Below are 41,211 nucleotides of genomic sequence, written 5' to 3'. Positions count from 1 at the left end.
AGTTAGGTCTGATCTTATGGGACGATCTGGCGGCGCCGATAATCGCTGGCATCGTGGTCAGCATTATCGTCAGCTGGATGCATAACCAGAAGTGATGGACCGGCGGGCGTGAGTCTGCTGCGTTGGCAATTTGCGCCCGAACAGGCCGCAGGAATTCTCCTGCGGCCTTTTTCGTATTTACTGCGGATACGGTACCCAACTGCCGCCGTTGAGCTGCACGTAAGGTTTGCCTTGATACTGAATGACAATAGCGTTGGAGTTTTCCGATACCGCAGCGGTTTGCGGCAGGTTAGCGGTGTATTGCTGCCAGTTGACGTTATCCTCGGTAAACATCTTACCGTCGAGGGCGCGTACCACCAGTTCAGAAACTGCGAGGTAGCTGGAAGGCTGAGTGATTTCCACCGCGGCGCCCTGATGCGGCGCCTTCATGCCGAAGAATTTCACCGCCGCCGGCACGTTAGTGATCGACGGGCTTGGAATATCGCGCAGCCCGGAGACCTGCATTTTATCACCCTTCAGCGCGCCGCCGTGTTCTGGCACCACCACCACCATCACTTTACGCCCGGATTTTTCCAGCGCGGTGAAGAAGGCATCCAGCTCATCAAAGAATTTCTGCGCGCGGGCCTTATAGTCGGCCGTTTTGCTTTGGCCGGGATAATGGTTGCCATCGTGCAGCGGCAGCGTGTTGTAGAAGGTCGCGGTACGTGGCGTGTTGAGCTTTTCTGTGGTTTGTAGCCAGCGATCGAGCGTTGCCCGATCGTCATAAACCGGAGATCCGTCGAAGCCCTGGAGAATAACCGGTAAACCACTCTGATCCATTAATGGACTCTGCATACCGCCGAGCGAGCGAACCTCTTTGAGGAAGTCGCCGAATACGCCGTTATGTCCCAGCATCAGCTGTTGGGTAAAGCCGAGTTTGGCCAGATTTTCGAACAGATAGCACTCGTTGCCCGACGGCTGATACAGGTTGTTATGTGATAGCTGGCCGCAGCTAGCGCGCAGCAGGCGAACCGCTGCCGGGCCGCTGTAGGAGGTGGCGGAGTTGAAGTTTTTGAAGACGATATCGAAATGTTTCCACAGTGGATGGTCCATCAACCCGGCAGCCTCAATGTCTGACCATGACAGGGAACAGATATTGATTACCAGCAGATCGAACGGCTGCGCATCACCAGGAAGCTGAGCCGGGAACGGCGTTTTTCTTTTCTGTTCAGAAGCATAGAAAGTTTTCAGCCAGTTGCTAAGGTTAGCCGAGGTGGGCGGTTCGGTCTGCGGCGGGATATCGCCGCTGGCGTCAGCGCTGGCGGATGCCGCGGCTGTTGTCGTTCCACCAGTCGTTGCCGCGGGCGTGGCCGCAGCGGTGGTCGGCTGGCCGGCGGGCCACAGAGTAAAGGAGGGCAGCAGCGGGCTGATAACCAGCCAGACCATGATCGCCGAAACAAATACGGTAACGCGCAGCCACTGGCTGATGAATAGCCACAGCACCAGCAGTACAAAGAAGGCGCCGACCATATTCCAGTTAATAAAGCGGGTGATCAGGTCCCAGATGTAATCGGCGCTGAAACCGGCGATTTGCGAGCCCTGGCTCATAATGCTTTCCGGACCGGGTAACCAGGTATCATGCCAGAACAGGGCAAAGCCGAGCGGAATCGCTATCCAGTGGCGTATCCGGTGCAGTTTTTCGCTGGGGATCGGCACCAGCAGAAAGGCGAGGAACACCAGGTTAAGCATTGGATGGAAGTTCAGGTATCCCGCCCACAGCAGGGCAAACTTCACGAGAAAATAGAAGTTCCAGCCAGACAGGCCGCGCCAGTACTGCCATAGCGGAAGCGGCGTAGCGGTAGTTTTTGTTTTGGTCATTTTTTCAGTTTGCCCTGCCTGGTCGCGTTATCCCGGCGCAGCACGCCGGCCGGTTTCACGTAACGGGGTTTAAAGAACATCAAACGTAAAGTCGTGCGAATACGGCGCTGATAATGGCGCGTTAGATACCCCAGCGGAAAAAACAGCAGGGCGCACAGTACAATCAGCTGAATGATATCGGCGATAGACATCATGACCGCGGTTCTCCGTCGGTGGAGAGGCGCCAGGGTTCCGGGATTCGCCGCCACTGGCGACCATCGTGCTTAACGTTAAGGGCTTCGTTTTTGCCCACCGTAATTGGCAGCGGCGTGTTCCAGTTGTCCGGGGAGAGGCCCCGCATCAAAAGTATTTCCGCAGAAATTTGCTTGTCTTCGAACCAAATCATACGGTTAGAGAAAATGTCTCCAGTCGGTAATGGGAAGATATGGTTTAACGCCGTGTCCAGATCGTTTACCCGGCAAAACGATAAAAACAGCACTAATCGATTATTACCGATCGTCACGATATCGCCCATGCGGTTGGGTTTACACAGGGTTAATGCCTGTTCGACACGTAGTCCCGGCGCGGGGCGCAGCGCCACCATCACCCCTTTACTATCCGGCGGCAGCAGCGTGTTGCCCATGATATTGCTGACCGCTTCGCAGAAGGCGTCCCACTTTTGATAGCCGCGAAGTTTAAGCGGCCGGCTCCAGGTTAGCAGCGTGTTGAAGTCTTCCGGAACGTGGCGAGTAAACTTCTGCTTTTGCACGCTTTCAATCAGCGTCAGGCAGCGTGAAAGCCCGGCGCTGCAGGGGATCACCATGTTGGCGCCGCTGCTTAGCAGCAAGCGTTCATCGGTGGCGCGCAGGCTTGGCGTTTGTTCGCGTACCACGATTTTTAAGGCGCTGCCGCGCTGGCGGCGCAGGATATGGATATAGCGGCCGAGCTGCTCTATTTGTTCGTTCTGGGTGATGGAAAATAGCAGGGTGGCCGCTTGCGCGGTACGACCGGCTTCAAAGACCGCATCATTGGTTTCGAACAGCGTCCAATACTCGGAAAGCGCAGGCGCCCCTTCCAGCACGCGCAAATTACTGAGGACGATTTTTTCGTCGCTGCGTGGCTGTACCACAGCTTCTTCGTTCTGCGCCAGCCGCCAACCCTCATCATCGTGTAAAATAACCAGTTGCTGCTGTGCGCTAATACCTTTCTCGCTTCCCCACCACGCGATATCAAATAGATGGCTGTCGCCCTGATAACGAATGCTTGCCAGCCCGGAAAGGGCGCGGTACTGGCGTAATAATGGAGAAAGTTGTTTATCGGTATCATTAGCCGAATTAAGTACCATAAGAGAGCAGTTATGGTATTTGGTCCATCGATTAGATTTTTCTACCCAATGGAGTAATTCATCTATTTTTATATTTTGCCAGGAATTTTCTGTACATAGCAGAATAAATAAATAGTTGCCAGGTTCCATAGAGCAAAGTATGTCGCGGTGCAGCTCCTGCAGGCCTTCCGGGCGATCGGGCATAGTGAATAATGCGATTTTGTTGGGACCGCGATCTTTTTTTAATGATATGACTTCATTAGGTTTTTTACCCATCACTATGGCCGCGACCTTGCTGTCCTGCGCCTGGCTTTCCAGCGTTTGATTCAGCAGGCTGACGGCGTCGGCATAGCGGTCGACATTAAGCCACCATACCCCGCCAACGGGCATATGGCATACTTCGTCCCATAACGATGAAATACCCAACGTATATACAATATCCACGATGTCCCTCGCGCGCCCTATTTACAATGATTAGTTTACTAGCGAAAGCGTGAGAGTAAACCTAACATTGAAATTAAAGGACATCAGTTTTAGCATGTACACGTAATTTTAGGGATGAGCGGTTTACACTTCCTGGTTTTATAATGTGTTTTTCGAATGGACAGAGAAATGCCGGAAAAAGACCCTGCGGTACCTGGCGATGCGACGCTGGGATATACCTTCCAAAATGATTTCCTGGCATTAAGCCGGGCATTTTCCCTGCCGGATATTGATTACCACGACATTTCCCGACGCGAACAGCTCGCTGCGGCGTTGCAACGCTGGCCGCTGTTGGCCGAATTAGCTGAGAAAAAGTAAGGAAGCCGTCGATGGCGATTCTGGGATTACAAGGCATACGCGGCGGCGTAGGCACCACATCTATTACCGCCGCACTGGCCTGGGCACTACAGCTGCTCGGTGAAACTGTGCTGGTGGTCGATGCCAGCCCGGACAATATGCTGCGCTTTTTCTTCAACGTTGATTTCGACCATCGCAACGGCTGGGCACGCTCGTTGATTGACGGTGGTGACTGGCGCGACGCCGGACTGCGCTACACCGCGCATATCGATCTCCTGCCGTTTGGCCGGCTGACGCCTGGCGAACGTGAGCACGTTGATAAACTCAGTTCAGCGCTTGAACCCATCGCGGAACAAATCAAATTGCTCGACCAGCAGGGAAGCCACCGCTGGCTGCTGATTGATATACCAGAGGGTTATTCTCCGCTTACCCGCGAGTTGCTGAGCGTGTGCGATCGTGTGCTACAGGTTGTGCACCCGGACGGCAACAGCCATATTCGCCTGCATCAGCAGGCGCTGCCTGCGAACGCGGATATTTTGATTAACGACCTACGCGTAGGCAGCCAACTGCAGGAAGATCTCTATCAACTATGGCTGGAAAGCCAGCGGCGGATCCTGCCGGTCACGATTCACCGCGATGAAGCGATGGCGGAGTGTCTGGCGGCGAAACAGCCGCTTGGCGAATATCGTCAGGATGCCCTGGCGGCGGAAGAGGTGCTGACGCTGGCCAACTGGTGCCTGCTGCACTATGCCAGAGAGGGGACGGCATGATCCGCCTGAGTACGTTGCTGCTGGCGCCGCCGGTGGGCGAGCGCTTGAGCGAACGTTATGATGACTATCGTCAGCATGGCGCGTCGGTGCTTTCGGCTTTTCTCGGTTGCCTGTGGGTGTCGTTGGCGTGGGCGTTAATGCCGCTTGAGACGCCGCGCTGGCAAGCTATTCGCGAACACCATGCCGACTATTTTCCGCATATTAATCCGCATCGCCCACGCCCGTTAGATCCGCTGCGCTATTTGCTGCAGTCGCTCTGGCTACTGGCGACCCGGGTGCCGGAACCGGATAAAAAAATTAACTGGCGCTCGCTGGCGGCGTTGGAAGGGGTTCACGGGCGCTACGCGCAGTGGATGGAAAAATTACCGGAAAAGGTCAACACCCGTACCGGCCACCTCGATAAGCAGAAAGAGCTTGAGCACCTGCATCCGCAACTGCGGCGGCTAGTGCTTGGCACCGTCACCTTCTTCTCACTGATTCTGGCGTTGTTGTGCATTACCCAGCCGTTTAACCCGCTGTCACAGTTTATTTTCCTGCTGCTGCTGTGGGGCGTCGCGCTGCTGGTGCGGCGTATTCCGGGGCGTTTCTCCGCCCTGATGCTGATCGTGTTGTCGCTGACCGTTTCCTGTCGCTATATCTGGTGGCGCTATACCTCCACGCTTAACTGGAACGATCCGGTCAGCCTGGTATGTGGGCTGATCTTGTTGTTTGCCGAAACCTACGCCTGGATTGTGCTGGTGCTGGGCTATTTCCAGGTGGTGTGGCCGCTTAATCGCCAGCCGGTGCCGCTACCGGAAGACATGAACGAATGGCCGACGGTGGATATCTTCGTCCCGACCTACAACGAAGACCTTAGCGTGGTGAAAAATACCATCTACGCTTCGCAGGGTATCGACTGGCCGAAGGATAAGCTCAATATCTGGATCCTTGATGACGGCGGGCGCGAAGAGTTTCGCCAGTTCGCGAAAGACGTCGGCGTCCATTACATCGCGCGTACCAGCCACGAACATGCCAAGGCCGGTAATATCAACAATGCGCTGAAGTATGCGAAAGGCGAGTTCGTCTCTATTTTCGATTGCGACCACGTGCCGACCCGTTCCTTCTTGCAGATGACTATGGGCTGGTTCCTGAAGGATAAAAAGCTGGCGATGATGCAGACGCCGCACCACTTCTTCTCGCCGGATCCGTTCGAACGCAACCTGGGCCGTTTTCGTAAGACGCCGAACGAGGGGACGCTGTTTTACGGCCTGGTGCAGGACGGCAACGACATGTGGGATGCGACCTTTTTCTGCGGATCCTGCGCGGTCATTCGCCGCGGCCCGCTGGATGAAATCGGCGGTATCGCCGTTGAAACGGTCACCGAGGATGCCCATACCTCACTGCGTCTGCATCGTCGTGGCCATACCTCCGCCTATATGCGCATCCCGCAGGCGGCGGGTCTGGCGACGGAAAGCTTATCGGCGCATATCGGCCAGCGTATTCGCTGGGCGCGCGGGATGGTGCAAATTTTCCGTCTCGATAACCCCTTATTTGGTAAAGGGTTGAAGCTGGCGCAGCGTATCTGCTACGTCAACGCGATGCTGCACTTCTTGTCCGGTATCCCACGGCTTATCTTCCTCACCGCGCCGCTGGCATTCTTGTTGTTACATGCCTATATCATCTATGCGCCCGCGTTGATGATCGCGCTGTTCGTGCTGCCGCATATGATTCACGCCAGCCTGACGAACTCGAAGATTCAGGGTAAGTACCGCCACTCCTTCTGGAGTGAAATCTACGAAACGGTGCTGGCATGGTATATCGCGCCGCCGACCTTCGTCGCGCTGATTAACCCGCACAAAGGCAAGTTCAACGTCACCGCCAAAGGCGGACTGGTGAAAGACGAGTATGTCGATTGGGTTATCTCCCGCCCCTACATTTATCTGGTATTGCTTAATCTGGTGGGCGTGGCGGTCGGCATCTGGCGCTTTATGTACGGACCCGAGAACGAAATTTTGACCGTCTGGGTCAGTATCATCTGGGTGTTTTATAACTTAATCATCCTTGGCGGCGCCGTGGCGGTGTCGGTGGAGAGCAAGCAGGTGCGGCGTTCGCACCGCGTAGAGATGTCGATGCCGGCGGCGATTGCTCGCCCGGATGGTCACCTGTTCTCCTGTACCGTTCATGACTACTCCGACGGCGGGCTGGGGATAAAAATTCACGGCGAAGCGCGGGTACTGGAAGGGCAACACGTGAATTTGCTGCTCAAACGCGGACAGCAAGAATACGTTTTCCCGGTTCGCGTCGCGCGGGTGAACGGCGGTGAAGTCGGCCTGCAATTGCTGCCGCTGACTAACCAGCAACATATTGATTTTGTGCAGTGTACGTTTGCCCGCGCTGATACGTGGGCGCTTTGGCAGGACAGCTTCCCGGAAGATAAACCGATGGAAAGCCTGCTGGATATCCTCAAGCTGGGGTTCCGTGGATATCGTCACCTGGCGGAGTTCTCACCGCCGTCGGTGAAGGTTATTTTCCGCTCGCTCACCTCGCTGGTGGCCTGGGTTGTATCATTTTTACCGCGCCGTCCCGAACGTGCCGCGGCGGTGCTCTCGGCAGAACCGGCAATGGCTCAACAATGATGATAATGCGATGAAAAGAAAACTTTCCTTGATTTGTGCAGTGGCGGTGGGAATGAGCAGCTGGTACCCCTTCGCAACATTTTCGGCTCCGGCGGTGACGCCTAATGCCGCGGTGGTCGACGCTCCCGCCACAACGGTTACGGCTCAGCCAGCGCCGGTGATTAACGATAGCCAGCCGACCGCGGCGGTTATCGATCCTGCCGCGCCGGTGGTGGTGGCGGACAATATCCCGACTCGCGACGTGAAGCTGACTTTCGCGCAAATCGCGCCGCCGCCGGGTAGCATGGTGCTGCGCGGTTCGCATCCAGAGGGCGCCGTGGAATTCGGCATGCGCAGTGATGAAGTAGTCGCTAAAGCGCTGCTCAATCTTGATTACACGCCTTCGCCATCGCTGCTGCCGGTGCAATCACAGCTGAAGGTTTATCTCAACGACGAATTAATGGGCGTGTTGCCGGTCACCAAAGAGCAGCTGGGTAAAAAAGTGAGCGCCCAGATCCCGGTCGATCCGCTGTATATCACCGATTTTAACCGCGTGCGGCTGGAGTTTGTCGGCCACTATCGCGACGTTTGCGAAAACCCGGCCAGCAGTACGCTGTGGCTTGATATCGGCCGTGAGAGCTCGCTGGATTTAACCTATCAGTCGCTGCAGGTACGTAACGACCTGTCCCACTTCCCGGTTCCGTTTTACGACTCGCGCGACAACCGTCCGCTGACGTTGCCGATGGTTTTTGCTTCTGCGCCTGACGTCAAACAGCAGCAGGCGGCGGCGATTGTCGCCTCCTGGTTTGGCAGCAAGGCCGGCTGGCGTGGTCAGCAGTTCCCGGTCCGCTTCAATGAGATACCGGAACGTAACGCTATCATCTTCGCGACCAACGATAAGCGTCCGGACTTCCTGCGCGACCATCCGCCGGTAAAAGCGCCGACCATCGAAATGGTCAACCACCCGAGCAACCCCTACGTCAAGCTGCTGGTGATCTTCGGCCGTGATGATCAAGATCTGCTGGTGGCTGCGAAGGGTATTGCCCAGGGCAATATTCTATTCCGCGGCGATAGCGTGGTAGTGGATGGCGTGAAAGAGTTGAAGGCCCGCCAGCCGTATGACGCGCCAAACTGGGTTCGTACCGACAGGCCGGTGACTTTCGGCGAGCTGAAAACTTATGAACAGCAGCTGCAATCAAGCGGTCTGGTGCCAGATTCGATTAACCTGGCGCTGAATCTGCCGCCGGATCTGTACCTGCTTCGCGCCAACGGCATCGATATGGACCTGAAATATCGCTATACCATGCCGCCTATCAAAGATAGCTCGCGGATGGATATCAGCCTTAACGATCAGTTCCTGCAGTCGTTTAGCCTCAATAGCTCGCAGGATGTGAATAAGCTGATTTTACGCCTGCCGGTGCTGCAGGGGCTGTTGGATGGCCAGAACCAGGTGACCATACCCGCGCTGCGCCTCGGCGCGATGAACCAGCTGCGCTTCGATTTTCAGTATATGAACCCGATGCCGGGCGGCAACATCGATAACTGTATCACCTTCCAGCCGGTGCAGAACCATGTGGTGATCGGCGATGACTCCACCATCGATTTTTCGAAATATTACCACTTCCTGGCGATGCCGGACCTGCGCGTCTTCGCTAATGCCGGTTTCCCGTATACCCGCATGGCCGATCTCTCTCAGACGCTAATCGTGGTGCCGAAAACGCCTGATGCGGGTCAGGTGGAGACATTGCTGCAGGCGGTAGGCGGCATTGGCGCGCAGACCGGGCTGGCGGCTATCAGCATGCAGATGACCGACGACGGCAACCAAATTAAGGGCAAAGATGCCGATCTGATGCTGATTGGCGCTATCCCGCCATCGCTGAAAGACGATACTAAAATCAATCTGCTGGTCGAGGCGACCAAAAGCTGGGTGAAAACGCCGATGCGTCATTATGACCTGGCTAGCATCTATCCGGACGATGATGCCCGCACGCCGCATACGCGGACCGATATCACCTCTTCCGGGCCGATGGCGGCCATTATTGGCTTCCAGTCGCCGTATAACGACCAGCGCAGCGTGATCGCCCTGATGGCCGATAGCCCGCGCGGCAATGAGCTACTCACAAACGCCTTAAATGACAGCGGTAAACGGGCGGCGATGTTCGGTTCGGTGGCGGTGATTCGCGAATCTGGCGTCAATAGCCTGCGGGTTGGCGATATCTATTATGTCGGCCACCTGCCGTGGTTCGAGCGCATCTGGTTTGCGCTCTCCAGCCATCCGATACTGTTGGCGATTCTGGCGGCCGTCAGCATTGTGCTGCTGGCGTGGGTGCTGTGGCGCATGCTGCGTATTCTCAGCCGTCGCCGTCTTGATCCTGATGATGAGTAATTGCTGATGAACGCATTTCGTGGGGTACTTCTCTCGGTATTCATACTGGCGGCGGGGCAGGTTAGCGCCGCCTGCCAGTGGCCCGCCTGGGAGCAGTTTAAAAAAGCGTATGTCAGCGCCGAAGGGCGAGTCATCGACCCCAGCGATGCGCGCAAAATCACCACCTCCGAAGGACAAAGCTACGCGTTGTTCTTCGCCCTGGCGGCCAACGATCGGCAGGGCTTCGATAAGCTATTCCAGTGGACGCAGAACAACCTGGCGCAGGGCGATCTGCGCGCCCATCTGCCGGGATGGCTATGGGGGAAAAAAAGCGAGGACGAATGGACGGTGCTGGACAGCAATTCGGCATCGGATTCTGATTTGTGGATTGCCTGGTCACTGCTGGAAGCCGGACGCCTGTGGAAGGTCGCTAACTACACTGAGGTAGGAAAAGCGCTGCTGGCGCGGATTGCCGATGAAGAAGTCGCCGATGTTCCGGGACTGGGGCCGTCGGTGCTCCCGGGGAAAGTCGGTTTCGCGGACGACAAGGGCTGGCGCTTTAACCCAAGCTACCTGCCGCCGCAGCTCGCAACCTATTTTACCCGCTTTGGCGCGCCGTGGCTGAAGATCCGCGACAGCAATCTGCGGCTGCTGCTGGAAACGGCGCCAAAAGGCTTCTCACCGGACTGGGTGCGCTATGAGAAAGGCAGCGGCTGGCAGCTGAAAACCGATAAGCCGATTATTGGCAGCTATGACGCTATTCGCGTCTATCTGTGGGTCGGGATGCTCAATAACGCCGATAAACAAAAAGCGCCGCTATTGGCGCGTTTCAAACCGATGGCGACCCAGACTATCAAACAGGGATTGCCGCCGGAAAAAACCAATATCGCCAGCGGGAAAACCACCGGTGAGGGGCCGGTTGGTTTCTCGGCTTCCATGTTGCCGTTTTTGCAAGATGACGACGCCCGCGCGGTACAGCGTCAACGGGTCGCCGATCATTACCCCGACGCGGACGCCTACTACAGTGCGGTGCTGACGCTGTTCGGCCAGGGGTGGGATCAACATCGTTTTCGTTTCGCCGCGGGTGGCGAATTACAACCTGACTGGAACCAGGAATGCGCAAGTTCTCACTAAGCTTCATCACGCTGTCTGTCAGTCTCGCGCTGCTGCCGCTGGCGCAGGCGGCGAATACCCCTGCGCAGCAGCATCTGCTGGAACAAGTGCGTCTCGGCGAGGCGAGCAACCGTGAAGATCTGGTGCGTCAGTCGCTTTATCGACTGGAGCTAATCGACCCGAACAATCCCGATTATCTCGCCGCCCGGGCTCGCTACCTGCTGCGCCAGGGCGACACCGCCGGCGCGCAAAAGCAGCTCGATCTGCTGGCGAAACTGGCTCCTGAATCATCGGCGCTAAAAGCGACGCGCAGCGAGATCGATCTCAGCGGAGGCAAAGGTCAGCAAGAACTGCAGCAGGCGCGCCTGCTAGGCGTTTCCGGGCACGTCGACGAGGCCATCGTCGCCTATGAAAAACTATTCGACGGCGTTCCGGCGGATGTTAATTTTGCTATTGAATACTGGACACTGGTCTCGCGTTTGCCGGCGCGGCATAACGAAGGCATTAGCCAACTGAAAAAACTGAATGCCAGCTCGCCGGGTAACGTGGCATTGCAAACGACATTGGCAAAACAGATGTTTGCCGATAATAAACCGGATGAAGGTTTCGCTTATCTCGAACAGATGTCTCGATCGGCCGCCGGGCGAGATGCGGCTTCGGCGATGTGGTTTGATGAAATTAAACATTTGCCGGTTAGCCGCGCCAGCGTGCAAGCGCTGCAGCGTTTTCTGGTCGTATTCACCACCGGAGAAACGGTTGCTAATGCCCGGGTGCTACTCGATAAGCAACAAACTCAACTGAAAGATCCGACTTTCCGCGCTAAAAGCGAAGGACTGGCGGCGGCGAAATCCGGTAATGCGGCGCAGGCGGTGGCCGATCTGCAGCAGGCGGTGCGCGCCGATGCCCGCGATAGCGATGCCGTCGGCGCGCTGGGCGCTGCCTACTCACAGCGCGGCGACCGGGCGCGGGCGGTGGCGCAGCTCAATAAAGCGATCGCGATGGATCCGAAAAGCCCGAATCGAGATAAGTGGGACAGTCTGCTGAAGACCAACCGCTATTGGCTGTTGATTAAACAGGGCGATAACGCGTTGAAAGCAGGCCAACTGGCGCAGGCGCAAAACGCCTATGCCCAGGCGCAGCGGGTGGATAACACCGACAGCTACGCGGTGCTGGGGTTAGGCGATGTCGCCGTGGCGCGCAAAGATGACTCCACCGCCGAACGCTACTATCGCCAGGCGTTACGCATGGATCGCGACAATAATCTCGCCGTACGCGGTCTGGCGAATGTTTATCGTCGTGAATCCCCGGAAAAAGCCAGCGCCTATATTGCCAGTCTCCCCGCTAGCCAGCGGCGTAGCATTGATGATATTGAACGCAGCCTCACTAACGACCGACTGGAAAAACAGGCCGAAGCGCTGGAAAACCAGGGCAACTGGGCGCAGGCCGCGGAGGTGCAGCGGCGGCGTCTGGCGTTGGATCCCGAAAGCGTGTGGATAACCTATCGGTTGGCGAAAGATCTGGTCAGCGCCGGCCAGCGGCCGGAAGCGGACGCGCTGATGCGTAACATGGCCAACCGCAAGCCGGGCGATGCCGAACGGGTTTACGCCTACGGCCTCTATCTGTCCGGTAATAATCAGGATGATGCCGCGCTGGCGCAAATTAACGCGCTGCCGCGCGGACAGTGGACCGACAATATTCGTGAACTGGAAGGGCGTCTGCAAAGCGACAAAGTGATGCGCGAGGCCAACCAACTTCGCGATAGCGGACAGGAAAGTCAGGCTATCGCCTTGATTAAACAGCAGCCGGAATCGGTACGCTACGATCTGACGTTGGCGGATTGGGCGCAGCAGCGCGGCGATAGCGAGGCGGCGATAGCCCAGTACCATCGGGTGCTGAGCCAGCAGGCTGATAATGGCGATGCGCGCCTGGGACTGGCGGAAGTCTATCTTGCTGAGGGCGATAAAAATGCCGCCCGCGCGCAGGTCGCGCAGTTGAAGGATGCGGATACGGAATCGATCAACATGCAGCGCCGGGTAGCGCTGGCCCGCGCCGGATTTGACGATACCGCGGGCGCGCAACAAATATTCGACCGCATCGTGCCGCAGGCGAAAAGCCAGCCGCCATCGATGGAAAGCGCGCTGGTGCTGCGTGATGCCGCGCGCTTCCAGACGCAAACCGATCAACCACAGCAGGCCCTGGAAAGCTATAAAGACGCGATGGTGGCCTCGGGCGTGACCCGCGTTCGCCCGCAGGATAATGAGGCCTTTACCCGCCTGACCCGCAACGATAGCCAGGATGACTGGCTGAAGCGCGGGATCCGCAGCGACGCCGCCGATCTCTATCGCCAGCAGGATCTTAACGTTACCCTTGAGCACGACTATTGGGGATCGAGCGGCACCGGCGGTTATTCAGACCTCAAAGCGCACACCACCATGCTGCAGGTGGACGCGCCGCTGTATGACGGACGGATGTTCTTCCGTACCGATGTGGTGAATATGAACGCCGGGACGTTTTCCACCAATAGCGACGGCGGCTACTCGCCGAGTTGGGGGACCTGCGGCGAAATTAGCTGCTATGGCGGTAGCAAAAACCAGAGCGACGGCGGCGCCAGCGTGGCGGTCGGCTGGAAGAACGACACCTGGAGCGGTGATATCGGCACCACGCCGATGGGCTTTAACGTGGTCGATGTCGTGGGGGGGCTGAGTTACAGCGGCGATGCCGGCCCGGTCGGCTATACCGTCAACGTCCACCGGCGGCCCATTTCCAGCTCGCTGCTCTCCTTCGGCGGGCAAAAAGATAACCCTAACGACGGCCACACCGGTACCACCTGGGGCGGGGTACGCGCCGCCGGCGGCGGTATCAGCCTGAGCTACGATAAAGGCGAGGCTAACGGCATCTGGTCATCGCTGGGTGCTGACCAACTCACCGGCAAAAACGTCGAGGACAACTGGCGCGTGCGCTGGATGACCGGTTACTACTATAAAGCGATCAATGAAAATAATCGCCGGGTGACCGTCGGCCTGACCAATATGATCTGGCACTACGACAAAGACCTCAGCGGCTACACCCTGGGTCAGGGCGGTTACTACAGCCCGCAGGAGTATCTCTCTTTCTCGGTGCCGGTCATCTGGCGTCAGCGTACCGAAAACTGGTCATGGGAACTCGGCGGGTCGGTGTCGTGGTCCCATTCGCGCACGCAAACTCAGGCGCGCTATCCGTTGCTGAATTTGATTCCGTCGCAGTATCGCTACGAGGCCAGTCAGTTAAAAGAACAGGGCAGCAGCAGTCAGGGCTTCGGTTATACCGCGCGGGCGCTGGTGGAACGGCGGGTTACCGGCAACTGGTTTGTCGGCGCGGCGGTGGATATTCAGCAGGCCAAAGATTACACGCCGAGCCACGCGCTGCTGTACGTGCGCTATTCCGCTTCCGGTTGGCAGGGCGACATGGATATGCCGCCGCAGCCGTTGGTGCCTTATGCGGATTGGTAGCAGATTAGCCTGATTTCTACGGCTAATCGCCAATCCTCCGCGCTGTTCGCGTATACTCGCCGTACCTCGCCCGCCGCTTTCGGGAAGAACCCGCCTTGCGGGCGAGAGCGAACCATTTGCGTATATAATCAGCCTGAAAACGACCGGTATCGATGGATCTTGCCGGATAGTCGTTCAGTTTCAGTGGAGAACACAGTTGCGCGTCAGCCGCTCACTTACAATTAAACAGATGGCGATGGTCGCGAGCGTGTCCATGGCGTTTGTCCTGGTCTTTTGTTCTATTTTGCTGTTTCACTTTGTGCAACAGAGTCGCTATACCACGGCCACGCAATTAGAAAGTATCGCCCGTTCCGTTCGCGAGCCGCTGTCGGCGGCTATTTTGAAAGCCGACATTCCCGAAGCGGAAGCCATTTTGGGCCGCATTCAGCCTGCTGGCATCGTCAGCCGGGCGGATGTGGTGCTACCGAATCAATTCCAGGCGCTGCGGATGCGCTTTATTCCCGAGCGTCCGGTGCCGGTGATGATCACTCGCTTGTTTGAACTGCCGGTGCAGATATCTCTGCCAATCTACTCGCTGGAACGCCCGGCTAACCCGCAGCCGCTGGCTTATCTGGTACTGCAGGCGGATTCCTATCGCATGTACAAATTCGTCATGAGCGCGCTTGCGACGTTGGTGACCACTTACTTACTTTTGGTGCTGGTTTTAACGGTAGCGCTCACCTGGTGCATCAACCGACTGATTGTTCGCCCGCTGCGCGCCATCGCCCGCGAACTCAACGATATTCCGCCTCAGGATCGTCTTGGACATCAACTGAGCCTACCGCGACTGCACCAGGACGATGAAATTGGCATGCTGGTGCGCTGCTACAACCGCAATCAGCAGTCTTTGCTGCGCCAGCATGATGAGCTATCGCTGCAATCGACCCGTTTTCCGGTGTCTGAGCTCCCCAACAAAGCCTTTTTGATGGCGATGTTGGAGCAGACCGCGACCCGTCCGCAGCCTTCGGCGCTGCTGGTGGTGGCGTGTGAAACCCTGCAAGATGCCGCGGGCGTCCTGAAAGAGAGCCAGCGCGAGATGCTGCTCTTAACGCTGGTCGAGAAACTAAAAGCAGTTATCCCGGCCAATATGGTACTGGCGCAGGTGAGCGGTTACGATTTCGCCATTTACGCGCCCGGACTTAGCGAGCCTTGGGAAGCGGTTTCGCTAAGTAAGCGAGTGCTCACTTCTATTAGCGAGCGATTGCCGCTGCACGGTGTCCAGCTGCGCCCCTGTGCCAGCATCGGCATCGCGATGTTTAATAGCGAGCTGAACGCCGAACAGTTCTATCGCCGTGCGGTTTCCGCCGCGGTGACGGCACGGCGTAAGGGTAAAAATCAAATCGAGTTCTTTGACCCTGAGCAGATGGAAAAAGCCCAGCGCCGGTTAATGGAAGAGCACGACATCCTCACAGCGCTCGATAATCAGCAGTTCGCCATCTGGTTCCAGCCGCAGGTGGATATTGCCAGCGGCGATATTTGCGGTGCGGAAGTTCTGCTGCGTCAGCGACAGGCCGATGGCAGCTGGTCGCTACCGTGCGATCTGATTGAGCGAATTGAAAACTGCGGGCTGATGGTGCCGGTAGGCTATTGGGTAATGGAAGAAGCCTGCCGTCAACTGGCAGCCTGGCAGCAGCAGGGCATCATGCTGCCGCTGTCGGTGAATGTCTCGCTACTGCAGTTGTTGCATCCCGAGCGCGGCGTTGAGCTGTTGGCACTTATTGAACGCTACCGTATCGCCCCCGGCACGTTGGTGCTGGAGGTGACGGAAAGCCGCCGCCTTGACGATCCACAGGCGGTGATTGCCCTGCTGCGCCCGCTGCGCGACGCCGGTACGCGTATTGCGCTGGATGATTTCGGCATGGGTTATGCCGGGTTGCGCCAGCTGCAACATATGAAATCGCTGCCGGTGGATATTCTGAAAATCGACAAGGCGTTTATTGATATGGTGCCGGATGATACCAGCATGGTCCCGGCGATAATTCAGCTTGCGCGCGGGCTCAAGCTGCGGATCGTCGCTGAGGGCGTCGAAAAAGAAGAACAGCTGAAATGGTTGCAAGCGGCTGGGGTGGACATCGCCCAGGGTTACCTGTTTGGTTGCGCCTTACCGCTGGAAAGCTTTATGCAGCGCTTCCTGCACGCTGAAAAGGATGATGCAAGTTTGTAACATTTTTAGTTGTTTGTGCGAGTCAGCTCAAATATTTTAACAATTCCGTTGCAACTTCGCGGTTACTTATTTCTGAAATGTTTCCAGGGTGTTATTTTTAAGCCACAGACACAGATAACCTTTCATTGTCTGTGGTTATTCCCAAAGGACACCCTATGAAACTCTCTCTCTTCAAAAGCCTCTATGTCCAGGTTTTATCGGCCATAGCCATCGGTATTTTGCTGGGCCATTTCTACCCGGAGCTTGGCGCGCAGATGAAACCGTTCGGCGACGCCTTCGTAAAACTGATTAAAATGGTCATTGCCCCGGTTATCTTCTGTACCGTTGTGACAGGGATTGCCGGGATGGAAAGCATGAAGGCCGTCGGTCGTACCGGTGCGGTGGCGTTACTCTACTTTGAAGTGGTGAGTACCATTGCGTTGATTATCGGTCTTATCATTGTCAACGTGGTGCAACCCGGCGCGGGCATGAACGTCGATCCGGCGACGCTGGACGCGCACGCGGTGGCGGTCTATGCCGAGCAGGCTAAAGATCAGGGTGTTGTCGCCTTCTTACTCGATATTATCCCGGGAAGCGTAATTGGCGCTTTCGCCAGCGGTAATATTTTGCAGGTGCTGATGTTTGCCGTCCTGTTTGGCTTTGCGCTGCATCGTTTAGGTAGCAAAGGGCAGCTGATTTTCAACGTCATTGAAAGCTTTTCGCAGGTCATTTTCGGCATCATTAACATGATTATGCGCCTGGCGCCGATCGGTGCTTTCGGGGCCATGGCATTTACCATCGGTAAATACGGCGTCGGTACTCTGGTACAGCTGGGCCAACTGATCATCTGCTTCTACATCACCTGTATTCTGTTCGTGGTGCTGGTACTGGGCTCTATCGCGCGGGCTACCGGCTTTAGCATCTTCAAGTTCATTCGCTATATCCGTGAAGAGCTGCTGATTGTGCTGGGTACCTCCTCTTCGGAGTCCGCGCTGCCGCGAATGCTGGATAAGATGGAGAAGTTGGGTTGCCGCAAATCGGTGGTGGGGCTGGTAATACCGACCGGCTACTCCTTCAACCTCGACGGCACCTCCATCTACCTGACGATGGCGGCGGTGTTTATCGCCCAGGCCACCAATAGTCATATGGATATCTTCCATCAGATCACCCTGCTGGTGGTGCTGCTGCTCTCTTCGAAAGGGGCGGCGGGCGTTACCGGTAGCGGATTTATCGTACTGGCGGCAACCATCTCCGCGGTGGGGCATCTGCCGGTGGCGGGTCTGGCGCTGATTCTCGGTATCGACCGCTTTATGTCGGAAGCGCGCGCGTTGACCAACCTGGTGGGTAACGGCGTGGCGACCGTGGTTGTCGCGAAATGGGTGAAAGAACTCGACGCCAAACAGCTCGATGATGTGTTAAATAACCGCGTTCCCGCGGACAAATCACAAGAATTATCCTCGTAATTCCTCATGTTATGCCCATGAACTATGGGCTCCTGCGCAAAATTAGGTATCATTCCCCTTCTGGGGGAATGATACCTCATGATTATTTTACGTCTTCATGCGACATTTTCGCCTTCGCGTGGTCTAACCGACGTATTTGATTCACCACCTTTTTCGGCAACCCGGCGATGGGTTGCCTATGTAACCAGGAATGTTCATCAGGGGTTCACATGCAGGGCACAAAAATTCGACTCTTAACCGGTGGTTTGCTGATGATAGCGACGGCCGGTTCTGTGCAGGCAGAAGCGCTCCAGCCGGACCCGGCCTGGCAACAGGGGACTTTGGCGAACGGTTTTTCGTGGCAGGTACTGGCCACGCCGCAGCGTCCTAGCGATCGCGTCGAAGTCCGCCTGGCTGTGAATATTGGCTCGCTGAGCGAAAGCACTCAGCAGAGCGGCTTCAGTCATTTCATTCCGCGCCTGGCGCTGACCCAAAGCGGCAGCCTCCCGACGATGCAGGCGCGTTCGCTGTGGCAGCAGAGTATTGACCCGAAGCGTCCTCTGCCGCCGGCGATCGTTTCGTACGATTTCACCTTGTTTAATCTGAGCCTGCCGAACAACCGCAACGACCTGCTTAAAGAAGCGTTGAACTGGCTGGCGGACGCCAACGGTAAGTTGAGCATCACCCAGCAAGCGGTCAATCATGCGCTGCAGGGCAGCGATATGGTGGCGACCTGGCCGCTGGATACCCAGGAAGGCTGGTGGCGCTATCGCCTGAAGGGCTCAACGATGCTCGGTCACGATCCGGCGGCGCCGTTGAAGCAACCAGTTGATATTAAACAGCTGAAAGAATTTTATCAGAAATGGTACACCCCGGACGCGATGACGCTGATTGTCGTCGGTAACGTCGATAGCCGCAGCGTCGCGGAGCAAATCAACAAAATCTTCGGCGAACTGAAAGGTAAACGCGAGACTCCGGCGGCGGTGCCAACGCTTTCACCTCTGCCAGCTACGCCGGTTAGCATCATGACCGATGCCGTACGTCAGGATAAGCTGTCGATCATGTGGGATTCCCCATGGCAGCCGATCCGCGATTCCGCCGCGCTGCAGCGCTACTGGCGCGATGACCTAGCTCGGGAAGCGCTGTTCTGGCACGTGCAGCAGAATCTGAGTAAAAGCAACGTAAAAGATATCGGCCTCGGTTTTGATTGCCGCGTGCTGTATCAGCGCGCCCAGTGCGCGATCAATATCGACTCGCCGGGCGAACGTCTGAACGCCAATCTGAGCGCGGTATCGCGCGAGCTGGCGAAGGTGCGCGACAACGGTCTGCCTCAGGAAGAGTTCGATGCGCTGATTGCGCAAAAGAATCTTGAACTGCAAAAGCTGTTCGCCACCTACGCGCGCACGGATACCGATATCCTGATTAGCCAACGTATGCGTTCGCTGCAAAATCAGGTGGTGGATATCGCGCCGGAGCAGTATCAGAAACTGCGCCAGGAGTTCCTGAACTCACTGACGGTCGACATGTTGAACCAGTATCTGCGCCAGCAGTTATCGCAGGATATGGCGCTGGTGCTGCAGCAGCCGAAAGGCGAGCCGGAGTACAACATGAAAGATCTGAAAGCGACGTGGGAAAAACTGATGGCGCCAGCGCCCGCTGCGGCGATGAGCGCCACGCCGGATGCGGTTGATGCGCATAATGAGGCGACGGATATTCCTCCAGCGCAGTAACACAGGCAGCGGGCGCGGAGCCGCTTTTGCGCCGGATGGCGGCTACGCCTTATCCGGCCTACGGTTCGTACGACTTGCCTTTAATTTATAGCCGGTGTTGGTGGCCTCAAAATCCCCGGTGGCGCTACCGCTTACCGGGGCTACAGTACTGTTCGATTTGGTAGCAGGGGGAATCGGACCTTAGTCCGGCATCGCTTCGCGCGGGATAATTGCCCCGCGATACTGGATAACCGTGCTGGCGGTGAGGTGTCCGCGTTTCGCCGCGGATTCCGCGTCGCCACCGGTCAGGCGCACCGCCAGATAGCCGGCGCTGAACGAATCGCCCGCCGCAGTGGTATCCACCACTTTCTCTTTCGCCAGCTTCACCGCGGGCACCTCCAGCAGCGGCTGGCCGGCAATCGCCACCAGGCAAGAGTCCGCGCCGCGCTTCACCACCACCTCTTCGACGCCAGCGGCGTGGGTACGGGCGATAACCTCGGCAACCGGTACCGCTCCCCATAGCGCATCTTCATCATCCAGCGTCAGAAAAGCGATATCGGTGCATTCCAGCATTTGCTGGTACACCTGGCGAGTCTCTTGCTGGCTGGCCCACAGGCGCGGACGGTAGTTGTTATCGAAAATCACTTTCCTGCCGTTAGCGCGGCATTCGCGCAGTAGCGTGAGCAGTTTTTCCCGGCTGGACGGGCTGAGGATGGCGAGGCTGATGCCGCTCAGGTAGAGGTAATCAAAGGTAGCCAGCTCTTCGCAGATGGCGTCAGCGCGCTCGCTTTCGAGCCAGAATTTGGCCGCCGCTTCGTTGCGCCAGTAGTAGAAGGTGCGCTCGCCGGTCTCGTCCGTTTCAATGTAATAAAGGCCAGGCAGACGGTCAGCCATACGCTGAATCAGATCGGTTTTTACCTGTTCGCCCTGCCAGGATTCCAGCATCTGCTGGCTGAAGGTGTCGGTACCCAGCGCGGTCACGTAGTGCACGCTAAGCGCATCGGCGCTGGTCTGGCGCGCGATGTAGACGGATGTGTTTAAGGTATCGCCACCGAAACCGCGATTCACCGCCGCGTTTTTCTCTGACAGTTCAATCATGCATTCGCCAATCACGGCAATTTTCTTAGACATAGTGCTGACCTGAAATTGAATCGAAATTAGCGGTAGTTTGCGCTGGGTACCAGACAGGGTCAACCATATTAAAACATCGTTCCATTATTTTTTGACCTGACGCGCAAAATGTGACGAAAAGCGCATTTGGCGGATGAATCTCCGCTCTTCAACTATAGTGAGGAGTGACGAGACGCAAAAGGAGCGGAGAGGGGATGACCAGAGCCCGTAAAACGATTGCTATTATCTCGGGAACGATTGTGCTGTTAATCGTTCTTTTTTTCATCGTGTTGGCGACCTTTGACTGGAACCGGCTCAAGCCGACGATCAATCAGAAAGTTTCCGCCGAACTCAATCGGCCATTCGCCATCCGCGGCGACTTGGGCGTGGTGTGGGAGCGACAGCCTGAGGAGCGCGGTTGGCGCAGTTGGATCCCGTGGCCGCATGTGCATGCCGAAGATATTGTGCTGGGTAACCCACCCGACATTCCGCAAGTGACGATGGTGCATTTGCCGCGCGTGGAAGCGACGCTGGCCCCGCTGGCGCTGCTGAGCAAAACGGTCTATTTGCCGTGGATTAAGCTCGAACAGCCCGACGCCCGGCTGATAAGGCTGACGGAAAACAGCAATAACTGGACCTTTAAATTAGCTGCGGACCCGGCATCCGAAAAAGCCAACCCGCCATCGGCCTGGTCTTTCCGCCTTGATAATATTCTCTTCGACCGCGGCAACATCGCCATTGACGATAAGGTAACCCGCAGCGATATCGCGATCGTGGTCGATCCGCTCGGCAAAGCGCTGCCGTTTAGCGAAGTTACCGGTGCGGGCGACAAAGCGCAGGCGACAAAAGCCGGCGATTATATCTTTGGCCTGTCGGTGAAGGGGCGCTACAAAGGCCAGCCGCTGAGCGGCAGCGGCAAAATTGGCGGCATGCTGGCGCTGCGTAGCGATAGTACGCCGTTCCCGCTACAAGGGGATTTTCACTCTGGTAATACCCGGATTGCGTTTAGCGGCACAGTCAGCGATCCGCTTAACGTCGGCGGGCTCGATCTGCGGCTGAAATTCGCCGGCGACTCGCTGCGCGACCTCTACGATCTGACCGGCGTCCTGCTGCCGGAAACGCCGTCCTTTTCCACCGATGGCCGCCTGCGCGCCGACTTTAAGCACAAAAACGGCATGCGTTTTGACTATCGCAATTTTAACGGCCGGATTGGCGACAGCGATATCCACGGTTCGTTGACCTATACCACCGGCAAACCGCGACCGAAGCTCACCGGCGATCTGGAGTCTAAACAGCTGCGGCTGGCGGACCTCGGCCCGCTGATTGGCGTTGATTCCGGCGGCGGGGCGAAGAAATCCTCATCACGTAAAGCGGGCGATGCCCTACAGCCGGCGGGGAAAGTCCTGCCGGCCGATCGCTTTGAGACGGATAAATGGCAGGTGATGGACGCCGATGTGCGCTTCAAGGGGCGGCGAATCGAACACGGCGGTACTCTGCCCATCAGCGACCTGGCAACCCACATTATTCTTGAGCGCGGCGACCTGCGCCTGCAGCCGGTGCGCTTTGGCCTGGCCAACGGTTCGATTGCCGGCAGCGTGCATCTGCAGGGCGATAAAAAACCGCTACAGGGCGAAGCCAATCTGCAGGCGCGGCGGCTTAAGCTCAAGGCGCTGATGCCGAATGTTGAAATGATGCAGAAAACGCTCGGTGAGATGAGCGGCGATGTACAACTGCGCGGCAGCGGTAACTCGGTGGCGGCGCTGCTTGGCAACAGCAACGGCAACCTTAAGCTGCTGATGAATGATGGTCTGATTAGCCGCAACCTGATGGAAATCCTCGGCTTAAACGTCGGTAATTTTATCATCGGGCAGATTTTCGGCGATGAGGAGGTTCGGGTGAACTGCGCGGCGGCCAATATCGATGTGGTCAACGGCGTGGCGCGACCGCAAATTTTCGCCTTCGATACCGAGAACGCGCTGATTAACATTACCGGCACCGCCAGCTTTGCCTCTGAACAGCTGAATCTGACCGTTGACCCGGAAAGTAAGGGCCTGCGGGTGATTACTCTGCGTTCTCCGCTGTACGTGCGCGGTACGTTTAAATCGCCGGATGCCGGGGTGAAAGCCGGGCCGCTGATTGCCCGCGGCGCGGTGGCGGCAGCGTTGGCGACGCTGGTCACGCCGGCGGCCGCTTTACTGGCGCTGATCTCGCCGGCGGAAGGCGAGGCGAATCAGTGCCGGACAATTTTGTCGCAGATGAAAAAGTAAGGATGAGATGAGCGATGGCCCTGACGGCAACAGCGTCAGGGCCTGCAGCTTACAGCGATTGATGGCGGGTTTCGTGGGTCAACAGCAGAGCGATCAGCGTCAGCGCCGCCATCGCCGCCAGGTAGATACCGACAGCCGGCAGGCCGTAATTGCCCTGCAGCCAGGCGGCAATATAGGGTGCGACCGACGCGCCGAGGATCGACGACACGTTATAGGAGAAAGAGGCGCCGGTATAACGAACTTCCGTCGGGAACAACTCCGGCAGCAGCGCGCCCATCGGGCCGAAGGTCAGCCCCATCAGACTGAGGCCCAGTAGCAGGAAGGCGAAGACCAGAATCGGGTTGCCGGAACCGAGCAGCGGTTTAAAGGCGAACAGCGCGAACAGAATAATCATCGTGGTGATGATAATCATACTTTTACGACGGCCAAAGGCATCCGCCAGCAGGCCCGCCACTGGCACCATCACGCCGAAACCAATGACCGCCATCATCAGCATCCACAGCACTTCGTTACGCGGCAAACCTAAACCAATCGGCGCGGCAGCGGTACTGAAGGTCATGGAGTAAACGGTCATGATATAGAACAGGGTATAGGTCGCCAGCATGATGAAGGTGCCGAGCACGGTCACGCGCACGTGCTTAGTCAGCAGCGTGCCAAGCGGGATTTTGACCTGTTTTTTCGCCGCCGCCACCTTAGCGAAGACTGGGGTTTCATGCAGCGACACGCGAACATACAGACCGATAATGACCAGTACCGCAGAGAAGATGAACGGCACGCGCCAGCCCCATTCCATGAACTGCTGGTCGCTCAACAGCCACGACAGCAGCAGGAAGGTGCCGTTGGCGAAGAAGAAGCCGATTGGCGCCCCCAGTTGCGGGAAGGAGCCATATAGCGCGCGTTTGCGCGGCGGAGCGTTTTCCGTCGCCAGCAGCGCCGCGCCGCCCCATTCGCCGCCAAGGCCGAGACCCTGACCAAAGCGCGCCAGCGCCAGCAGCATCGGCGCCAGAATGCCAATGCTTTCATAGCCCGGCAGCAGGCCGATGACCACGGTGGAGATGCCCATGGTCAGCAGCGAGGCAACGAGTGTGACCTTACGGCCTACGCGGTCGCCGAAGTGGCCGAATAGCGCTGAGCCAATCGGGCGCGCGACAAAGGCGATGGCGAACGTCGCCAGCGACTGGAGCGTCGCGGCGGCAGCATCACCCTGTGGGAAAAAGATATGAGGGAAGACGATAACCGCGGCGGTGGCGTAAATATAGAAGTCGAAGAACTCAATGGCGGTGCCGATGAGCGAGGCGACGACGACTTTATTACGCGAGTTAACCGGCGTGGCGTCTTGCGCGTTGTCGATAGTAGTGGCTGTGGCTTGCATAGATCTTTCTTATTTTTGAGCGAACGAAAAGCCATATAGCCACAGCAAAAGAGACATTTCAATCTGTAACAAAACTCGCCATCGCGCAAAAAACAGGCAAAAAGCGGATAATTTTCGCCCTGAGAAAATATCTTCTATGAAATGCTTCACATAATTAAAATATTAGAGAATAAAACCAGTTTTAGGTTAAATAAAAGTTACGCGTTGGATTTATCTGCTGAAATGATAGGTTGGGCTGAATTTTGCGTCTTTATTCAGCCCGATAATGACTTTAATCGTGGGTTTTGCCCGGCATCCGCTTATCGTCTTTATACTCTGCGGTCGCAATCCATGCGGCGCAGAAGAGGGTCAGACGGGCGAAGAAGTAGAAGAAGGCCATCAGCCCCAGTACCGAACCAAAGGCGGCGCCGGAGGGGGATTTCACCAGCGCCGGCAGCGTCCAGGTCATCACGATTTTAATAATCTCAAAGCCAATCGCCGCAATTAGCGTACCGCGGAACAGCGCTTTGCGGCGTGGACGGTGGCGCGGCAGTCGCCAGAAGATCCAGAAAAACAGCAGATAGTTAGCGAAGATGGAAATCGCCAGGCCAATCAGGCGCCATGCGGGTTTCAGCCATTCTATATAATCGAGATACAGCGCGGAGATGATCATTTGCTGCGCGGATCCGGCAACGGAGGTAATCGACAGCGTGATAACCAGTGCGACCAGCAGGCCAATCAGCGAGATCAGATCGCGGAAGTATTTTACCCAGATTTTTTCCTGATCCTGCGGCGTACGTTCCCACACGTCGCGCGACTGGGCGCGAATCGCTTCACGCAGGTTGCCCATCCAGTTAATGCCCGAGTAGAGCGCGACCAACAGGCCGACTAGCCCGACGGCGGTACGCTGCTGTACGGCGGTGTTGATGGTGTTTTTAAGCGTTGCCGCCAGCGTCGGGTCGCTGACGTTTTGCAGAATTTTATCGAAGATGTCCTGCAGTAGGGTCGGATGCCATGCCAGCACGAAACCGGCGGCGGCGAACGAGACCATCAGAATCGGGATCATCGACAAGAATGAGAAGTAGGTGATGGCTGCGCCAAACTGATTGCCAAGCCTGTCATTGAACCGCTCGGCGGCGCGCAGCAGGTGGGCTATTACCGGATTGCGCTGAACTTTGGCCGCCGTTCCGGTGACCGTTTTCAGCGCCTGGTTAGCTTTCTGCCCAACGGCGGAATCGTTGATGGCGGCGAGCGTACTTTTGTTTTTCTCCGGCTGCTGGTCCGTTTCCTGTGGCGGCTGGCGATCGTCGTTTTCCGGCGTCATAAGTGATTTCTTCCTTTCTTTACAGCGATATTCAGCCAAAAGTATACCTTAAACGACGCATCTTGCAGGCGCCCATCGGCCAGACGGGTATTGACGACTCGCGCTGATTAATCGACATAACCTTTCATCAATCCGCCCAGCCACTCCATAAAGAGATGTACGCGGCGGGAGAGATTGCGCCGATGTGGATAGATAATCGATACCGGCATCGGTTCGGCGCGGTACTGCGGCAGGATCTCAACCAGCTCGCCGGTGCGCAGCGGTTCGCGTACCGCGATGCGCGGAACCTGAATAATGCCGAGCCCGGCCTGACAGGCGGCCTGGTAGGTTTCGGTGCTATTGACGGTCAACACGCCGCCGGTTTTCACCCAGCGCACGGCGCCATCACTGACGACTTCAAAACCAGGCTGCCGCGCGCCGAAGTTGCTGGCGTAGTGGATCAGGGCATGATCCGCCAGATCGTCGAGGCTTTCCGGGTAGCCGAAGCGCGCCAGATAATGCGGACTGGCGCAGTTAATTTGCGTGAGCTTGCCGAGCGGGCGGGCGATGAGTCCCGAGTCTTTAAGCGTACCCACCCGGATCACGCAGTCGAAGCCTTCGCGCACCACATCGACCAGCCGGTCGCTACTGCTCAGTTCGATTTCAATGCCGGGATACTGTTGTAAAAACGCGGGAAGTTTCGGGATGACCAGTTTTTTGGCGACGCTGATCGGCATATCGACACGCAGGCGGCCGCTGATGCTCGATGGATCGCCCTGAAACATACCATCCAGCTCTTCGAGATTACTTAACAGGTCTTTGGCGCGTTCGTAATAGACCATGCCGTCCTGAGTCAGCTGCACCCGGCGGGTGGTGCGGTGCAGCAGGCGGGCGCCGAGATGGCTTTCCAGCGCCTGGATCTGTCGCGATACGCTACCTTTGGGCAACCCAAGGGTATCGGCGGCGCGAGAGAAACTCTCCAGTTCCGCGACGCGGATGAAGAGTTGCATTGCGTGAATTTTATCCATACCTACTGCCTATTGTTGTTATTAACGAAACAGTAAAACGTAATTTAGCGCATTTATTGTTACTACGTCTGCTAATAAGCTCTTTATTCACACACACGTAATGACGAAGGGGTTTCTGATGACACAACGTATCGCTTTAGTGACCGGCGGCAGCCGCGGTCTGGGAAAAAATGCGGCGCTGAAGCTGGCGGCGAAGGGAACCGATATTATTCTGACCTACCACAGCAACCAGCAGGCGGCGCTGGAAGTGGTGCGCGAAATTGAGCAAACAGGAGCGCAAGCAGCAGCATTACCGCTGAACGTCGGCGATAGCGCCAGTTTTGCTGGCTTTGCGCAACAGCTGACTCAATGTCTGAAGGAGAAGTGGCAGCGCGATAGTTTCGATTATTTATTGAACAATGCCGGCATCGGATTGACTGCGCCGTTTAGTGAGACCAGCGAAGCGCAGTTTGACGAGCTGATGAACATCCACTTTAAGGGGCCGTTCTTCCTTACCCAGCAGCTGCTGCCTTTGCTTAAAGACGGCGGGCGCATTCTGAACGTCTCCAGCGGGCTGGCGCGCTTTGCGCTGCCGGGCTATTCCGCTTATGCGGCGATGAAAGGGGCGATGGAGGTATTAACCCGTTATCAGGCGAAGGAACTCGGCGCGCGCGGGATATCGGTCAATATCATCGCGCCCGGCGCGATTGAGACCGACTTTGGCGGCGGCGCGGTGCGCGATAATGCCCAGCTTAACCAGCATATTGCCGCTCAGACGGCGCTGGGGCGCGTCGGCCTGCCGGATGATATCGGCAATGCTATTGCTGCGCTGCTGAGCGACGAGCTTGGCTGGATGAACGCCCAGCGCGTTGAGGTTTCCGGCGGCATGTTTTTATAATGACCACGCCCTGCGCATAATGACGCAGGGCGTCACCATATTGTGCGTTTTATTATTCCGTAACACTCTTTTGCATCATGCGTATCGCTGATTTTAAGCGGTTGGATTACACTGGCAGAAATAATATTATTATCCTGTTAGCTATCCGTTTAATTAAGGAATTTCTTACGTCAAATGTAATAAATATTATGAATGAGTAATCGTTACGCGCTGGCGTGTAACCATTCATCATCATGATGTTTATATCATCTACTCCATCGGTAAAATGGCTTAGGTCATACGGCGAGTTCTTATTTTTGCTGGCTGATATTACCCTTCCCCCACTTTTTAAGGGGTATTTTTTCGATGGAGAGCAGTCCATGCAAGTAATCATGTTTGACAGGCAGTCAATATTTATTCATGGAATGAAAGTCGGCTTACAACAACGTATTCCTGAAATTAATATTCATAGTACCTGTCAGGCAGAACAGCTGTGGCAGCTGCTCACGGCTCATCCGCAGGCGCTCCTCATACTTGATGGCGACCTGAACAGTGAATTTTGTTGCTGGTTGCTCCAGGAGAAGCAGCAGCGTTTTCCGCATGCCAAAGTATTATTAGTGGTTTCGGATGATAATAAAAGCTGGCTGCAACGAGCGCTGGCGTGGAACGTGCGCGCCATTGCCCAACGTGAGGATAGCGCCGATATGTTTGCCCAGATCATTAATAGCATCATGTTGGGGATGATGTGTCTGCCGGGCACCTGGTTAATGACCTCTGCGGATCGCAATAAACATGCGGTGCATCTCAGTCGCCGCCAGCAGGAAATTTTAAAACTGCTGGCGGAAGGCAGCTCTAATAAGGAAATTAGCCGTACGTTAAATATCAGCGCAGGGACCGTGAAAGCGCATCTTGAGTCGTTATATCGGCGGCTGGATGTGAAAAACCGAACCCAGGCGGCGATGGCATTTAATAGCGTCGGTGACAATTAACTGGTCTGAGAAAACCACTCGCACTCCTGCAGGCGATAGGCGTTGTCGCGGTCAATGTGCCGCCATATCGCCAGCGCCTGCGTCATGTTGTGGCCGTTAAGATAATGCAAAATAGCGTCCAACTGCGGCTGGGCGCTGCCATCTAAACTGAACACCAGCGCCAGCAAGGCATCGTACTGCGGCTGAGTCAGTTCCACGACTAACCTTCGCTGTAATATCTGTTGGCACTGCAGCAGGTCTACCGTCAATAGCATCATCGCCAGTTCAGCGGTGATGGGCGTCTCTTTCTCATCTTTTCCGATAGCGTGACCGTAGCCGACCCGCCATTGCCCAAATTTGTCCTGATACGGCAGTAGCGCCAGCCCCTGCGTCTGCTGGATAAAACGCAGCCCCGCCAGGCTTAACGTGGTGACAGTCATGATCTTTTCCTCTGTGGTTGGCGGCAGTGTAGAGGAAAAGCGGGGTCGCCCCCATTCGCCGGATGGCCCAGGGCCTTATTGGTAATCGTGGCGCATCAGGCCAAACAGCCAGTCATTGTGCCAACGGCCATGTAGCCAGTAGCTCTCGCGTAGCTCTCCTTCCTGAATAAATCCTGTTTTTAGCAGCAGTTGTTTTGAGGCCTGGTTCCCGGCGGTGACGCTGGCGGTCAGGCGACGGATGCCGCCTGTAGAAAACGCGTAATCACATAGCGCCCGCAGTGATTCATATCCGTAGCCCTGGCCCTGCGCCTGTGGGGCGAAGAGAAAGCCCACTTCGGCAATATCATCATCGTGGTGGCAATAGCCGGTCAGGCCGAGGGGCGTATGGCTTTGCCGATCGCGAACCACCAGGCACAGCCAGTGCGCGGCCTTAGGCGACCAGACCGGCAGGCGCGCATCAAACGCGGCGCGGATATCGGCGATGGGCCGGTTATCCGCGACATAGAGCATCACCTGCGGATCCTGTTGCAGGCTGAGAAAAAAAGACCAGTCGTCAAGCTGCAGCGGCGAGCAGCGCAGCCGCGGCGTAAGCAGTTCGGGCATGTTGTCGGCTCTGGCAAAGGGAAAATAAAACCTTAACAGCACAGCCTGCCGACGGAAAGTGCCTCATGAAGACCTCGGCTCGCCGTACAGGCTGATGAGTCGCCGCACGACGCCGTTGGTCCAGCCGAAGCCATCCTGCAGCGGATACTCCCCGCCGCCGCCCTCATGTGGGACGCCGCTGGCGATATGATATTTCTCAATGAGCTTGTGGTGTTTAAGATAAAATTGATTCACCGTCTGCAGCCAGCTCTGGGCGATTTCATCGCCAAGCGGGTCGTGGCCGTACATTTTGAATCCCTGTACCGCCATCCACTGCAGCGGCGCCCAGCCGTTGGGTTTATCCCACTGTTCGCCGCTTTCATATTCCGTCGCCATGATGCCGCCAGGGGTGAGCAGACGCGCGCGTACGGCATCCGCCAGCCGTTCGGCCTGGGCGTGGGTCGCCATCCCGACATACAGCGTGACGATGCTGGCGGCGGAGAACAAGGCCAACTGCTCACGGCGCCAATCGTAATCGCGAAAACAGCCGCACTCTTCATCCCACAGGTAGCGGGTAACCGCCTCCCGGCGTGCGTTAGCTTTACGGCGAAATTCGGCTTCAGCCTCGCGATCGCCCTTCAGGCCGGAAAGATTGGCGATAGTATTTTCCAACTTAAACAGAAAAGCGTTGAGGTCGATGGGAATAAACTGGGTGGTGCGGATACTCGCAAGCCTGGTGATATCGCGCAGCCAGCGGCTGGAGTAGTCCCAGCCGGAAGCCGCACCGGCGCGAAGGTCACGATAGACCTCGTTTGGCGGGCGGCCGGAATGCTTCGCCGTTTCGACATCTTCTCGCCAGGACTCATCGCGCGGCGTATCGCGGTCGTCCCAGTAGCGGTTAAGCAGCGAACCATCTGGCATACGCACCACGTGACGGTAGGCCTGGTTAGGGATCAGCGATTCCGCGCCGTCCATCCAGAAGGCGTGCTCTAATTTGAGATGGTCGAGATAGCGGCGCGCGCCGCGAACGCCATCTTCCTCAAACAGTTCAACCATCAGGGCGAACACCGGCGGCTGGGAGCGGCTGAGATAGTAGGTGCGATTGCCGTTAGGAATGTGGCCGTAGGTTTCAATCATCCAGGCGAAGTTGTCGGCCATGCATTTGAGCAAATCTTCACGGCCGCTTTCCGCCAGCCCCAACATGGTGAAGTAGGAATCCCAGTAGTAGGTCTCGCTAAAACGCCCGCCGGGGACGATGTACGACTGCGGTAGCGCCAGCAGCGACGACCACGGAATATGATCCTGCGGTTCACGTGTGAGCACCGGCCACAGCTTATCGATATGCTCTTTTAGCGTCAGTTTCGGATCAGAGGTGTAATCATCGGCGCGGTTATCCGGCAGCCAGAAGTTGTCTTCCACAAACTGACGCAAATCGAACTCCGGCGTACGTTTAACCCGCCGATAGTGCATCAGGATATCCAGCGGATCGTGTTTCGGCGCGCAGTCGGGAAAAGTTTTACTATCAAGAAAAATGCGCGACTTTTGTACGTTAGTAAACAACTCGAGATAGCGGTCGGCGGGGGTCAGCGCGTCAGACGCCGGTAGCCCTTCGATGATCTCCGGCTCCGGTTCGGCGTCGAACATTTCATCCAGTTTTAACTCATACGGATCGGCTTCGTAGCACGGATCGTTTTCGATCCTCAACTCGTCGTCATCAACGTTGCGTAGTTTCTGGCTGAACATAGCGATACAGGCCTCCGGATAGCGTGAGTTTAGGGGCCGGGCATGCCCGGGCTCTCTAATAAGCGTAGACACTCGCTTCGGTCTGCGGAAGATAAACTGTGCGTCACGTCACGCTTTTCGCTAAGAAAAAACGGCGGAGAAGAAGAGCAGGTCTTTGAAACTAAAGGGTGAATATTTACCGTTATCGTGAATGCGCGAAAACGAAATTCGGAGCATTCATTATGCAACAAAATTTGAACCGCCCCGGTAAACGCAGGCGGTTGGCTCGTTTACTCCCAGGCGGCTTCCAGCATCTCCAGCAGTTGCTCTGAATCCAGCGTGACCGGATTGGCTTTCATCGACGATGAACTACTGGCCGCCAGCGCGGCGGGTTCCAGCGCTTCGCGCGGCACGCCGAGGTCGCGTAAATTGCCGAGCCCCGAGCGCTGGCTCCATTCGCGCAGGCTTTGCCAGGCGTCATCCGGCGAGACGCCAAGTCCGGCGGCGATCCACTGGCGCACGTCGAGGAATCGCTGGCGCAGCGCCGGATTGGTTACCTGCGACTCATTGAGTTCCAGACCAAAGGGCAGCAGGCAGCCGCAGAGCGCGCCGTGGGAGGCATCGCTTAGCCCGCCAAGCGGCCCCGCAAGACCGTGAACCACGCCCAGCCCGGCGTTGGCCAGCGCTAGTCCGCCGCACAGGCTGACCCAAGCCAGCTCGTCGCGGCTGTCGGCACACTCTTTTTCCATCAGCGTTTTTAACGCGGCGATGCCGCGGGGGATCGCCTCCCGGCACAGGGCATCGGTGAAGGGCGTCGCCCGGGTGCACAGCCAGGGTTCGATAACCTGAGTTAAGGCATCAAGGCCGGAGCCGAGGGTGACGGTGCGGGGGGCGTTATCCGTTAAAGCGGGATCGACAATCGCCAGCTGCGGCAGCATGCGATCGTCGCGCAGGCTGACTTTGCGCTGCTGCAGCGGGACGTTGATGACCGCGTTTTTAGTGACCTCCGCGCCGGTGCCGGATGTTGTGGGAATAGCGACAAACGGTAGCGGGCTGGCTTCCAGTATTCTCCCCGTTCCGACGACTTCCAGATAGTCGATGACAGGCCCGCTTGCCGGGACCAGCGCGGCAATGGCTTTACCGGCATCAATGACCGCGCCGCCGCCGAGGCTGACCACCGCGCCAACGCCGCGCTCGCGCGCCAGCCGTACGCCGCGTTCAATATCGTCCAGCGTGGGTTCATTGGCGATAGCAAAAGTGCTGACCTGAAGATGCAATGCGCTCAGTTCGCTCAGTAAAAATTGAGCGCGGCTTTTGGTCGCGCCGTGAACCAGCAGCACCGGGGCATCATATTGCGCCAGCCACGGCGCGGCGCTGCGGGCCTGCCCGCGGCCAAAGCGGATATTGCCCGGTGTTAAGATGTTGAAGGGAGTGACCATGTGTAAGAGTACCTGTAGTGGATAATTATTCTGCAATCCACTATACACATTATCCGGCAAGCTTCATGTCTGCCATATTACGAAAAAGGGTTGCTGACGATGATAAGAATCTTGGGTAAACGCTCGTCTATTAACGTGCGCAAGGTGCTCTGGACCTGCGAAGAGGCGGGGGTCGAGTATCAGCAGGAAGATTATGGCAGCGGCTATAGCCCGCTTGATACGCCGGAATTTTTGGCGCTCAATCCGAATGCGTTAGTGCCGGTGCTGGTGGATGATGATTTTGTCCTTTGGGAGTCGAACAGTATCTGCCGCTATCTGGCGCGCAAGGCCGGACGTGAGGATTTGTTGCCCTCGGCGTTACGTGCCGCGGCGCAGGTAGAACACTGGATGGACTGGCAGGCGACGGAGTTTAATAGCGCCTGGCGCTACGCTTTCACGGGGCTGGTGCGTAAAGACCCGCGTTTTCAGGACCCGGCGGCGATTAAAGAGAGTATTGCCGCGTGGACGCGCTGCGTACAGATTGTCGACAACCAGTTGCTGCGCACCGGCGCGTGGCTGACCGGCGAGACGTTTACGCTGGCGGATATCGTGCTGGGGCTTTCGGTGCACCGCTGGAAAATGACGCCGTTCGCCCACCCGGAGATGGCAAACGTCGAACGCTGGTATATGGCCCTTAACCAGCGTCCGGCATTTATGCGCCACGGCAATAACGGCGTGGCGTAGCCGCTGATTTAGCGTTGCGGGCGGGTACTGCCCCTGACGATAAGCTTCCCTTGCAGGACATGCTGAACGGCGCTGGTTTCAACCGCGCCCAGCTGCGTTTTCAGCACGGCGATGGCGGTATCCACCATTTCCGATAGCGGCTGGACCCAGGTGGTTAAATTTATCAGCGGCCAGCTGGCCATGGCGATATCATCGAACCCGACGACGGAGATATCTTCGCCCGCCTTCATGCCCATTTCGCCGACAACCACGTTGAGGGCGGCGATGGCCATCATATCGTTGGCGCAAAATAGCGCGTCAGGTGGCGTTGGCAACGCCATCAGTCTGCGGGTGGCGTTCATCGCTTCTTCTATCGACCACATTCCGCTATCGCGCAGCATCGGGCGCGCGCCGCGGGCCTCCAGACGCTGTCGAAAGCCTGTCTCCCGGTCGCGGCTGGTAGAGGAGGTATCTCTACCGGCAACAAATGCCAGCTGCTGATGGCCGAGATCCAGCAGGAAATCGGCAATCGCGGCGCCGCCGGCCAGGTTATCGCTGGTGACGCTGGAAACCGATCGGCTGTCGTTTTTGCGGTTGAGCAGCAGCACCGGCAGCCCGAGCTGCTGGCATTCATGAGCAAAGTGTGAAGAAAGGCTATTGGACACCAGCACTAGCGCTTCAACACGATGACGCAGAATCTCTTCCATGATTGGGGTAGTGTCATCATCACGGTACGTCGAAAACAACAGTACCCGGTATCCCATCAGGTTCAACGCTTGTGACAGTTCATCCAGCACCGCGGCGTAGAAGGGATTCACCAACCCCGGAACGACGATACCAATAAGCGTTGAGCGGCGGGTGATCAGCGACTGGGCGATAAAGCTCGGACGATAGCCCAGTTCGGCGGCGATCTTACGCACCTTTTCTTTGGTGGCTGGCGAGATTTTCGCTCCTTCGGTAAAGGCGCGGGATACCGCAGACTGCGAGACGCCAGCCGCTTTCGCGACATCGTAACTGGTGACTGCTCGTTTGTTTTGACCTGCCATTCCGTTGCCTCTCCTGACCCATGCCCCGTCATTATGCGTGAATCTTCCCCCCTGTCACTAATTTTGCGATCTCTGTTGCATTCGAATGCATTACTGCTTCACATAACATTTCATTCACGCCAGGATGCAAGTGAATTCGAATGCATTAGCATTTTATTAACATTATAGTGAGGCAAGTTATGGCTATCTGGCTCAAGCGCGGTGCGGAATCTGAAGCAGTGAAATCTCACGACCGTACGGTTCGTGAAGCGGTAGAGAAAATCCTGGCGGATATTGAAGCGCGCGGCGACGCAGCGGTGCGCGAGCTGTCGATTAAGTTCGATAAGCTCGATCGCGCAAACTTCCGCCTGTCGCAGCAGGAAATCGATGATTGCTATGCGCAGCTGTCGGATCGCGATATTGCCGATATCCGCTTTGCTCAGGAGCAGGTGCGTAATTTCGCGCAGCACCAGCGCGACAGCCTGAAAGATATTGAGGTTGAAACGCTGCCGGGCGTCATTCTGGGACACAAAAATATTCCGGTCAGCGCGGCGGGCTGCTACGTGCCGGGCGGGAAATACCCTCTGCTGGCGTCGGCGCATATGTCGATTATCACCGCGAAAGTCGCAGGCGTGCCGCGCATTGTCACCTGTGCGCCGCCGTTTAACGGTAAACCGGCGCCGGCGATTGTGGTTGCGCAGCATATGGCGGGGGCCGACGAAATCTACTGCCTGGGCGGTATTCAGGCCGTGGCGGCGATGGCAGTCGGTACCGAGAGTATCGCCCCGGTGGATATGCTGGTAGGACCGGGCAACGCCTTTGTCGCTGAAGCCAAGCGCCAGCTGTTTGGCCGCGTCGGTATCGATCTGTTCGCCGGGCCGACGGAAACCCTGGTCATTGCCGATGAAAGCGTGGATGGCGAAATCTGCGCCACCGACCTGTTAGGTCAGGCGGAGCATGGCCCTGATTCTCCGGCGATTTTGTTGACGACCTCGGAAACGCTGGCGCGCGAAACGCTGGCGGAAATTGAACGCCTGCTGGCGGTGTTGCCCACCGCGGAAATCGCGCGCCAGTCGTGGGCGAAGTTTGGCGAAATCATTGTGGCTGAAGACCGGGAAGAAATGCTGAAAATCGCCAATGAGCTGGCGTTCGAACATGTGCAGGTAATGACCCGCGACCCGGACTGGTTCCTCGAAAATATGCAGAACTTTGGCGCGTTGTTCCTGGGCCCGCGAACGAACGTAGCTTATGGCGATAAGGTTATCGGCACCAACCATACCCTGCCGACGCGTAAAGCGGCGCGTTATACCGGAGGGCTGTGGGTTGGGAAGTTCATCAAAACCTGCACCTATCAAAAGGTTCTTACCGATAGCGCCTCCGCGCAGATCGGCGAGTACTGTTCGCGTCTGTGCGCCCTCGAAGGTTTCTCCGGCCACGGTGAACAGGCCAATGTCCGCGTGCGCCGCTACGGCAATAAAGACGTTCCTTACGCTGGGATTCCTGAATAACCCGTAAGGTCTGAAACGGGAAGCGGGATACGCTCCCCAACTTAACATCGGCCGCCCGATAACAAGGAAATAAGCGGCGGCCATGCTGACGGATAACCCTATGGACGTATTGATTGCCTTACTGGCGTTAGGATTGCTGATGCTCGCCGCCTATCGCGGCTATAGCGTGATCCTTTTTGCCCCTTTGGTTGCGCTCGGCGCCGTATTACTCACCCAGCCAGCCGCTGTTGCCCCGGTATTCAGCGATATCTTCATGGATAAGCTGGTAGGGTTTGTAAAACTCTATTTCCCGGTTTTTTTACTCGGCGCGGTCTTCGGGAAATTAATTGAGTTTTCCGGATTTTCCCGTTCAATCGTGAGTGCTGTTACCCGGCTGATGGGGCAAAACAAGGCGATGCCGGTGATTATTCTGGTCTGCGCGTTGTTAACCTATGGCGGGGTTTCGCTATTCGTGGTGGTATTTGCGGTCTATCCCTTCGCCGCTGAGATGTTCCGCCAGAGCCAAATTCCGAAACGGCTAATGCCTGCGACTATCGCGCTGGGCGCCTTCACTTTTACGATGGATGCGCTACCGGGTTCGCCACAGATTCAGAATATTATTCCGACTACCTTTTACGGTACGACCTCTTGGGCGGCGCCCTGGCTTGGGGTATTGGGCTCTGCGTTTGTGGCTATTGGAGGCTGGTTATATCTGGAGGCGATGCGCCGTAAAGCGCAGCGCAGGGGCGAGGGTTATGGAAGCGAGCTCGTGAATGAACCTGAAACCCCGGCAGACCTTAATTTGCCGCACCCGGTGATCGCGCTGCTGCCGTTGATAATCGTCGGCGTCGCCAACCTGCTGTTCACCTGGCTTATTCCTCAGGCGTACGGTAGCCATTTCCTGATTGACCTGCCGGGACTGAAAGCGCCGATGGAAAGCGACGTGAAGAAGATGGTGGCGATTTGGGCGGTGATGGCGGCCTTGTTGTGCGGAATTATCACTATCTTCCTGTTTGCCGGGCGTAGCCTGAAGGGTAAGCTGGCCGACGGTAGCAAAGTCGCCGTTGGCGGCGCGATGCTGGCGGCGCTGAATACCGCATCAGAGTATGGTTTTGGCGGGGTGATTGCCGCGCTACCGGGGTTTGTTCAGGTGGCGGATGCGCTGAAAGCGATCCCAAATCCTTTACTCAATCAGGCGATTACGATCAATATTTTGTCCGGGATCACCGGTTCATCCTCTGGTGGAATGAGCATTGCCCTGGCGGCGATGGCGGATCGCTTTGTGGAGTCGGCGCATGCTGCGGGGATCCCGCTGGAAGTGATGCACCGTGTGGCGTCGATGGCGGCGGGCGGCATGGATACATTGCCGCACAATGGCGCGATCATCACTCTGCTGGCGGTGACCGGACTGACGCATCGCCAGGCCTATAAACCGATTCTCGGTATCACGCTGTTTAAAATCCTCGGTGCCTTTTTCATTATCGGCATTTACTACGCCACCGGATTGGTATAAAGCCCGGGCCGTCGGCTATCTATGCCGACGGCCTTATTTATTTTTCAGCGTATTCGCTTTGCGCCGGCGGGGTAATGCCGCTACGATCCGCGTCTATTTTTTATCTCATCCCAAAAACGCGCGGCAGGTAGGTGGAGTTTGAACAGGCGGTTAGGCCTTGTGCTATTGGCATTACTGTTGGTTTCAGGCTGCTCCGGCACGCTGTCGCAAATGAGCCCTCCCAGCAATGAAACCAGCCTGGTGGGGCATAACGGGCAGCGGCTTTCCGTCGATACTTTCGTCAGCCATTACATGCGCGAGAAGCAGGTCAGCGGCGTGGTAGTGGCGATTATTCATCACAACGGTCCGGCGGAGTTTCACTGCTTCGGCGTGACGGATGAAAAGCAACGCTACCCGATAACTCCGCAAACGCTTTTTGCCCTCGGCTCTTTAAGTAAAGGCGTGACCGCTGAAGTGGTCACGATGCTGGTCAACGAGGGGCGTTTGCACTGGAACGATACGCTGCAAACCCTGCTGCCGCCGGGGACCGTGCTCAGCGACGACGCCCGCAAGATAACCTTGCTGCAACTGGTCACCCATACCTCCGGGCTGCCGCGTCAGCCGATGAACATGCTGTCGCTTGAGCATCTGTTGGCGTATCTCAACAATGGTGAAAACTTTTATCACGAACTTGATGCCGACGGCGTGCTGAGCTATCTGAGCAACTTCAATGCGCCGCTGGAGCGCGAGCCGGGTTATTCCAATCTTGGTTTTGCTATCCTGGGGTATATTCTCAAATACCAAACCGGCGAATCGATTGAGACGCTGGCTTCACGGATGATCTTCCGACCATTGGCGATGGGGAATACCAGCTTTCTGCCGCAAACGCTGCGCGAATATCCGTGGCGGGCGCTGGGGCACGCAGGCGATCAGCCGAAGTTTAAACCGCGCGGCGCGCTGACGCCGGACTGGCAGTTCACCAATAACATGGTTGGCGCGGCGAGTTTGTACAGCGATGCCGCCGATCTGATTAATTATGCCCGCGCTCACTTCGCGCCCACGGGGCAGACGGTGCTCGATAAGGCATTCAGGGACGTTAGCGTCGATTATTATCCGCGGCAAATTGAAGCAGCGAACATTGCCTGGGTGACCGACACATTTGGCCGGCAGCAATTGACCTATCAGGTGGGATACATCGGCGGCTATTCGAGCTATATCGGCTTCGATAAAGCGAATCAGAATGCGGTGGTGGTGCTGCAAAACAGCTTTAACTGGAGTAACTACATCGGCCATCAGATCCTACGTAATCTGGTGACGGAGTCAAAATGAAGCCCCGTCCTGAGACGGGGCTGCGCGGATTAACGCATGGTGACAAACTCTTCCGCCGCCGTCGGGTGAATGGCAACGGTGTTGTCGAAGTCTTTTTTGGTCGCGCCCATCTTCAGCGCTACCGCAAAGCCCTGCAGCATCTCATCCATTCCGAAGCCGATACCGTGAATACCGACAATCTTCTCTTCCGGGCCGACGCAGACCAGCTTCATGCGGCACGGCTGGCGGTGAGAGGTCACGGCGGTATACATCGCGGTGAAGGACGATTTGTACACCTTCACGGCGTCATCGCCGTACTGCTCGCGCGCCTGCGGCTCGGTTAAGCCAACGGTGCCGATTGGCGGGTGGCTGAAGACCACGGTCGGGATGTTGCTGTAGTCCAGGTGCTCTTCCGGCTTGTTGTTAAACAGGCGTTCGGACAGACGACGGCCTGCCGCCACGGCGACCGGCGTCAGCTCGACGGCGCCGGTATTATCGCCCACCGCGTAGATGCCCGGTACGTTGGTGTTCTGGAACTTATCAACGATGATGTAGCCTTTATCGTTGGTTTTAACGCCCGTTGCCGCCAGGTTGAAGTTATCGGTCGCCGGTTCGCGGCCAATCGCCCAAATCAGGCAATCTACGGTCTGGCTGCGGCCATCTTCCAGCTCCAGAGTCAGGCTGCCGTCGGCATTCTTGACTACCGCCTTCGGAATTGCGTTCGTGTGCAGCTGCGGGCCTTCGGCGTTCATCACTTCCACCAGAGTCTCAACGATCAGCGGATCGAAGCTACGCAGCGGCGCGTGTTTACGCACGAACAGGTGGGTTTCGGCGCCGAGGCCGTTAATCACACCGGCCAGTTCAACGGCAATATAGCCCGCGCCGACTACCGCCACGCGCTTCGGCAGTGCCGGCAGTTCGAAGAAACCGTCGGAATCAATACCGTATTCCACACCTGGAATGTTCGGGTGGCTCGGGCGGCCGCCGGTGGCGATCAGGATATGATCGGCGGTAATGGTCTCGCCGTTGACTTCCACGGTATGGGCATCGACAAAGCGCGCGAACCCTTTGATAACATCAACTTTATTCTTACCCAGCACGTTGTCGTAAGAGGTATGAATACGGTCGATATAGGCGCTGCGGCTGGCAACCAGCTTATCCCAGTCGAAATGGTTGATGGTGGTATCGAAACCGTAATCCGGGCCATACAGGTGGATTGCTTCGCGGATCTGCGCCGCATGCCACATCACTTTTTTCGGCACGCAGCCGACGTTAACGCAGGTGCCGCCCAGCTCTTTGGCTTCAATCAGCGCGCACTTCTGGCCGTACATCGCCGCACGGTTAATCGAGGCGATACCGCCGCTGCCGCCGCCGATGGCGAGGTAATCATAATGTTTGCTCATGCCCATATGTCCTTAATCGTTAATTGCCGCGATTGTAGCGCGAGGCTTAAAAGGTTCCACCGATGGTTGCGATTACTCCGGTACGATCCAATTCACGGTCGCGTGACCGGTACCGGCTGGAACCAGTTTGCTGTGCAGCCACGGCAGCACGTTATTCATCTGCTGTTCCAGCTTCCACGGCGGGTTGATGACGATCATCCCGGAGGCGGTCATGCCGCGCTGGTCGCTGTCCGGACGCACCGCCAGCTCGATTTGCAGAATTTTGCGGATACCTGTGGCTTCTAAATCTTTGATCATGCGTTTGATTTGCGCGCGCAGCACCACCGGATACCACAGTGCGTAGGTGCCGGTGGCGAAGCGTTTATAACCTTCGTTGATCCCGGTGACCACCGCCTGATAATCGGTTTTGATTTCGTACGGCGGGTCGATAAGAATCAGACCGCGACGGGAAACCGGCGGCAGCTTGGCCTTCAGCTGCTGATAACCGTCGGCTTTATCGACGCGCGCGCGGCTGTCTTTCTGGAACTCGGCGCGCAGCAGCGGGAAATCGCTCGGGTGCAGTTCGGTCATCTGCAGGCTGTCCTGCTCGCGCAGCAGCTGGCGCGCGATAAGCGGCGAACCCGGGTAGTAACGCAGCTGGCCGCTGCGGTTGAAGTGTTCGACGACCGAAATATACGGCTCCAGCTCGGTCGGTAGATCGTCCTGCTGCCAGATACGGGCGATGCCTTCAAGATACTCGCCGGTACGTTCGGCGTGCTCGCCGCTCAGCTGATAGCGGCCCGCGCCGGCATGGGTGTCCAGGTAGAGAAACGGTTTTTCTTTCTCTTTCAGCGATTCAATGATCAAACTCTGAACGGTGTGTTTGAGGACGTCGGCGTGGTTGCCTGCGTGAAAGCTGTGGCGATAACTGAGCATGGATGCAGAGATTCCGGAAATAAACAAGTTAACCGACAGTTTACCGCAGTTCGCCCAGGATTGCCGCTGTCGCACCGCCTGTCATTGAAATTCCCGCAACTATCCCCCATTCTAGATCTCATGCAAAAGCGCCGGAACGCGCGCTTCATTCACCCTCTTCAACAGGACAGCGCATATGACCAATCCATTACTGACGCCTTTTTCATTGCC

General features: G+C 56.9%; 31 protein-coding genes and 1 pseudogene (1 of these 32 cut by a window edge). 18 read left to right on the top strand and 14 right to left on the bottom strand.

Going from position 1 to position 41,211, the window contains the following annotated elements:
• The coding region (locus tag PGQ95_RS16280; RefSeq protein ID WP_430918736.1) for a type I toxin-antitoxin system toxin Ldr family protein at positions 1 to 95 on the top strand (95 nt) is incomplete at its 5' end.
• 82 nt (positions 96 to 177) lie between these two features.
• On the opposite strand, the gene bcsG is transcribed toward PGQ95_RS16280, so the two are convergent.
• From bcsG to bcsE, 3 genes are read right to left on the bottom strand one after another with little or no spacing between them, the layout of a single operon-like run.
• Positions 178 to 1,857, bottom strand: coding sequence for a cellulose biosynthesis protein BcsG (gene bcsG / locus PGQ95_RS16275; RefSeq protein ID WP_430918730.1), 1,680 nt, complete (start codon positions 1,855 to 1,857; stop codon positions 178 to 180).
• Entirely contained in the window at positions 1,854 to 2,051 is a 198-nt protein-coding gene (bcsF, locus tag PGQ95_RS16270) for a cellulose biosynthesis protein BcsF (protein WP_015369235.1), read from the bottom strand. Before bcsF ends, bcsG begins: the two co-directional genes overlap by 4 nt.
• Entirely contained in the window at positions 2,048 to 3,604 is a 1,557-nt protein-coding gene (gene bcsE / locus PGQ95_RS16265) for a cellulose biosynthesis protein BcsE (protein ID WP_113374007.1), read from the bottom strand. Before bcsE ends, bcsF begins: the two co-directional genes overlap by 4 nt.
• A gap of 168 nt (positions 3,605 to 3,772) precedes the next feature.
• Between bcsE and bcsR the strand changes: the two genes are divergently transcribed.
• From bcsR to PGQ95_RS16220, 9 genes are all read left to right on the top strand, one after another.
• Positions 3,773 to 3,961 carry a cellulose biosynthesis protein BcsR gene (gene bcsR, locus PGQ95_RS16260; RefSeq protein ID WP_015369237.1) on the top strand — a complete coding sequence of 63 codons (189 nt, stop codon included), beginning with the start codon at positions 3,773 to 3,775 and terminating at the stop codon, positions 3,959 to 3,961.
• Positions 3,962 to 3,972: 11 nt separating this feature from the next.
• Positions 3,973 to 4,710 (top strand): cellulose biosynthesis protein BcsQ, encoded by a 738-nt coding sequence (gene bcsQ, locus PGQ95_RS16255; protein WP_411325332.1) that lies wholly within the window; start codon positions 3,973 to 3,975, stop codon positions 4,708 to 4,710.
• On the top strand, positions 4,707 to 7,325 hold the full coding sequence (gene bcsA / locus PGQ95_RS16250; protein WP_087858989.1) for a UDP-forming cellulose synthase catalytic subunit: 2,619 nt from the start codon (positions 4,707 to 4,709) through the stop codon (positions 7,323 to 7,325). The genes bcsQ and bcsA overlap by 4 nt, the downstream gene beginning before the upstream one ends.
• Positions 7,326 to 7,335: 10 nt before the next feature.
• Complete coding sequence (gene bcsB / locus PGQ95_RS16245) at positions 7,336 to 9,690, top strand: cellulose biosynthesis cyclic di-GMP-binding regulatory protein BcsB (protein ID WP_087858990.1); 2,355 nt, start codon at positions 7,336 to 7,338, stop codon at positions 9,688 to 9,690.
• A 6-nt stretch (positions 9,691 to 9,696) separates the two neighbouring features.
• Complete coding sequence (gene bcsZ, locus PGQ95_RS16240) at positions 9,697 to 10,803, top strand: cellulose synthase complex periplasmic endoglucanase BcsZ (RefSeq protein WP_213794177.1); 1,107 nt, start codon at positions 9,697 to 9,699, stop codon at positions 10,801 to 10,803.
• The gene (gene bcsC, locus PGQ95_RS16235; RefSeq protein ID WP_430918726.1) at positions 10,785 to 14,270 is read left to right on the top strand and encodes a cellulose synthase complex outer membrane protein BcsC; all 3,486 of its coding nucleotides are present in this window, start codon (positions 10,785 to 10,787) and stop codon (positions 14,268 to 14,270) included. Before bcsZ ends, bcsC begins: the two co-directional genes overlap by 19 nt.
• Before the next feature lie 196 nt (positions 14,271 to 14,466).
• Positions 14,467 to 16,473: a biofilm formation regulator HmsP gene (gene hmsP, locus PGQ95_RS16230; RefSeq protein WP_430918724.1), complete on the top strand. Its 2,007-nt coding sequence runs from the start codon at positions 14,467 to 14,469 to the stop codon at positions 16,471 to 16,473.
• Positions 16,474 to 16,628: 155 nt separating this feature from the next.
• On the top strand, positions 16,629 to 17,915 hold the full coding sequence (locus PGQ95_RS16225) for a dicarboxylate/amino acid:cation symporter (protein ID WP_015369244.1): 1,287 nt from the start codon (positions 16,629 to 16,631) through the stop codon (positions 17,913 to 17,915).
• Positions 17,916 to 18,124: 209 nt separating this feature from the next.
• Complete coding sequence (locus tag PGQ95_RS16220) at positions 18,125 to 19,624, top strand: M16 family metallopeptidase (RefSeq protein WP_087858993.1); 1,500 nt, start codon at positions 18,125 to 18,127, stop codon at positions 19,622 to 19,624.
• A gap of 180 nt (positions 19,625 to 19,804) precedes the next feature.
• Here the strand turns inward: PGQ95_RS16220 and PGQ95_RS16215 are convergent, their stop codons facing one another.
• Complete coding sequence (locus PGQ95_RS16215) at positions 19,805 to 20,734, bottom strand: sugar kinase (protein WP_430918722.1); 930 nt, start codon at positions 20,732 to 20,734, stop codon at positions 19,805 to 19,807.
• Positions 20,735 to 20,928: 194 nt separating this feature from the next.
• Here PGQ95_RS16215 and PGQ95_RS16210 point away from each other — a divergent pair, with 194 nt between their 5' ends.
• Positions 20,929 to 22,980 carry an AsmA family protein gene (locus PGQ95_RS16210; RefSeq protein ID WP_430918720.1) on the top strand — a complete coding sequence of 684 codons (2,052 nt, stop codon included), beginning with the start codon at positions 20,929 to 20,931 and terminating at the stop codon, positions 22,978 to 22,980.
• A 49-nt stretch (positions 22,981 to 23,029) separates the two neighbouring features.
• Here PGQ95_RS16210 and PGQ95_RS16205 read toward each other — a convergent pair whose 3' ends face one another.
• The 3 genes from PGQ95_RS16205 to PGQ95_RS16195 form a co-directional block, all read right to left on the bottom strand.
• On the bottom strand, positions 23,030 to 24,352 hold the full coding sequence (locus PGQ95_RS16205; RefSeq protein ID WP_015703754.1) for an MFS transporter: 1,323 nt from the start codon (positions 24,350 to 24,352) through the stop codon (positions 23,030 to 23,032).
• A gap of 271 nt (positions 24,353 to 24,623) precedes the next feature.
• The gene (gene yhjD, locus PGQ95_RS16200; protein WP_087858997.1) at positions 24,624 to 25,655 is read right to left on the bottom strand and encodes an inner membrane protein YhjD; all 1,032 of its coding nucleotides are present in this window, start codon (positions 25,653 to 25,655) and stop codon (positions 24,624 to 24,626) included.
• A gap of 107 nt (positions 25,656 to 25,762) precedes the next feature.
• Positions 25,763 to 26,662 carry a LysR family transcriptional regulator gene (locus PGQ95_RS16195; protein WP_087858998.1) on the bottom strand — a complete coding sequence of 300 codons (900 nt, stop codon included), beginning with the start codon at positions 26,660 to 26,662 and terminating at the stop codon, positions 25,763 to 25,765.
• A 118-nt stretch (positions 26,663 to 26,780) separates the two neighbouring features.
• Between PGQ95_RS16195 and PGQ95_RS16190 the strand changes: the two genes are divergently transcribed.
• Together PGQ95_RS16190 and PGQ95_RS16185 are read left to right on the top strand one after the other, a co-directional pair.
• Positions 26,781 to 27,539, top strand: coding sequence for an SDR family NAD(P)-dependent oxidoreductase (locus PGQ95_RS16190; protein WP_308957672.1), 759 nt, complete (start codon positions 26,781 to 26,783; stop codon positions 27,537 to 27,539).
• Between the two features lie 359 nt (positions 27,540 to 27,898).
• Positions 27,899 to 28,507, top strand: coding sequence for a helix-turn-helix transcriptional regulator (locus tag PGQ95_RS16185; RefSeq protein ID WP_308957673.1), 609 nt, complete (start codon positions 27,899 to 27,901; stop codon positions 28,505 to 28,507).
• Here the strand turns inward: PGQ95_RS16185 and PGQ95_RS16180 are convergent.
• The 4 genes from PGQ95_RS16180 to PGQ95_RS16165 all read right to left on the bottom strand — a co-directional run bounded on the left by PGQ95_RS16180 (position 28,504) and on the right by PGQ95_RS16165 (position 32,669).
• Positions 28,504 to 28,926 carry a glycoside hydrolase family protein gene (locus PGQ95_RS16180; RefSeq protein ID WP_430918716.1) on the bottom strand — a complete coding sequence of 141 codons (423 nt, stop codon included), beginning with the start codon at positions 28,924 to 28,926 and terminating at the stop codon, positions 28,504 to 28,506. The two genes, PGQ95_RS16185 and PGQ95_RS16180, sit on opposite strands and share 4 nt — an antisense overlap.
• A 75-nt stretch (positions 28,927 to 29,001) precedes the next feature.
• Positions 29,002 to 29,529: a GNAT family N-acetyltransferase gene (locus PGQ95_RS16175; protein ID WP_087859001.1), complete on the bottom strand. Its 528-nt coding sequence runs from the start codon at positions 29,527 to 29,529 to the stop codon at positions 29,002 to 29,004.
• A 63-nt stretch (positions 29,530 to 29,592) separates the two neighbouring features.
• Positions 29,593 to 31,251 (bottom strand): alpha,alpha-trehalase, encoded by a 1,659-nt coding sequence (locus PGQ95_RS16170; RefSeq protein ID WP_047078846.1) that lies wholly within the window; start codon positions 31,249 to 31,251, stop codon positions 29,593 to 29,595.
• Between the two features lie 269 nt (positions 31,252 to 31,520).
• Positions 31,521 to 32,669 (bottom strand): iron-containing alcohol dehydrogenase, encoded by a 1,149-nt coding sequence (locus tag PGQ95_RS16165; protein WP_213317339.1) that lies wholly within the window; start codon positions 32,667 to 32,669, stop codon positions 31,521 to 31,523.
• 99 nt (positions 32,670 to 32,768) lie between these two features.
• Between PGQ95_RS16165 and PGQ95_RS16160 the strand changes: the two genes are divergently transcribed.
• Entirely contained in the window at positions 32,769 to 33,392 is a 624-nt protein-coding gene (locus PGQ95_RS16160; RefSeq protein ID WP_113373995.1) for a glutathione S-transferase family protein, read from the top strand.
• Between the two features lie 8 nt (positions 33,393 to 33,400).
• Here the strand turns inward: PGQ95_RS16160 and PGQ95_RS16155 are convergent, their stop codons facing one another.
• A complete protein-coding gene (locus PGQ95_RS16155; protein ID WP_213794169.1) occupies positions 33,401 to 34,417 on the bottom strand; it encodes a LacI family DNA-binding transcriptional regulator in 1,017 nt (338 codons plus the stop codon).
• 179 nt (positions 34,418 to 34,596) lie between these two features.
• Here PGQ95_RS16155 and hisD point away from each other — a divergent pair, with 179 nt between their 5' ends.
• From hisD to PGQ95_RS16140, 3 genes and pseudogenes are all read left to right on the top strand, one after another.
• Positions 34,597 to 35,904, top strand: a complete 1,308-nt coding sequence (gene hisD, locus PGQ95_RS16150) for a histidinol dehydrogenase (RefSeq protein ID WP_430918713.1) — start codon at positions 34,597 to 34,599, stop codon at positions 35,902 to 35,904.
• Positions 35,905 to 36,004: 100 nt separating this feature from the next.
• Positions 36,005 to 36,370, top strand: a pseudogene (locus PGQ95_RS16145) (GntP family permease); the annotation flags it as partial.
• Between the two features lie 1,236 nt (positions 36,371 to 37,606).
• Positions 37,607 to 38,704, top strand: a complete 1,098-nt coding sequence (locus PGQ95_RS16140; RefSeq protein ID WP_183269089.1) for a serine hydrolase domain-containing protein — start codon at positions 37,607 to 37,609, stop codon at positions 38,702 to 38,704.
• Between the two features lie 29 nt (positions 38,705 to 38,733).
• Here PGQ95_RS16140 and gorA read toward each other — a convergent pair whose 3' ends face one another.
• Together gorA and PGQ95_RS16130 are read right to left on the bottom strand one after the other, a co-directional pair.
• Positions 38,734 to 40,086, bottom strand: coding sequence for a glutathione-disulfide reductase (gene gorA, locus PGQ95_RS16135; protein ID WP_045359206.1), 1,353 nt, complete (start codon positions 40,084 to 40,086; stop codon positions 38,734 to 38,736).
• Positions 40,087 to 40,158: 72 nt separating this feature from the next.
• Positions 40,159 to 41,001, bottom strand: a complete 843-nt coding sequence (locus tag PGQ95_RS16130; protein ID WP_015369265.1) for a 23S rRNA (adenine(2030)-N(6))-methyltransferase RlmJ — start codon at positions 40,999 to 41,001, stop codon at positions 40,159 to 40,161.
• 175 nt (positions 41,002 to 41,176) lie between these two features.
• Here PGQ95_RS16130 and prlC point away from each other — a divergent pair, with 175 nt between their 5' ends.
• Positions 41,177 to 41,211 carry the 5' end (the start) of an oligopeptidase A gene (prlC, locus tag PGQ95_RS16125; RefSeq protein WP_430918711.1) on the top strand. Its footprint extends 2,008 nt past the window's final position, so the window shows 35 of its 2,043 coding nt (coding positions 1-35); its start codon is at positions 41,177 to 41,179; its stop codon lies beyond the right edge, outside the window.

It is taken from the genome of Klebsiella sp. 141240 (assembly GCF_050600805.1).
GTDB classification, from domain to species: Bacteria; Pseudomonadota; Gammaproteobacteria; order Enterobacterales; family Enterobacteriaceae; genus Klebsiella; species Klebsiella aerogenes.
The sequence above is the reverse complement of the archived record's forward strand: the minus strand, read 5'-3'. Positions and strand labels throughout refer to the sequence as shown.

What these genes read in the sequence shown, in the direction of transcription:
- bcsG (WP_430918730.1), bottom strand. Translation starts at nt 1,857, where the DNA reads ATGACCAAAACAAAAACTACCGCTACGCCGCTTCCGCTATGGCAGTAC.
- bcsF (WP_015369235.1), bottom strand. Translation starts at nt 2,051, where the DNA reads ATGATGTCTATCGCCGATATCATTCAGCTGATTGTACTGTGCGCCCTG.
- bcsR (WP_015369237.1), top strand. Translation starts at nt 3,773, where the DNA reads ATGCCGGAAAAAGACCCTGCGGTACCTGGCGATGCGACGCTGGGATAT.
- bcsQ (WP_411325332.1), top strand. Translation starts at nt 3,973, where the DNA reads ATGGCGATTCTGGGATTACAAGGCATACGCGGCGGCGTAGGCACCACA.
- bcsA (WP_087858989.1), top strand. Translation starts at nt 4,707, where the DNA reads ATGATCCGCCTGAGTACGTTGCTGCTGGCGCCGCCGGTGGGCGAGCGC.
- bcsB (WP_087858990.1), top strand. Translation starts at nt 7,336, where the DNA reads ATGAAAAGAAAACTTTCCTTGATTTGTGCAGTGGCGGTGGGAATGAGC.
- bcsZ (WP_213794177.1), top strand. Translation starts at nt 9,697, where the DNA reads ATGAACGCATTTCGTGGGGTACTTCTCTCGGTATTCATACTGGCGGCG.
- bcsC (WP_430918726.1), top strand. Translation starts at nt 10,785, where the DNA reads ATGCGCAAGTTCTCACTAAGCTTCATCACGCTGTCTGTCAGTCTCGCG.
- PGQ95_RS16225 (WP_015369244.1), top strand. Translation starts at nt 16,629, where the DNA reads ATGAAACTCTCTCTCTTCAAAAGCCTCTATGTCCAGGTTTTATCGGCC.
- PGQ95_RS16220 (WP_087858993.1), top strand. Translation starts at nt 18,125, where the DNA reads ATGCAGGGCACAAAAATTCGACTCTTAACCGGTGGTTTGCTGATGATA.
- PGQ95_RS16215 (WP_430918722.1), bottom strand. Translation starts at nt 20,734, where the DNA reads ATGTCTAAGAAAATTGCCGTGATTGGCGAATGCATGATTGAACTGTCA.
- PGQ95_RS16210 (WP_430918720.1), top strand. Translation starts at nt 20,929, where the DNA reads ATGACCAGAGCCCGTAAAACGATTGCTATTATCTCGGGAACGATTGTG.
- PGQ95_RS16205 (WP_015703754.1), bottom strand. Translation starts at nt 24,352, where the DNA reads ATGCAAGCCACAGCCACTACTATCGACAACGCGCAAGACGCCACGCCG.
- yhjD (WP_087858997.1), bottom strand. Translation starts at nt 25,655, where the DNA reads ATGACGCCGGAAAACGACGATCGCCAGCCGCCACAGGAAACGGACCAG.
- PGQ95_RS16195 (WP_087858998.1), bottom strand. Translation starts at nt 26,662, where the DNA reads ATGGATAAAATTCACGCAATGCAACTCTTCATCCGCGTCGCGGAACTG.
- PGQ95_RS16190 (WP_308957672.1), top strand. Translation starts at nt 26,781, where the DNA reads ATGACACAACGTATCGCTTTAGTGACCGGCGGCAGCCGCGGTCTGGGA.
- PGQ95_RS16185 (WP_308957673.1), top strand. Translation starts at nt 27,899, where the DNA reads ATGCAAGTAATCATGTTTGACAGGCAGTCAATATTTATTCATGGAATG.
- PGQ95_RS16180 (WP_430918716.1), bottom strand. Translation starts at nt 28,926, where the DNA reads ATGACTGTCACCACGTTAAGCCTGGCGGGGCTGCGTTTTATCCAGCAG.
- PGQ95_RS16175 (WP_087859001.1), bottom strand. Translation starts at nt 29,529, where the DNA reads ATGCCCGAACTGCTTACGCCGCGGCTGCGCTGCTCGCCGCTGCAGCTT.
- PGQ95_RS16170 (WP_047078846.1), bottom strand. Translation starts at nt 31,251, where the DNA reads ATGTTCAGCCAGAAACTACGCAACGTTGATGACGACGAGTTGAGGATC.
- PGQ95_RS16165 (WP_213317339.1), bottom strand. Translation starts at nt 32,669, where the DNA reads ATGGTCACTCCCTTCAACATCTTAACACCGGGCAATATCCGCTTTGGC.
- PGQ95_RS16160 (WP_113373995.1), top strand. Translation starts at nt 32,769, where the DNA reads ATGATAAGAATCTTGGGTAAACGCTCGTCTATTAACGTGCGCAAGGTG.
- PGQ95_RS16155 (WP_213794169.1), bottom strand. Translation starts at nt 34,417, where the DNA reads ATGGCAGGTCAAAACAAACGAGCAGTCACCAGTTACGATGTCGCGAAA.
- hisD (WP_430918713.1), top strand. Translation starts at nt 34,597, where the DNA reads ATGGCTATCTGGCTCAAGCGCGGTGCGGAATCTGAAGCAGTGAAATCT.
- PGQ95_RS16140 (WP_183269089.1), top strand. Translation starts at nt 37,607, where the DNA reads ATGAGCCCTCCCAGCAATGAAACCAGCCTGGTGGGGCATAACGGGCAG.
- gorA (WP_045359206.1), bottom strand. Translation starts at nt 40,086, where the DNA reads ATGAGCAAACATTATGATTACCTCGCCATCGGCGGCGGCAGCGGCGGT.
- PGQ95_RS16130 (WP_015369265.1), bottom strand. Translation starts at nt 41,001, where the DNA reads ATGCTCAGTTATCGCCACAGCTTTCACGCAGGCAACCACGCCGACGTC.